47 protein-coding genes, 7 tRNA genes and 1 pseudogene (1 of these 55 running past the window's edge) are annotated in these 49964 nt (G+C 33.0%); 49 read left to right on the forward strand and 6 right to left on the reverse strand.

The window, feature by feature from the left end:
- Window positions 1-108, reverse strand: a pseudogene (locus tag AC0NBN_RS01365) (helix-turn-helix domain-containing protein); its annotated part reaches 105 nt to the left of the window's first position; the annotation flags it as partial.
- 145 nt (window positions 109-253) lie between these two features.
- Between AC0NBN_RS01365 and AC0NBN_RS01370 the strand changes: the two are divergent.
- From AC0NBN_RS01370 to rplI, 13 genes are all read left to right on the forward strand, one after another.
- The gene (locus AC0NBN_RS01370; protein ID WP_160811498.1) at window positions 254-460 is read left to right on the forward strand and encodes a hypothetical protein; all 207 of its coding nucleotides are present in this window, start codon (window positions 254-256) and stop codon (window positions 458-460) included.
- Between the two features lie 80 nt (window positions 461-540).
- A complete protein-coding gene (locus tag AC0NBN_RS01375; RefSeq protein WP_160811497.1) occupies window positions 541-1809 on the forward strand; it encodes a hypothetical protein in 1269 nt (422 codons plus the stop codon).
- A 97-nt stretch (window positions 1810-1906) separates the two neighbouring features.
- A complete protein-coding gene (locus AC0NBN_RS01380; protein ID WP_160811496.1) occupies window positions 1907-2380 on the forward strand; it encodes a hypothetical protein in 474 nt (157 codons plus the stop codon).
- A 43-nt stretch (window positions 2381-2423) separates the two neighbouring features.
- Window positions 2424-2657 (forward strand): DUF6705 family protein, encoded by a 234-nt coding sequence (locus tag AC0NBN_RS01385; RefSeq protein WP_160811495.1) that lies wholly within the window; start codon window positions 2424-2426, stop codon window positions 2655-2657.
- Window positions 2658-2671: 14 nt separating this feature from the next.
- The gene (locus tag AC0NBN_RS01390; RefSeq protein WP_160811494.1) at window positions 2672-2986 is read left to right on the forward strand and encodes a hypothetical protein; all 315 of its coding nucleotides are present in this window, start codon (window positions 2672-2674) and stop codon (window positions 2984-2986) included.
- Window positions 2987-3028: 42 nt separating this feature from the next.
- Window positions 3029-3595 (forward strand): DUF6705 family protein, encoded by a 567-nt coding sequence (locus AC0NBN_RS01395; RefSeq protein ID WP_160811493.1) that lies wholly within the window; start codon window positions 3029-3031, stop codon window positions 3593-3595.
- A 42-nt stretch (window positions 3596-3637) separates the two neighbouring features.
- Window positions 3638-4198 carry a DUF6705 family protein gene (locus tag AC0NBN_RS01400; protein ID WP_160811492.1) on the forward strand — a complete coding sequence of 187 codons (561 nt, stop codon included), beginning with the start codon at window positions 3638-3640 and terminating at the stop codon, window positions 4196-4198.
- A gap of 89 nt (window positions 4199-4287) precedes the next feature.
- The gene (locus tag AC0NBN_RS01405) at window positions 4288-4782 is read left to right on the forward strand and encodes a hypothetical protein (RefSeq protein WP_160811491.1); all 495 of its coding nucleotides are present in this window, start codon (window positions 4288-4290) and stop codon (window positions 4780-4782) included.
- A gap of 221 nt (window positions 4783-5003) precedes the next feature.
- Window positions 5004-6008 (forward strand): LLM class flavin-dependent oxidoreductase, encoded by a 1005-nt coding sequence (locus AC0NBN_RS01410; RefSeq protein WP_160811490.1) that lies wholly within the window; start codon window positions 5004-5006, stop codon window positions 6006-6008.
- A 103-nt stretch (window positions 6009-6111) separates the two neighbouring features.
- The gene (gene ribB / locus AC0NBN_RS01415; RefSeq protein WP_143884001.1) at window positions 6112-7233 is read left to right on the forward strand and encodes a 3,4-dihydroxy-2-butanone-4-phosphate synthase; all 1122 of its coding nucleotides are present in this window, start codon (window positions 6112-6114) and stop codon (window positions 7231-7233) included.
- 229 nt (window positions 7234-7462) lie between these two features.
- The gene (gene rpsF, locus AC0NBN_RS01420) at window positions 7463-7804 is read left to right on the forward strand and encodes a 30S ribosomal protein S6 (protein ID WP_143884000.1); all 342 of its coding nucleotides are present in this window, start codon (window positions 7463-7465) and stop codon (window positions 7802-7804) included.
- 31 nt (window positions 7805-7835) lie between these two features.
- On the forward strand, window positions 7836-8138 hold the full coding sequence (gene rpsR, locus AC0NBN_RS01425) for a 30S ribosomal protein S18 (protein WP_056215709.1): 303 nt from the start codon (window positions 7836-7838) through the stop codon (window positions 8136-8138).
- A gap of 168 nt (window positions 8139-8306) precedes the next feature.
- Window positions 8307-8816, forward strand: a complete 510-nt coding sequence (gene rplI / locus AC0NBN_RS01430) for a 50S ribosomal protein L9 (protein ID WP_089743040.1) — start codon at window positions 8307-8309, stop codon at window positions 8814-8816.
- A gap of 717 nt (window positions 8817-9533) precedes the next feature.
- Here rplI and AC0NBN_RS01435 read toward each other — a convergent pair.
- Together AC0NBN_RS01435 and AC0NBN_RS01440 are read right to left on the reverse strand one after the other, a co-directional pair.
- The gene (locus AC0NBN_RS01435) at window positions 9534-10694 is read right to left on the reverse strand and encodes a thioredoxin family protein (protein WP_143883998.1); all 1161 of its coding nucleotides are present in this window, start codon (window positions 10692-10694) and stop codon (window positions 9534-9536) included.
- 115 nt (window positions 10695-10809) lie between these two features.
- Window positions 10810-11076: a hypothetical protein gene (locus AC0NBN_RS01440; protein WP_474466633.1), complete on the reverse strand. Its 267-nt coding sequence runs from the start codon at window positions 11074-11076 to the stop codon at window positions 10810-10812.
- A 124-nt stretch (window positions 11077-11200) separates the two neighbouring features.
- Here AC0NBN_RS01440 and prmA point away from each other — a divergent pair, with 124 nt between their 5' ends.
- From prmA to AC0NBN_RS01545, 21 genes are all read left to right on the forward strand, one after another.
- Entirely contained in the window at window positions 11201-12028 is an 828-nt protein-coding gene (gene prmA, locus AC0NBN_RS01445; protein WP_160811489.1) for a 50S ribosomal protein L11 methyltransferase, read from the forward strand.
- Window positions 12029-12280: 252 nt separating this feature from the next.
- The gene (locus AC0NBN_RS01450) at window positions 12281-14242 is read left to right on the forward strand and encodes a polysaccharide biosynthesis protein (protein WP_474466639.1); all 1962 of its coding nucleotides are present in this window, start codon (window positions 12281-12283) and stop codon (window positions 14240-14242) included.
- A 104-nt stretch (window positions 14243-14346) separates the two neighbouring features.
- Window positions 14347-15156: a polysaccharide biosynthesis/export family protein gene (locus AC0NBN_RS01455; protein WP_160811487.1), complete on the forward strand. Its 810-nt coding sequence runs from the start codon at window positions 14347-14349 to the stop codon at window positions 15154-15156.
- A gap of 28 nt (window positions 15157-15184) precedes the next feature.
- A complete protein-coding gene (locus AC0NBN_RS01460) occupies window positions 15185-17551 on the forward strand; it encodes a GumC family protein (RefSeq protein ID WP_474466644.1) in 2367 nt (788 codons plus the stop codon).
- Window positions 17552-17597: 46 nt separating this feature from the next.
- A complete protein-coding gene (locus AC0NBN_RS01465; protein ID WP_160811486.1) occupies window positions 17598-18905 on the forward strand; it encodes a nucleotide sugar dehydrogenase in 1308 nt (435 codons plus the stop codon).
- A gap of 103 nt (window positions 18906-19008) precedes the next feature.
- Window positions 19009-20001 carry a sugar phosphate nucleotidyltransferase gene (locus AC0NBN_RS01470; protein ID WP_160811485.1) on the forward strand — a complete coding sequence of 331 codons (993 nt, stop codon included), beginning with the start codon at window positions 19009-19011 and terminating at the stop codon, window positions 19999-20001.
- Between the two features lie 8 nt (window positions 20002-20009).
- Window positions 20010-20966, forward strand: a complete 957-nt coding sequence (locus tag AC0NBN_RS01475; protein WP_474466649.1) for a GDP-L-fucose synthase family protein — start codon at window positions 20010-20012, stop codon at window positions 20964-20966.
- 68 nt (window positions 20967-21034) lie between these two features.
- Window positions 21035-22105 carry a GDP-mannose 4,6-dehydratase gene (gene gmd / locus AC0NBN_RS01480; RefSeq protein ID WP_160811484.1) on the forward strand — a complete coding sequence of 357 codons (1071 nt, stop codon included), beginning with the start codon at window positions 21035-21037 and terminating at the stop codon, window positions 22103-22105.
- Between the two features lie 140 nt (window positions 22106-22245).
- Window positions 22246-23619 (forward strand): oligosaccharide flippase family protein, encoded by a 1374-nt coding sequence (locus AC0NBN_RS01485; protein ID WP_160811483.1) that lies wholly within the window; start codon window positions 22246-22248, stop codon window positions 23617-23619.
- Window positions 23616-24233: an acyltransferase gene (locus tag AC0NBN_RS01490; protein WP_474466654.1), complete on the forward strand. Its 618-nt coding sequence runs from the start codon at window positions 23616-23618 to the stop codon at window positions 24231-24233. Before AC0NBN_RS01485 ends, AC0NBN_RS01490 begins: the two co-directional genes overlap by 4 nt.
- A complete protein-coding gene (locus tag AC0NBN_RS01495) occupies window positions 24224-25243 on the forward strand; it encodes a glycosyltransferase family 2 protein (protein WP_160811482.1) in 1020 nt (339 codons plus the stop codon). Before AC0NBN_RS01490 ends, AC0NBN_RS01495 begins: the two co-directional genes overlap by 10 nt.
- Window position 25244: 1 nt before the next feature.
- Window positions 25245-26300 (forward strand): polysaccharide pyruvyl transferase family protein, encoded by a 1056-nt coding sequence (locus AC0NBN_RS01500; protein ID WP_160811481.1) that lies wholly within the window; start codon window positions 25245-25247, stop codon window positions 26298-26300.
- Window positions 26297-27382 (forward strand): glycosyltransferase, encoded by a 1086-nt coding sequence (locus AC0NBN_RS01505; RefSeq protein ID WP_160811480.1) that lies wholly within the window; start codon window positions 26297-26299, stop codon window positions 27380-27382. The genes AC0NBN_RS01500 and AC0NBN_RS01505 overlap by 4 nt, the downstream gene beginning before the upstream one ends.
- A 96-nt stretch (window positions 27383-27478) precedes the next feature.
- A complete protein-coding gene (locus AC0NBN_RS01510; RefSeq protein WP_160811479.1) occupies window positions 27479-28570 on the forward strand; it encodes an EpsG family protein in 1092 nt (363 codons plus the stop codon).
- Window positions 28570-29535: a glycosyltransferase family 2 protein gene (locus AC0NBN_RS01515; protein WP_160811478.1), complete on the forward strand. Its 966-nt coding sequence runs from the start codon at window positions 28570-28572 to the stop codon at window positions 29533-29535. Before AC0NBN_RS01510 ends, AC0NBN_RS01515 begins: the two co-directional genes overlap by 1 nt.
- Window positions 29522-30670 carry a glycosyltransferase gene (locus AC0NBN_RS01520; RefSeq protein ID WP_474466669.1) on the forward strand — a complete coding sequence of 383 codons (1149 nt, stop codon included), beginning with the start codon at window positions 29522-29524 and terminating at the stop codon, window positions 30668-30670. Before AC0NBN_RS01515 ends, AC0NBN_RS01520 begins: the two co-directional genes overlap by 14 nt.
- 1 nt (window position 30671) lies before the next feature.
- Window positions 30672-31160, forward strand: coding sequence for an LbetaH domain-containing protein (locus AC0NBN_RS01525; RefSeq protein ID WP_160811477.1), 489 nt, complete (start codon window positions 30672-30674; stop codon window positions 31158-31160).
- Window positions 31161-31166: 6 nt separating this feature from the next.
- Entirely contained in the window at window positions 31167-31781 is a 615-nt protein-coding gene (locus AC0NBN_RS01530) for a sugar transferase (RefSeq protein WP_160811476.1), read from the forward strand.
- Window positions 31759-32460, forward strand: coding sequence for a GNAT family N-acetyltransferase (locus tag AC0NBN_RS01535; RefSeq protein WP_160811475.1), 702 nt, complete (start codon window positions 31759-31761; stop codon window positions 32458-32460). The genes AC0NBN_RS01530 and AC0NBN_RS01535 overlap by 23 nt, the downstream gene beginning before the upstream one ends.
- An 8-nt stretch (window positions 32461-32468) precedes the next feature.
- Complete coding sequence (locus AC0NBN_RS01540; protein WP_160811474.1) at window positions 32469-33455, forward strand: peptidoglycan bridge formation glycyltransferase FemA/FemB family protein; 987 nt, start codon at window positions 32469-32471, stop codon at window positions 33453-33455.
- Between the two features lie 72 nt (window positions 33456-33527).
- Window positions 33528-34664: an aminotransferase class I/II-fold pyridoxal phosphate-dependent enzyme gene (locus AC0NBN_RS01545; protein WP_160811473.1), complete on the forward strand. Its 1137-nt coding sequence runs from the start codon at window positions 33528-33530 to the stop codon at window positions 34662-34664.
- Between the two features lie 54 nt (window positions 34665-34718).
- On the opposite strand, the gene AC0NBN_RS01550 is transcribed toward AC0NBN_RS01545, so the two are convergent.
- Both AC0NBN_RS01550 and porX read right to left on the reverse strand, forming a co-directional pair.
- Window positions 34719-35483 (reverse strand): exodeoxyribonuclease III, encoded by a 765-nt coding sequence (locus AC0NBN_RS01550; protein ID WP_143883973.1) that lies wholly within the window; start codon window positions 35481-35483, stop codon window positions 34719-34721.
- Between the two features lie 96 nt (window positions 35484-35579).
- The gene (porX, locus tag AC0NBN_RS01555) at window positions 35580-37124 is read right to left on the reverse strand and encodes a T9SS response regulator signal transducer PorX (RefSeq protein ID WP_160811472.1); all 1545 of its coding nucleotides are present in this window, start codon (window positions 37122-37124) and stop codon (window positions 35580-35582) included.
- Window positions 37125-37379: 255 nt separating this feature from the next.
- Between porX and AC0NBN_RS01560 the strand changes: the two genes are divergently transcribed.
- From AC0NBN_RS01560 to AC0NBN_RS01595, 8 genes are all read left to right on the forward strand, one after another.
- Window positions 37380-38585 carry an HD domain-containing protein gene (locus AC0NBN_RS01560; RefSeq protein WP_160811471.1) on the forward strand — a complete coding sequence of 402 codons (1206 nt, stop codon included), beginning with the start codon at window positions 37380-37382 and terminating at the stop codon, window positions 38583-38585.
- A gap of 88 nt (window positions 38586-38673) precedes the next feature.
- A complete protein-coding gene (gene lpxD, locus AC0NBN_RS01565; protein ID WP_143883970.1) occupies window positions 38674-39705 on the forward strand; it encodes a UDP-3-O-(3-hydroxymyristoyl)glucosamine N-acyltransferase in 1032 nt (343 codons plus the stop codon).
- Entirely contained in the window at window positions 39698-41095 is a 1398-nt protein-coding gene (locus tag AC0NBN_RS01570) for a bifunctional UDP-3-O-[3-hydroxymyristoyl] N-acetylglucosamine deacetylase/3-hydroxyacyl-ACP dehydratase (protein WP_160811470.1), read from the forward strand. Before lpxD ends, AC0NBN_RS01570 begins: the two co-directional genes overlap by 8 nt.
- Window positions 41096-41884 (forward strand): acyl-ACP--UDP-N-acetylglucosamine O-acyltransferase, encoded by a 789-nt coding sequence (gene lpxA, locus AC0NBN_RS01575; protein ID WP_089743099.1) that lies wholly within the window; start codon window positions 41096-41098, stop codon window positions 41882-41884.
- Window positions 41885-41997: 113 nt separating this feature from the next.
- Window positions 41998-42561, forward strand: a complete 564-nt coding sequence (gene efp / locus AC0NBN_RS01580; protein WP_143883968.1) for an elongation factor P — start codon at window positions 41998-42000, stop codon at window positions 42559-42561.
- 214 nt (window positions 42562-42775) lie between these two features.
- Window positions 42776-43678, forward strand: coding sequence for an LpxD N-terminal domain-containing protein (locus AC0NBN_RS01585; protein WP_160811469.1), 903 nt, complete (start codon window positions 42776-42778; stop codon window positions 43676-43678).
- A 92-nt stretch (window positions 43679-43770) separates the two neighbouring features.
- The gene (sucD, locus tag AC0NBN_RS01590; RefSeq protein WP_160811468.1) at window positions 43771-44643 is read left to right on the forward strand and encodes a succinate--CoA ligase subunit alpha; all 873 of its coding nucleotides are present in this window, start codon (window positions 43771-43773) and stop codon (window positions 44641-44643) included.
- 17 nt (window positions 44644-44660) lie between these two features.
- A complete protein-coding gene (locus tag AC0NBN_RS01595) occupies window positions 44661-45305 on the forward strand; it encodes a porin family protein (protein WP_160811467.1) in 645 nt (214 codons plus the stop codon).
- Window positions 45306-45667: 362 nt separating this feature from the next.
- Here AC0NBN_RS01595 and AC0NBN_RS01600 read toward each other — a convergent pair whose 3' ends face one another.
- The gene (locus AC0NBN_RS01600) at window positions 45668-47740 is read right to left on the reverse strand and encodes an alpha-ketoacid dehydrogenase subunit alpha/beta (RefSeq protein ID WP_160811466.1); all 2073 of its coding nucleotides are present in this window, start codon (window positions 47738-47740) and stop codon (window positions 45668-45670) included.
- Window positions 47741-48802: 1062 nt separating this feature from the next.
- Between AC0NBN_RS01600 and AC0NBN_RS01605 the strand changes: the two genes are divergently transcribed.
- From AC0NBN_RS01605 to AC0NBN_RS01635, 7 genes are all read left to right on the forward strand, one after another.
- Window positions 48803-48876 (forward strand) — tRNA-Lys (locus tag AC0NBN_RS01605).
- A gap of 5 nt (window positions 48877-48881) precedes the next feature.
- Window positions 48882-48955: transfer RNA gene (locus AC0NBN_RS01610), tRNA-Arg, on the forward strand.
- Between the two features lie 7 nt (window positions 48956-48962).
- A tRNA-Asp gene (locus AC0NBN_RS01615) sits at window positions 48963-49034 on the forward strand.
- Between the two features lie 68 nt (window positions 49035-49102).
- Window positions 49103-49174 (forward strand) — tRNA-Pro (locus tag AC0NBN_RS01620).
- Between the two features lie 6 nt (window positions 49175-49180).
- Window positions 49181-49252, forward strand: a tRNA-Glu gene (locus tag AC0NBN_RS01625).
- A gap of 100 nt (window positions 49253-49352) precedes the next feature.
- Window positions 49353-49426 (forward strand) — tRNA-Met (locus tag AC0NBN_RS01630).
- Window positions 49427-49815: 389 nt separating this feature from the next.
- Window positions 49816-49897, forward strand: a tRNA-Cys gene (locus AC0NBN_RS01635).
- Window positions 49898-49964: the final 67 nt, after the last annotated feature.

Consider the following 49964-nt stretch of genomic DNA (forward strand, 5'->3'; position numbering starts at 1 on the left):
TACTTTTAGCCTTTCTGCAATTTCTGCCTGCGAAAAATTCTTACTGTGTCTCAGATTCTCAGTTTTACTCCTAAGCTCATTGTAAATATTTTTTCCAAAAATACTAATCTTTTTAAGATTATAAGACTACTTATTAATTTTATAAGTAAACTTATTAAAATCCTACCCTAAACTTTTTATTTTTGAAAACTGGTAATCAAAAAATTTGATTACCAAATAATTTTTATCTTTAACCATTCAAATTTTTCAGCACATGATGAAAAAACATTTATTTCTCAGGCTCTGCCTGATTCTTGCTGTCGGTGTCTCGGCATTCTCCTGCCGCACCGAAGACTTTTACAACGAAGAAGAAGCACACGGCAACACGGGCTTGCGACTGACTTCCCAAAGAATTTCTCTTAACGAATCTAAGCACAAAACAAAGCTATTGCCAGATCTGGAAAAGCAGAAACAGCAATAGAGAAAAAAGCACTCAATGTACAGGGTAAATCGGTAAATATCGGAAACGGAATTACCATTGATACCGATCAGGTGGTCTACATGGAAAACGGTCCCGATTTTCACACCTACACCTTCAGTGTCATCCGTGACAACACAGCTGCCAACGCTCCGGTAGAAAATATTCTCATGACTCCCAATACAGACGGAAGCTACAGGGTATTTCATATTGTCCTTAATCTTACCGAAGCAGACAAATCCAAAATTGCCAACGGGGAATTTGTAGATTACAAAAATAAACAGCAGGTTACTGAATTGGCAGGAATCAGTAATCTGTCGTCTCTTTCGCAAAGAACGTCCTGTACATTGGAGTATTATTCTTATCCTGTACCATGCATCGGTTCTGAAAAGCATCTGCCGGGCGAAGCTGGTTGTCCTTATACGGGCGATAATCGTGCTTACTGGGCAACAGGAGTTTTCTGGAACTGCCAGTATGTACCGGAACGTGTAGATCATATAATTGCTCTTCAGGAAGGTGGTGGAGGCGGTGGAGGCGGCGGTCTCGGAGCAGAAGGACAGCAGCCACCTGATGACTGTACTTCTATTGCCACAGATCCTACGCAGGTAGGCTTGGTAAGCCCAACAGGATGTAATATCGGAGTTCCAACGGAGCCGATTGTAAGACCTTCGCAGATACCCTGCGAAAAAACAAAAGCATTACTGGCAGACCCTGTGGTGCAAACCAAAATTGATTCTCTAGAGGGGCAATCTAAACTCGGTGGTGAAAAAGCTTTTTTGTATATGAATAATAATACTACTTCTGCACTTATAGCTGGTGGGGAGCATCACGTAAAGTTGTCGCAATATACTGATTACAAAGGAATCTATCATAACCATACACCTCTTGGGACAAAAATGTTGTCAGTAAATGATATTGTTACTCTATATAAAAACATCGTATATGATCAAACTCCAGCTACGGCAAAAGATACATTTGTAGGGATGGTTGCCCACGAAACCTGCAACTGCCCACCGGATAACTTCGTGTACCATAATTATCTCTTGCGCTTTAATGGGGACTTATCAACTGCAGGTGCTATTGCAACTATGAGTGCGGAAAAAATTAAAAAAATTGAAGATAAATATTGGGCTTTAGAGTCAGAATTATTAGGGATACCATCCTTACGAAATGGATCGGGTTTATCAGCGAGCTTAAATGCGCAGGGATTGGAACGGTTATTTTTTGGTATATTAGCTAAAATGAATATTGCTACTAATCAGATTACTTTACAAAAAATAGAGAAAGACGGAACCATTAATACAATACAGTTGAATCCGGATGGTACAACCACTCCTGTACCATGCCCATAAAAAAATTATTATGAAAAATATTAAAATTATCATCATTTTTGCTGTTTTACTTAATGTAATCAATTGCAAAGCTTAGGTCTATCCATTAAATACACGGATGAAGGATATTCCTCAAGGCGGTTATGTAAAGGATGTTAATAATGATTTAAATCAATTTGTTGGCATTTATAAAGCTAATTTCCAAGGAAATGAAACTACTTTGTATATTACAAAAGTTGAACACATGTTTAAAGAAAGAATTGATCAGTCTTATTATATGGACGCTTTAATAATACGATATACTGTGAAAAACTCATCTGGAGCTATTCTTCAGGATACTCAATATAATACTCAAAATGATTTTTATAGTATATGGTCATCTCCCCAAGAAAATGGTGTTGCTCTATATTATCCTGGAACAAATTGTGGTGTGGGAAATGGCAAGGTAATTCTATTTAAAATTAATCCCACACAACTGTCTTGGGAATATCGACCTAACGGAAAACTATTAGATGAATATAATTGTCCGGGAAATCAGGATCTTACCGTGTATCTTCCAGTAACAAAAGATTTAATTTTCACAAAGCAGTAAAGAAAAGGTCTCTTCAAAAAAGGTTATTTTTAAAGTGGAAATTATGAAAAATACTAAAATTATCATCTTATTATTAATGCTTATCAACCTTGCAAATTGTAAAGCACAACAAACTTATCCATTAGATACTGACTATGAAGATGTTCCTGCGTTATCATACATAAAAGATTTGAACAATGAATTAAATCAGTTTACAGGAATATATAAAGCTAATTATCAAGGAAATGAAATTACGTTGTATATTACAAAAGTTGAACATATGTTAAAAAAAGACTGACAAAATCATATTATATGGATGCTTTAACGGTTAAATATACTGTGAAAAACTCATCCGCAGTTGTTCTTCAGGATACTCAGAATAATACTCAAAATGATTTTTACAGTATCTGGTCTGCTCCGCAGGAAAATGGTGTTGCTCTATATTATCCGGGAACAAATTGCGGTGTGGGAAATGGCAAGGTAATTCTATTTAAAATTAATCCCACACAACTGTCTTGGGAATATCGACCTAACGGAAAACTGTTAGATGAATATAATTGTCCGGGAAATCAGGATCTTAATGTATATCTTCCTGTAACGAAGGATTTAATTTTTACGAAGCAGTAAAGACAAAGTCTTTTAAAAAAGGTTTTTTTCAGAGAGGAAATTATGAAGAATATTAAAATTATCATCATTTTTGCTGTTTTGCTTAGTGTAATTAATTGTAAAGCTCAGGTCTATCCACTAAATACGCGTATGGACGATATTATCCAAGGGGGACATGTAAAAGACCTTAATAATGATTTAAATCAATTTGTAGGAATCTATAAAGCCATCTATCAGGGAAATGAAACGACGTTATACATAACAAAAGTTGAAGATAAACTTGTGAAAATACCTAATAAAAGTTATTATACTGATGCTTTAGTCATAAGATATACGGTTAAAAACTCATCAGGAGCTGTTCTTCAGGATATTCAAAATAGTACTCAAAGTGATTTTTGCAGTATCTCGTCTTTTCCTCAGGAAAATGCAGTTGTGCTACATTATCCGGGAACAAATTGCGGCGTAGGATCGGGAAGGGTCTTTCTTTTTAAAATTAATTCCACACAACTGTCTTGGGAATATCGACCTAATGGTAGTATTTTCTTAGATAAAAGCATAGAATGTCCCGGAAATCCCGATACAAAAGTTTATCTTCCTGTAACGAAGGATTTAATTTTTACGAAGCAGTAAAGACAAAGTCTTTTAAAAAAGGTTTTTTTCAGAGAGGAAATTATGAAAAATATTACAATTATTGTAGCAGCGTGTATTTTAATTAGTGTAATGAATTGTAAAGCGCAGCAATTTCCATTAGATGCTGATTTTGAAGCAATTCCTGCTAATTCGCATTTAAAAGATTATAATAACGAGTTGAACCAGTTTGTTGGAACCTATAAAGCCATCTATCAGGGGAATGAAACGACGTTATACATAACAAAAGTTGAAGATAAACTTGTAAAAATACCTAACAAAAGTTATTATACTGATGCTGTAGTCATAAGATATACGGTTAAAAACTCATCAGGAGCTGTTCTTCAGGATACTCAAAATAGTACTCAAAGTGATTTTTGCAGTATCTCGTCTTTTCCTCAGGAAAATGCAGTTGTGCTACATTATCCGGGAACAAATTGCGGCGTAGGCTGGGGAAGAGTATTTCTATTTAAAATTAACCCCACGCAATTATCTTGGGAATATCGACCTAACGGAAAACTATTAGATGAATATAATTGTCCGGGAAATCAGGATCTTACTGTGTATCTTCCGGTAACAAAAGATTTAATTTTCACGAAGCAGTAAAGAAAAGGTCTTTTAAAAAGGTTGTTTATAGAGAAAATAGAATTTTGGTATGTAAGAGGTTTAACAGATATCACTATGAATCCTAAATAATGAAAGCTTGTTTAATCGTTTTAATTTTATGTGTTTCAGCAAACTGCACCACTAATAAAAAGCACGCCGAATTTTATCTTTCTCCGGGTTTAGAAAACATGAAGCTTTTTGCTTCCAATAAATCAGATTCCATAAAAATTGATGCTTTTTATACAAACGCTGAAAAATGTCTTGAAAAAGGAGGATTATATTGTGATGCATGCAATAAAGAACTTTGGGCTGATTTTAAAAACGGTATTGCCCAGTTTAGAATTGAGCTGTTTAAAAACATTAAGCTTCCCAAAAATGCAAAACAAGGAGAAAACCGTGTAAGAGTAATCATTGGAACGTCTAATAGTATAGAGAAAATTGAGGTATTAAAGTTTACTGATATCAATACTAAAAATGCAATTGAAAAAGCATTTGAACAACATGAACTCAATACATGGACGTCTGCGAAAATCTATGTTATTCCTGTCAATCAGCAGTTTGAGATAAGTAATTATGTTAAGTAGAAAATAGAAAATAATATAAATGTAATTTCAGCAATACTGCTTTTATCTAAACAAAAATCCGTTTTCACTAATTGTGAAACGGATTTTTTTATTTTTGATCTCATATATGATACAGCTTTTTCATCAATAGTTTTTCCCTGAATGTCTCATCAATCCTATCAATTACAAAAAGTAACTAATGTAAATAAATAGTTTTACATTTGCTTTTCAAATAGAATTACATGAAAAATTTTGAAATATCAGTATTGGATCTTGCGCCGGTAAAGCAGGGCAAGACTGTTCACGATACTTATCAGGACAGTTTATCTTTGGCAAGACACGCTGAAAATTTAAATTATCAAAGATTCTGGCTTGCTGAGCATCATAATATGGAAAGCATTGCAAGTTCTGCTACTTCTGTTTTGATTGGTTTTATAGCCAACGGAACGCAAAAAATAAGAGTCGGATCAGGAGGTATTATGCTCCCTAATCACAGTTCACTAGTGATTGCCGAACAGTTCGGAACATTAGAATCGCTTTTTCCCGGAAGAATAGACCTTGGCTTGGGAAGAGCGCCCGGAACGGATGGTTTAACGGCTCAGGCTTTAGGAAGAAATCCGGCAATCATCAATGAGCAGTTTCCAAGACAGATTTTAGAATTACAAAAATATTTTTCTAAAGAGAATTCGGATGCATTGGTGCGTGCAATTCCGGGAGAAGGTTTAGATATTCCTTTATATATTTTAGGCTCAAGTACTGACAGTGCCTTTCTTGCGGCAGAATTGGGGCTTCCTTACGCTTTTGCAGGACATTTTGCACCGGAACAGATGGAAATGGCTTTCAATATTTACAAAGAACATTTTGAACCGTCAAAATATCTGGATAAACCATATATCATTGCCTGTGTAAACGGAATTGCTGCAGAAACCTCTGAAGAAGCACAAAAAATTTCAACAACTTTGTTTCAGGCTTTTATCAATATTATCAGGAATGACAGAAAGCCTTTTGCGCCACCCGTTGATGATATGGACAGCATCTGGTCACCTATGGAAAAATCTATGGTATTACAGAAATTAAAATTTACCCTTATCGGAAATCAGTCTGAAATTGAAGCTAAACTGCAAGGTTTTCAGGAAAGATTTAATGTGGATGAATTGATGATTAATTCTCATATTTATGATCATCAAAAAAGATTAGGGTCTTATGAGATCATCCAAAAAGCAAAAGACTCATTATTTGGCTCATAAATGATATTACTACAATTCCTAAAAACGTAGATAAGCACAAACTATTCATATTAATTGTTGATGCTTATTTTATTAAGTATCTTTGCAAAAATTTAAAGTAAAAATGTCTGATATTAAATTAAATACTATTCCAGAGGCAATCGAAGACCTTAAAAATGGTAAAATAATCATAGTAGTAGATGATGAAGACAGGGAAAATGAAGGTGATTTTCTTTGTGCAGCAGAGCTTACAACGCCGGAAATCATCAATTTTATGGCACTTCACGGAAGGGGGCTGATCTGTATGCCTCTACCTGAAAAAAGGTGTGATGAACTGGGGCTTGAAGTGATGGTAAGCAGAAGCAGCGATCCAAAAGAAACTGCTTTTACTGTTTCTGTAGACCTATTAGGAAACGGAACTTCTACAGGAATTTCGGCAAGTGACAGAGCTAAAACAATCTTAGCTTTGATGGATGAAAAATCTAAACCTTCCGACTTTATGCGTCCCGGTCATATTTTTCCGTTAAGAGCAAGAAAAGGCGGAGTCTTGAAAAGAGCAGGACATACAGAAGCTGCGATTGATTTAACTTGTCTTGCAGGTTTAAAAGAAGGTGGTGTTATTTGTGAAATTATGAACGAAGATGGTTCTATGTCACGCTTGCCGGAACTTTACGCTTTTGCACAGAAGCATGATATGAAGATTGTTTCTATAGAAGATTTAATTCATTATCAGCTTAAAAAAGGAAATCTTATTGAGCGAATTGAAGAAAGAAAAGTAAAAACAGCTTACGGTGATTATGATTTCCTCGCTTTCAGAGAAACTTCAAACGATCAGATTCATTTTGCTTTAACAAAAGGTTCGTGGACGGTTGATGAACCTGTTTTGGTAAGAGTGCAGTCATCAGATTCTTATTTTGATGTTTTAACACGATTGAATAACGGCGAAAAACCATTGCTGGAAAGAGTAACCAGTATGGTGAATGAAGCAGGAAAAGGAGCAATTATTTTTATCAATAATGTTTCAAATTCTGAAAATACATTAAGGAAGCTGCAGCAGTTCCTGAATTATCAGGACGGGCAACAGCAGCACCCGACTTTGGCATTCAATTACAGAGATTACGGAATCGGAACTCAGATCTTAAAAAATCTGGGAATTAATAAATTTAAAGTTATTACTCAGAATCCAAACATTAAACCTCAGGTTGGCGGTTATGATGTTGAAGTTACGGAAATGGTACAACTCTAAATTTCCAGTAAATAAAAAGTAAATCTGTCTCAAAAATGGGACAGATTTTTATTTTAAAATTTATTTAAATTTTTAATGATCAGTTTATGTATTTAAGATTGAAGAGAGGTATTTTGTTTTTTAATACAATATCTTATAAATTTTCATCAAAAGTTAGCTGATTTATTGTGTGTTATTATTTTAATTCATATTTTTGCACCTCGAAATAATTAACAAATTTATTTACATTATGAACAATTACGAAACTGTTTTCATTTTAACTCCCGTTCTATCTGACGCTCAGGTGGAGGAAGCAGTGAAAAAATTCGAAGATCTTTTGAAAGAAAAGAACTGCGAAATTGTAACCAGAGAAAATTGGGGATTAAAAAAATTAGCTTATCCTATTCAACTAAAAAAGAATGGATTCTATACTTTAATCGAGTTTAAAGGAGAAGGTTCTGTAGTGGCTGATCTGGAATTGGCTTTCAAACGTGATGAGAGAGTTATCCGTTACCTTACTACAAAGTTAGACAAGCATGCTGCTGAATATGCTGTAACCAGAAGAACTAAACTAAAGGCTGCAAAAGCTTAATTGATTAACCCACAATTTAAAAGACAAAGATATGGCAATAGATGATATGGCTAAACAAGCCTCAGCTGGAGGAGAATCTGAAGTAAAATTCCTTACTCCGCTTGATATCAATACAAAATCTGAAAAGAAATATTGTAGATTCAAAAAATACGGGATCAAGCATGTTGATTACAAAGATGCTGATTTCTTATTACAGTTCGTAAACGAGCAGGGTAAAATTTTACCAAGAAGATACACAGGAACTTCTTTAAAGTATCAAAGAAAAGTTTCTGCTGCGATCAAAAGAGCAAGACATCTTGCTTTGATGCCTTACGTAGCTGACTTATTGAAATAATAAGACAAAAAATAAATAAAAGAAGAGAGCAATCTCTTCTTTTGTTGCTGAATAAATAATTAAATTCTAACTTGATTTAGATTTCAGATAAAGATCTCAGATAACAGACAAAGTCTAATTTCTAACTTCTAACATCTAATTTCTAACATCTAAAAAAGGACAACAACAATGGATATTATCCTAAAAAAAGACGTAGAAAACTTAGGTCTTGAATTCGACACAGTAAATGTAAAGCCTGGTTACGCAAGAAACTTCTTATTACCGCAAGGTTATGCAGTTTTGGCTACTCCGAAAAATAAAGCAGCTCTTGAGGCTACTTTGGAAGCAAGAAAAGAAGAAGAAGCTAAATTGATCGCTGATGCTAATGCTAAAGTAGAGCAATTGAAGAAAACTTCAGTTACTATTCCTGCAAAAGTAGGTTCTGGAGACAGATTATTCGGTTCTATCAACAATGCAGATCTTTCTGCAGCTCTTGAGAAAGCTGGTGTTTCTGTTGAGAAGAAATACATCAAGATTCCTGGTAATACAATTAAGAGAACTGGTAAAGCTACTGCTAACATCAGATTGCACAGAAATGTAGAGTATAACTTCGAGTTTGATATTGTATCAGACGCACCAGTAGAAGCTCCTAAAGCAGCTCCTGCTAAAAAAGAAGAAACTCCTGCTGAAGAAGCATAAGGTAAAATCTCTTTATAATATAAAATCCGTTTTACGTTTCGTGAAACGGATTTTTTTTAGGATTTTTTCATTAGGAAATTTAAATTAACCTGAGTTCGGGATAAGTGTTCTTAAACGCAACGTTAAACAAAGAGATTCAATTATCAGGAATTCAGCTTTTAAGATATACAAAGGTACTTCGACTACGCTCAGTATAAACTTTAACTTATCAAAATAATACCATTTTTGTCTTTTTTCAATAAACGAAGTGCCTTTGTTTAGCTTAAAAACTTTCAAAAAGTAAAAAAATCTTTTGTTTTTTTCTTTGCGAGAAATTAAATATAATTCTATAAATCAATTATTTAAATTTATTTCTTATCCCGAACTGAGGTTAAATTAGGCTTAAATTAAGTAGTTAATGTGAGGTCGAGATAAATGGTAAGCTAAACAAGAGATCGGCGTGATTCTACACTCAAACTAAACAAAGTCATTCGACTACGCTCACTAGAAACTTCAGCTTATCCAAATAATACAGAATTACGTCTTACTTAATAAAAGAAGTGGCATTGTTTAACTTAAAAGCTTTTCAAAAGTAGATATTCTTTATTTTTCTTTGCTGTAAAATATGTTTATTTTGAAAATCAGTTATTATCCCGAACTTAAGTTATTTACAAATAGTAAAAATAAAAAAATCGCAACACATTAGTGCTGCGATTGATATATCTAAAAAGGAAAAATTTATAAGCTCTTTAACAATTTTTCTGTGTCAGTGGCATCTTGTCCGGTTGCTTTCGCTAGTTGGATAGATTTTTCTGCCCAAATTTTAGCATTTTTCTTATCACCGACTTTGTTATATAAATTAGCCAGGGTGTCTGTATTGGCAAAATTTTCATTCTTCTTTACTGATTCCTGAGCCCATTTTACAGCGGTTTCTAAAGATGATTTTGTTTTGATGTTTTCAAAGAAATTCCATGCGATAGAATTGAGTTCTTCTGAAGAAGCCGAGGCGTAGTCTTTGTAATGTTCTAAAGTAAGTTTTTCATAGGCTGCAAAATCTTTATCTTTCAAGGCTCTGCTTGATTTTACTTTAATCAGTAATTTTCCAGCTTCTTCCTTCGTCATAAATTTTTGAGTTTCTGCTAAAAAATAGCTGTCATCAAATTTTTTTGTATTTGGATTGTAAGATTTGCTTACTGCTGTATTTATTTTTACATTTTTGTCGATGTTATCATAGTTTTTTTCGGGCATCATTTTCAGAATCTCTGCTTTTTTAGCCTGAAAAATCCTGTATGATGAATCATCGGTGCTTTTCATTGCCTGAAACAGCAATTGAAGATTGCTCTGATTTAACTCAGGATTTCCATCAAAATATCTTTCAAGAATCTGGTTAGATAATTTGGTATCACTGTAGACTGTAAGCTCTGCAAGATTTAACAAAAAAGCAGGATCTTTTTCTCCTTTTTCAAATTTCTGTTTTAATGATGTAAGTCTTTTAGCAGGATCTTCGGCATCTTTTGCAAATTGGATGAAATCATTTTCTTCTACATAGCCTATTGTTCTGTGAACTTCTTCTCCGTCACCGTCAATAAAAAGATATGTAGGGAAGACTTTTACATTGTATTTTTTTGCAAGTTCAATACCTTCACCTTTTTCCATATCAATTTTAGCATTGATGAAACGGCTGTTGTAAATATCACCGACAGATTGAAGCGGAAAAATATTTTTTACCATCAGCTTGCATGGTCCGCACCAGACTGCATAAGCATCAATAAATATAAGTTTGTTTTCTTTTTTAGCTTTTGCCAAAAGAGTTTTGAAGTTTCCTTCATCAAATTTAATTCCCTGTGCAAACGTGAATGCAGCAAAGAAGAGAAATGAAAGTATTGCTGTTTTTTTCATGAATTTTTTTTGTTGGATACAAATGTAACGATTATGTTAAAAAATTATTCTCTTTTCATAAATAATAACATAAGTGAAACAAAAAATCCGCAAAATTATTTTGCGGATTAAAATTTTATCTTGAACCTCCTACCGAAGTGTTGGGTCTTGATTCTTTACTTTTATAGTCAGTAGCCGAGGCTGCAGTATCTCTCAATGCTTTAGGGGTATCTGTATCAGGATAGGGTGACTGTTCTGAATTTGAAGCGGCAGTTTCGCCCATATTGTTTCTCATAAAATCTTTGTTGTGTTCTTCTTTGAACTCTTCTCTGTTTTCTTTTTTATCTGCACAGCTTCCAAAAGTGAGAGAAGCAAGTGCAATGATTGCAAATGTTGTTTTCATATTATAATATATTTGACTGTTATTGTGTTTGCAAAAAATCTGCCGAATATTTATTTGACAATTTATCGGTTTATATTTCGGAGTTATAAAAATTTAAAAAGCTATTTTTGCAGAAATTTTTTTTATGCAAAATTATCTTGAATTCAGTTTTAAAATATCTCCCCTTCAGCCGTGGAATGAAATATTGATGGCAGAGCTTATTGAAATCGGTTTTGACAGCTTTACAGAAGAGAATGATGGTATTTTAGGATATGTTCAAAAAGATTTATTTGATGATAATCAGCTTAAAAACCTTCCGCTTTTTCAAAATCAGGATGTAAAAATTGAATTTTCGTTTACCGAAATGCCTAATATCAACTGGAACGAAGAGTGGGAAAAGAATTTTGAACCCATTAATATTGATGATAAAGTTTTAATAAGAGCCGAATTTCATGAATCTGTTCCGGGAATGCATGAAATTATCATTCAGCCTAAGATGTCTTTTGGAACAGGTCATCATCCTACCACTCACTTGATGATTCAGCAGATGATGGAGATGGATTTTAAAAATAAAAAAGTATTGGATATGGGGTGTGGCACTTCTGTTTTAGCAATTTATGCAAAACAGATAGGCGCTGGTGAAACAAAAGCAATAGATATTGATGAATGGTCTGTAGAAAATTCTAAAGAAAATGCTGAAAGAAATAATGTAGAACTGGATATTGAGTTGGGAACTGCTGAAAATTTAGGTAAAGATCAATACGATATTATCTTGGCTAATATCAACAGAAATATACTGATATCTGATATTCCTGTTTATGAATCTGTACTGAATAATGGTGGTCAACTTTTATTATCCGGACTGTGTTTTTTTGATGTGGATGATATTCTTGAAGTTTGTACGGAAAATAATCTTAAAATGAAAAAGAAATTACAGCGTGAAGAATGGGTAAGTATATTACTTGAAAAATAATTCATATCCTTACAGAGCCAATAAAGAGTAAATGATAAATAATTTAATTAACTTTTAATAGAACTTTATTTAAATGTTTGGTATTAAATTTTCATCAACATTTTTTTATTTTTCTGTTTAGGGATGGCGTGTGGTATGATTTTTTATCAAAATTCTATCTTTTTTTGTTGGTAAATGTTTATCACCCATATTTTTTTATACAATTAATATAACTACATTTGCAGAAAAATAAGCAAAATACAAATTCGTTAAATGAAAAAGCTTAAAGACGCTTTTAGTTCATTATATACAGGGGATAATGTAGTAAAACTCACAAATTTAAGATATTTGCCCAGATGGATTGTACTTCTCATTGATGTTGCAATCGTTTTATTATCTATATTTTTATCTTATTTATTTATTGAAAAACTTAATGTAAAAACCAATTTTGCACAGTATCGTTTTGAGAAAAGAATGTTATTAGTTTTTATTAACATTTTGTTTATGTTTGCCTTCAAAACGTATGCAGGAATCATTAGACATTCTACTTTTTTTGATTTTTTTAAAATTTTGTTGTGTTCAGGTTCAACTTTGGCAACATTGTTATTGATCAATATAATCGTTGAGATTTATATTGGAAAACCACTGTTTCTATATCCTAATTTTTTTTTTTATTTTTTTATATCGGTTTCTATGATGTTTTTTTTCAGAATGGTAACCAAGCAGTTTTTTAATATCCTTATTGATTATAAAGGAACAAAATCTAAAATAAGAGTTGCAGTTGTAGGCGTAGGAGATGCTTCAGTTTCTTTAGCAAGAGCAATTCTTCATAATCCGAACTATCCCTATCGTCTCTCAGGCTTTCTTACAAAGAGATCAGATTCTAATAAGGCAATTTTATTAGGTCATAAAATTTTCAATATTGACTATTTTTTTAAAAATAAAGAACTTATCAGTCAATTCGATGCTGTGTTAATTATAAAGGAAATAATGAGTAAGCAGGAACTTGAGGAATGGATGACTTTGGCATTGGATAATGATCTCAAAGTTCTTAAAGCTCCTACATTGAGTAAAATGCGTGATTCTGATTTGGTAGGTGGTATTAGACAGCTCCAGATTGAAGATCTACTTAATAGAAAACCTATAAAAATAGAAAACGAAGAAGTAAGAAGCAGGCATTTCAAAAAAAACATATTAGTAACAGGTGGTGCCGGTTCTATTGGAAGTGAAATTGTACGTCAGGTTGCACAGTTTAATCCAACTTTGATTGTAGTTTTGGATCAGGCTGAATCTCCTTTATACGAATTAGAACTTGATTTACTGGAAAAATTTCCAGAGCAGAAATTTAAGTTTGTGCTTGCAGATATTTCAAATCAATCAAGACTAGAAAAGCTATTTGAGATATATAACTTTTCTATGGTTTATCATGCTGCTGCATACAAGCATGTTCCTTTGATTGAGGAAAACCCTCATGAAGCTATATTTGTCAATGTATTGGGTTCTAAAAACCTTGCTCAATTAGCCAAAAAATATAAAGTTAATCGTTTTGTAATGGTTTCAACAGATAAGGCGGTGAATCCTACAAACGTAATGGGGGCTTCTAAAAGAGCGGCTGAGCTTTTTATCCAGTCTCTTCAAAACTCTGAAGGTAATACTACAAAATTTATTACTACCCGTTTTGGTAATGTTTTAGGCTCTAACGGCTCTGTTATTCCTCATTTTAGAAAGCAGATAGAAAAAGGAGGTCCGGTTACAATTACGCATCCTGACATTATACGTTATTTTATGACAATTCCTGAAGCTTGTGAATTGGTTCTTCAGGCAGGGACAATGGGAAATGGAGGCGAGATTTATGTATTTGATATGGGAGAGCCGGTTAAAATTTTAGATCTGGCAAGGAGAATGATAAAACTTTCAGGATTTATTCCTGATGAAGATATTAAGATTAAATATATTGGTTTGCGCCCCGGAGAAAAGCTATACGAAGAGTTGTTGAGTAATAATGCAACAACAATTCCAACACATCATGAGAAAATAATGATTTCAAAAGATCCGATTATGAGTTTCGACGAAATTAATATTTTATGCAGACATATAGTAAGATCTGCTGTACGAAGGGATAAACTGCAAGTAGTAAAATTATTAAAAGCAATAGTTCCTGAATTTATCAGTAATAATTCTGAATTCGAAGTTCTTGATAAAATTGAAGATCAGAAGCCAACTGTAGATTTGTAATTTATAAGTTGCAAGTTTAATTAAGAATGATTTTAAATATAATTTGTTGTAACAAAATTTTATTTAAAAAATAATAGTCCTATTTTTGTGAAAATTTATCAGAAATGATTGTAAAAAAATATTTTTTATACGGTGTATTAAGTTTAGCAATATTTTCATGTGCTCCGAGACAGGAGTTGAATTATATGAAAGATATTGAAAGTATAGCATTAGATAATTCAATAAAAAACAGCAGAAGTAATCTTCAGCCTGGTGATCAATTGATTATTACTGTGTCTGCTAAAGATATGGATGTAGTAAAACCTTTCAATAAAAACTATTCGTCATCAGCAACAATTACACAATATAGCGTTCCGAGCTCTAACAATTTACCACAGCAAATGCCTGTCTCAGGTCCAATGTATATGGTAGATCTTAATGGAAATATTGATTTTCCGCAGATAGGAATGATTAGTACGGGTAACGAAAATGTAGAGGGTTTAAGAGATAAACTTGTAAATCTTATCTCTAAATATGTAAAGGATCCTGTTGTGGATGTAAAGTTAGTTAATTTCAGGGTTTCTGTTTTAGGTGAAGTAGCAAGACCGGGAACTTATGTTGTTCCTGACGGTAATACTACTTTATTACAGGCATTGGGATTGGCCGGTGATCTTACTGTATTCGGAGTACGAAATAATGTAATGGTTGTAAGAAATGTGGATGGTGCAATTACAACACAAAAAATTGATCTTACCAGTGCACAATTTATCAATTCGCCTTATTTTTATCTCAAGCAGAATGATGTGATCTACGTTCAGCCCAACTCAACAAGAGAAAGAGCGGCAAGACTAGATCCAAATACCGGAATTTATATCTCAATTGCTTCAGTTGTTGCATCTTTGGCAATCGGTATTTTGGCTCTTACAAGAAATTAATCTAAAAAATCACCAACCTATATTTATTGTGGAGAATTATTTGCAGGAAGAAGAAGAATCTTTAAACATAAGAGAGTTTATAAAACCGTATTTCCATCGATGGTATTGGTTTGTCATCGGAGCAGTAGGAGCTGTTATACTGGCATGGTTTTTTTTAAGATATTCTGTTCCTGTCTATGGAACAGAATCTACTTTACTCATTAAAGAAGTAAAAAAATCCAGTGCAGGACAGCCAGATATGTCTGTGATTTCTGAACTGAGTGGAATTGGTGGTATGGGAACCAACTCTGTAGACAACGAAATTGAAATTTTGAAGTCTAAAAAACTAATGCTTTCCGTGGTACGTGAATTGGGTCTGGAAACCAATATTTATTCTAAGGGAAATATAAAAGATGCTGAACTTTATAAAGATACTGCTCCTTTTATTGTAAGAATTATTACCGAAAACTCTAAAGGCAAATATCCGTCAAAAGAAGTCACTGCAAAAATTAAAGGAAATAAAATTATCCTTGAGTCAGAAAGTTTTAAAAAAAGCATAGAAGCTGATTTTAATAAATCAGTTGCTATGCCTTTTGGTGTTATCATGTTTCAAAAAAATCCTAAGTTTAATTACAGTAAAAATAACAATGATACCTATCTTCTGCAGTTTATGTCAGGAATCAACAGAGCAAGATATTACCTGAAAATATTAAATGTTAGTCTGGCTCAGAAAGAAGCTACAGTCTTAAAAATTGCAATCAACTATCCTTTACCTTCTAAAGCAGAAGACATCTTAGAGCGATTGGCTGTAAATTACAATCGTGAAGCTGTAAAAGACAAAAACTCTGAAGCTCAGAAAACAGCAGAATTTATTGATGACAGAATCAGGCTTATTGGTGAGGAACTTGGAAAGGTAGAATCTCAAAAAGAAGATTTTAAATATAAAAATAATATTGCTGATATCCAGACTGAGGCAGAGATGTCCTTAGAAACAGAAATGAAAGGAAGACAAAGGCAACTGGAAAATGAATCTCAGCTTGAATTAATTAACAGTCTTTTAAATTCAATCAACAGACAGGGATCATATCAGGTTTTACCTTTGAATGTTGGTTTGTCAGATTCTAATACTTCTTCTGACATAGCGATGTACAATCAATTAATTATTGAAAGAAACAGGCTGCTTGAAAATTCTACTTCTGCAAATCCAATGGTTCAGGATGTTACAAGTCAGATTAATAGTATGAGAAGCTCTATCATCCAAAGTCTTCAAAAAAGCAGGTCGGCTTTGCAGATTTCAAGAAATATTATTGAATCTGAACAAAGCAGATTATCCGGGAGAATTTCTAAAATACCACAGCAGGAAAAATTATTCAGAAGTATTGAAAGACAGCAAAATATCAAAGAACAGTTGTATCTTTTACTTTTACAAAAAAGAGAGGAGGCAGCTATATCTTTAGCGATTGCAGCACCCAAAGCCAGAATAGTTGATGATCCGTTGACTAATCCACAACCGGTATCTCCTAAAAAACAAATAATTTATTTAGGAGCTTTAATCATAGGTTTACTTATTCCTTTTGCGATTATTTATTTAATAGAATTATTCAACGATAAAATCAAAACAAAAAATGATGTAGAAAAATTGCTTACTGGTGCTTCAGTAATTGGCGAGCTTCCATCATTAGAAAAAGGAGAACCTGAAATTGTACAGCTCAATGACCTGTCTCCCTTGGCAGAAGCATTTAGAATTTTGATTACGAATATCAATTTTATGCTCCCCAAAAACAAAAAAGGAAATGTTATTTTTGTAACATCTACGGTGAAAGGTGAAGGTAAAACATTTACCTCTGTAAATCTGGCTCTTACTTTAGCAACACCAAGAAAAAAAGTAATTATTATTGGATCTGATATCAGAAATCCACAGTTGCAAAGATATAATGAAAATAGGAGAGGTTTGATAGGTTTATCAGAGTTTATGTATGATGATCAGATGAAAGCTTCTGAAATTATTCACACCACCTCGTTTAATCCTCATTGTGATGTTATTTATTCAGGTGCTATTACGCCGAATCCAACTGAGCTTTTATCAAATGGAAGGTATCAGGAGCTAATAGAAGCTCTGAAGCCAATGTATGATTATATTTTATTAGATACAGCACCGCTCATGCTGGTGACAGACTCTTTTCTGATTGCTGATGTAGCTGACATTACCGTATATTTAACAAGGTCGGGTTATACAGAAAAGGAATTGTTAGGTTTTATTAATACACAAGTCAAAGATAAAAAGATTAAAAATGTAGGCTTGGTTTTGAACGATGTGAATAAAATTCATAGCGGCTATGGCTACGGCTATAAATATGGCTACGGATACAGTGCAGAGTCAAAAAAAACATGGTGGAGCAGGCTATTCAAAAAATAAACTGCAATGCTTAAATAGTATTAACATATAGTCATTTTCCACAAATATGAAAAATCAGTTAAAAATTGCAATAATAGGTCTTGGTTACGTAGGGTTGCCTTTGGCGAGACTTTTTGCTACAAAATATCCTGTTATAGGATTTGATATTAATAAAGATAGAATCGCTGAACTACAAAGTGGAAGAGACTCTACTTTAGAAGTTGATGACGATCTACTGAGAGCGGTTCTTTTAGAAGAAAACCCTTTAATAGGAAATGAAGAAATAATTAATGGACTATATTGCTCTTCCGATGCAAAAGATATTTCTGAAGCTAATATTTATATTGTAACTGTTCCCACGCCTGTAGATAAGCATAATCGTCCAGTACTTACACCTTTGTACAAATCAAGTGAAACGGTTGGTCATGTATTATCCAAAGGAGATATAGTTATTTACGAGTCAACGGTTTATCCTGGAGTCACTGAAGAAGAATGTGTTCCTGTTTTAGAAAAAATATCAGGTTTGAAATTTAATGAAGACTTTTTCGTAGGGTATTCACCTGAAAGAATCAATCCTGGTGATAAAGAACATACGGTTGAGAAAATTCTGAAAGTTACATCCGGATCTACCCCTGAAATAGGAAAAATTGTTGATGACTTATACAAATCGGTGATTGTTGCCGGTACACATTTAGCACCTACTATTAAAGTTGCTGAAGCTTCAAAAGTTATTGAAAATTCTCAACGTGATCTGAATATTGCTTTCATGAACGAGTTGGCTAAGATTTTTTCTTTAATGGATATTGATACCCATGACGTTTTAGAAGCGGCTGGAACTAAATGGAACTTTCTTAAATTTAAACCAGGTCTAGTCGGAGGACATTGTATTGGAGTAGATCCTTTTTACCTTGCTCAAAAAGCTCAGGAAATAGGATATTATTCTGAATTAATTTTAGCTGCGAGAAGATTAAATGATTCAATGGGAGCTTTTGTAGCATCACAGGTTGTTAAGTTGATGATTGATAATGATATTAAGATTAAAGGTGCAAAAGTTTTAAATCTGGGAATCACTTTTAAAGAAAATTGTCCTGATATAAGAAATTCAAAAGCTATAGATGTTATTACCCATTTGCAGGATTACGGAGCGGATGTAGTTACTTTTGATCCTTGGGCAAATACTGATGAAGTAAAGCACGAATATGATATTGATTGTCTGTCGGAACTTTCTGAAAATGAAAAGTATGATGCTATTGTTTTAACTGTATCTCATCAGGAATTTCTGCAGTTAGATCTAGAAAAGTTCCTGAATGGAAATGGAGTGATATATGATGTAAAAGGAATTCTTAGTAAAGAAATAATCAGCAGACGGCTCTAATTTAATTGACTAACAAGATTGGTTATCTTCAAATCTTTAGGCAATTTAATAATTTAGTAAATCACAAAATTAAAGCAATAAGTACATTTTTGTATTGTAAGTTATGAAAATATACAACATAATTTTATCGGGAGGTGTAGGAAGCAGACTTTGGCCTCTTTCACGGAAACAGCATCCTAAACAATTTCTTAAATTATTTTCTGGCAAATCATTATTTGAATTGACTGCGGAACGTAATCAGGAAGTAGTAGATCAAATTATGGTTGTAGGAAACACAGATCATATTGAGTGGAGTAAAATGCTTTTGCAGGATATTTCGCTTCCCAAAACTTTTATTACAGAAACAGTAGCCAGAAATACAACTGCTGCTATTGCATTTGCAGCTTTAGCTGTTGATGAGGACGATGTATTGATTGTTACACCATCTGATCATCTCATCCAAAATCAGGATGCTTATGAAAAAGCAATAAAAGAAGCTATTGAATTGGCAAAAAAAGACTTTCTTGTTACCTTTGGTGTTGTTCCTTCAAAACCTGAAACAGGTTACGGATACATTGAGTATCAGGGTAAAGATGTGTTGTCTTTTAGAGAAAAGCCCAATACTGAAACAGCGCAGGAATTTTTAGAAAGAGGAACGTTTCTTTGGAATTCAGGAATGTTTTGTTTTAAAGCAGGTGTTCTTTTAGAGGAACTTAAAGTCTATCAGTCAGAACTATTAGATAAGTGTAAAGCGGTGTGGCAGACATCTTTTGATCAATGCTTAAATGCAGAAGCTTCTCAGAAAGTTCCTTCCATCAGTATTGACTATGCAGTAATGGAAAGATCCAAAAAAATTAAAGTCGTTCCTGCACATTTTCGGTGGAATGATTTAGGCTCTTTTGAATCATTGTATGATTATCTGCGTTCTACCGGTCATCCTGTAGATGAAAACGGAAATATGGTCATTGGTACTGAAATTTTCACGGCTTTTGTAGGACTTAGCAATTCAATTCTTGTACATACACCAGATGCAATTCTTATTCTTCAGAAGGAGAAATCGCAGGATGTAAAGAAAATATATAATCAGCTGGAAAAATATCAATCCATTTTAAGGTAATAAATAATATGATTTCAAAAGATTCATTAATATATATTGCAGGTCACAGAGGGATGGTAGGATCTGCTATCTGGAGACAGCTTTCGGAAAAAGGATATACGAACTTGTTGGGAATGACAAGTAAAGAATTAGATTTACGGAATCAAAGCGAAGTCTTAGATTTCTTTGAAAAAAATAGACCTTCTGCAGTGATTGATGCAGCAGCAAAAGTTGGAGGTATTTTAGCAAACAATTCCTACCCTTACCAGTTTCTGATGGAAAATATGCAGATTCAGAATAATCTGATAGATGCTTCCTTAAAGATGAATGTTGGAAAATTCATTTTTTTGGGTTCTTCTTGTATTTATCCAAAGCTGGCACCTCAACCGCTTAAAGAAGAATATCTTTTAACAGATTCATTAGAACCAACTAATGAATGGTATGCGGTAGCCAAAATTACAGGAATTAAAGCCATAGAGTCTATCCGAAAACAATTCGGTAAGGATTATGTATCTTTGATGCCGACCAATTTATACGGAACACATGATAATTTTGATTTGAATACCTCTCATGTTTTACCTGCGATGATTAGAAAGTTCCATGAAGCAAAAGAAAATAACAACGCACCGGTAACATTATGGGGATCCGGAACGCCAATGCGGGAATTTCTTTTTGTGGATGATATGGCAGCATCTGTTGTTTTTGCGTTAGAAAACAAACTTCCGGAACACTTATACAATGTGGGAACTGGTAAGGATTTAACGATCAAAGATCTGGCTGAATTAATTCAGAAAATAACAGGTCACTCTGGAGAAATTGTCTGGGATTCTGAAAAACCAGATGGAACTCCCAGAAAATTGATGGATGTTTCAAAAATGCACGAATTAGGCTGGAAACATCAGATCGGGCTTGAAGAAGGAATTACGAAAACCTATCAGTGGTTTCTTGAAAACCTTAATAATTTCAAACAGGTAAAAATGTCTTAATATTATTTGCTTTAAAAATTACTTATCAAACATCATTCATCAATAATAAACAAGCATACATCCAAAAGATGAAAACAGCATTAATAACAGGAGTTACCGGACAGGACGGCTCATACTTAGCAGAGCTTTTGCTTGAAAAAGGCTACAGAGTTCATGGTATTAAAAGAAGAGCTTCTTCATTTAATACCCAAAGAATTGACCATCTTTATCAGGATCAGCATGAGCAGAATGTTAATTTTACGTTACATTATGGTGATTTGACGGATTCAACCAATATCATCAGAATTATACAGGAAGTGCAGCCGGACGAGATATATAATCTGGGTGCGATGTCTCATGTGAAAGTTTCGTTTGATTCTCCGGAATATGTTGCTAATGTTGATGGAATCGGAACTTTAAGAATTCTTGAAGCTGTTAGGATTTTAGGTCTGGAAAAGAAAACAAGAATTTATCAGGCTTCAACCTCTGAATTGTATGGAGGTCTTCCGGAAAATAAAAATGCGGCGGGTTTTTATGATGAAAACTCTCCCTTCTATCCCCGTTCGCCGTATGGAGCTGCCAAAATATATGGCTTCTGGATTACCAAAAATTATCGCGAAGCTTACGGAATGTTTGCTTGCAACGGAATTCTATTCAACCATGAATCTCCAAGAAGAGGAGAAACTTTTGTAACAAGAAAGATTACCATGGCAGTGGCTGCTATTGCCAAAGGCAAACAGGAGTGTTTATATTTAGGAAACCTGAATGCGCTTCGTGACTGGGGACATGCCAAAGATTATGTAGAGGCTATGTGGAGAATCCTACAGCAGGAAAAGCCTGAAGACTATGTGATTGCTATGGGAGAAACCACTTCGGTAAGAGATTTTGTACGAATGGCTTTTAATGAAATCGGGGTAGAATTATCCTTTGAAGGTGAAAATGAAAATGAAATTGCAAAGGTTAAAGCATGCAATAATCCTTTATATCAACTTGAAATTGGTAAAACGGTAGTTTCAGTAGATCCGGATTATTACAGACCAACAGAAGTTGATCTTTTGATTGGCGATCCTACAAAAGCAAAAACTCAGCTGGGCTGGAAACCTCAATATGATCTTCAGGCTTTGGTAAAGGAGATGGTTTTTTCTGATTTACAGCAATAGATAATATTTCATAATGAAAATTTGTAATTGTAAATCTTATTTCGAAAACTAACTATATAATAAATCTTGAATTTGGCTATAATATTCGTTTTATTATTATAGATTAAATTTTTTTAAGTAATGTTTTAAAATGCAGTAAATTGAAAGAACAAAAAAGTTTATTAAATTTAACCATATTATATTCTATAGGAAACTTTTCGTCAAAAATTATTAGTTTCATATTAGTTTTTTTTACCACTTTCTATCTTTCTAAGGCAGATGTTGGTGCCTATGATTTAATTTTAATTACATTGAGTTTATTAAGCCCATTTGTAACCTTTCAATTGACCGATGCTGCACTTAGATGGCTGTTAAGTGATGACACAGTTGAAAATCGTAAAAATGTTTTTTCAACCATATCTGTAATCCTAATAATCTCTCACCTATTATTGTACATTTTCATGTACATATATAATTATTATTTTCCTATTAAATTTTTCAATCTACTTTTAGTTTTAGTTTGTTGTCAATCCATCTATCTGTTTTTTTTACAATTTATTCGTGGACTTAGTAAAAACGGATTGTATGTATGGGCTGGTATAATCTATACATTGATATATGTTGGTCTAGCAATACTTGCGCTAACGGTACTGAATTTAAAAGTGGAAGGCTTATTATATTCAAACATATTAGCTGGTATAATGATGAGCTTTGTACTTTTGATTGCCGGAAAATTATATTCATTTTTTGATTTGAATCATACGAGTATTAAATTTAGTAAGGATTTGTTGAGGTATTCTACTCCTCTTATTCCTAATTCATTAAGTTGGTGGGCAATTTCCTCTGCCAATCGCTATATTATCCTGATGTACTTAGGAGCTGCAGCCAATGGTATATTTGCAATTGCTTACAAACTCCCAACTATATTATTGATGATTGTAAACGTGTTTTACCTTGCTTGGCAGGAAAAAGCGATTCTAAGTTATGAAAGAGAAGATAGAGACGAATATTATTCTAAAGTTTTGAAAGACTATATCAGAATATTATTTTCCTTATCAATTCTTATAGTTGCTGCAAATAAGATTGCATTATCATTTATGGTAAGTAAAGAGTTTTTTGATGCATGGCAATATACTCCTTTACTTTTATTAAGCATCATATTCAGTTCAATAGCCGGATTTTACGGAACCGGGTATCTTAGCTCCAAGAAAACGAAAGGGGCATTTACAAGCAGCATTTTTGGAGGTATTGTTACTGTTGGGTTATCATTTCTCCTAATTCCTCGTTTTGGATTGTTCGGTGCAAGCTGGGCAATTGTTCTTGGTTATTTGGTACTAATGTTAATAAGAATTTATCAGACTAAAAACTTTTTTAAAATAAAATTTCCTATAAACTATTTTTTCATCTTTATGATATTATTTACTATTAGTTCATTATTAAATTATGGTAATTTTATATTTGAAATTGTAAATATTATATTTTTCTTGATTATGGTTGTAATAATAAATAAATCTGACTTAAAGCTTAAAAAATGAGATTAAGTAATAAAATTTCTAAAATTTATTCAGTTTTTGTTTCGTTAAGGATAAAAGGTGTAAGAAAGAAATTTTCATTAATTTTTTTCGGTAAAAACAAAATTTATGTAAATAACGGTAATATAAATATATATAAAGGTTTTTTTCACTTTAATAAGTCATTTAGATATCCAGAACCTAATGTTGGATATTTAGAATTAGGGAAAAGATCGGAAATAAATGTTAATGGAAATTTCAGTATTTACAATGGTGGTCATATTGTCATTATGGATAATGCAAAATTGAATTTGGGAAGTGGATATATTAATAGAAACGTTAAAATAAGATGTTTTAATGAAATTAATATTGGGTGTAATGTTGCTATATCTGAAAATGTTTCAATTTGGGATAGTGATGCTCATACAATTTTAAAGGATAATTATATTCCTACAATTCCAATAACTTTAGGAGATAATGTTTGGATAGGAATGAATTCTATTATATTAAAAGGTGTTACATTGGGAGATGGTTGTATAGTTGCTGCGGGATCAATTGTTAATAAAAGTTTTCCTCCAAAGTGTTTAATAGGTGGAACTCCTGCTAAAATAATTAAAGAAAATGTTGAATGGAAATAAGTAATTACTTAGATAGAAAAGTCTCAATAATTATGCCTGTATACAATGTTGAAAAATACATTGCAAAAAGTATTGAAAGTGTTTTAAAACAAACATATACAAATTTTGAATTGTTAATTATCATTGATGGCTCACCAGATAATAGTAAACAAATAGCAGAGACTTTCGAAGATTCTAGAATTACTATTTATGAGAAGCCTAATGGGGGACTTTCTGATGCAAGAAACTTTGGACTCAATAAAGCTAATGGAGACTATATATATTTCATTGATAGTGATGATTGGATAGAACCGAACTTATTAGAATCTACATTTAAATTCTTCGATGAAGATGATGTAAATGTTGTTATTTTTGGCTATTTCCTTGATAATGAAGATTTAAACAAAAAACTATTATCAGCACAAAAAATTGAAAGTGAAAATATCGAATTCGTTAAAGGTAAAGACGATTTTTCTTTGGATGAAAATATGATCAATCTTTTAGGATATGCTTGGAATAAAATTTACAGAACAAAGTTTTTAAGAGATCATAATATTATTTTTGATAAAGGAGTTTCTCTAGTAGAAGATATTTTATTTAATTCAAAAGTATATAAAAGTGTTGATAGATTAATTTTTATAAATGATACTTTATATCATTATATAAACAGACCATCAGAATCTTTAATCAAAACTTTTCATACAAACTCTTTTGAACTATATCTAAAAAAAGCAAACTCCATGGAACTTTTTTTAAATTCATGGAAAATTTCTGTAGAAAATAAAAATACAATATTAGCCAAAGTCATTGTATCAGGTATAAGATATTGTATAAATAATCTTTTTGCATTTAAAAATAATTTATCCGAAAAAGAAAAACTTGATTATATAAAAATGATTATTAATCACAGTGAAACACAAAAATATATAAGGTATTATAAAGCAGTGAGTATTTATGATAAACTTTACAAAACAATGATCAGCGCACAAACTTCGCTTTTATTATATCTACTCTGCAAAATAAAAAAATAAAATGTTTATAAGTAATTATTTTTCATTCGAAACCAAAACAAGAATTCTTCTGTTTTTACAAAAATTTAAAACCAGCAGATTTTTTTCCAACCTCAAAAAAGGTGAACAAAAAAAAGCATTTATTTTTTTGGCGGCAGATTACGGTAATCTGGGAGATGTAGCGATTACTTATGCCCAAACAGAATTTTTAAAAAAATCTCTTACGGATTATAAAATTATTGAAATTCCTATTAGTAAGACCCTTGAAGGTATTTGCGCTGTAAAAAAAGCAATAGGTAAAGAAGATATTGTAACAACAGTTGGAGGTGGTAATCTGGGAGACTTGTATGATCAGATAGAATTTTACCGACAGCTGGTTGTAGAAAATTTCCCAAAAAATAAAGTTATATCTTTTCCGCAAACATTTGATTTTTCTGATACAGCAAAGGGATCTAAAGCTTTGGAAAAAGCAGTAGAAACATATAGTAAGCACCAAAATTTGGTGTTTGTTTCTAGAGAAAAAATTACGTTTGATTTGATGAAGAAGTACTTTATTAAAAATAAAATTATTCTTACCCCTGATATTGTGATGAGTCTCAATGAAAGTAATCCTACTTTTGAAAGAAAAGGAGCTGTATTTTGTTTGAGAAATGATGACGAAAAGTTATTGAAAAAATCAGAAAATGATCTGCTTATTGACTTAGTAAAGAAAAGGTTTGACACTTTTACTTTTTATGATACTCATATTAATAAAAATTATTTAACTGTTGATGAAAGAAAGCTTGAACTTAAGAGAATCTGGGATACTTTCAAAAAAGCAGAATTGGTAATTACAGATAGATTGCACGGAATGATTTTTTGTTACATAACAAATACTCCTTGTTTGGTTTTTCAAAATAATAATCATAAAGTAAAAGGTTCTTATGAATGGATAAAAGACTGTAGTTCTGTTTGGCTGATTGATAATTTCTCGGAGGAGAAAATAAGTAAAATACTTTCGGAGAGTAATTTTTTCAGATCAGAATTTTCTCAATTAGAAAAAGAATTTACAATTCTTTCAAATGAATTAATATTATGAAAAGAATTCTTCATATTATAGGTTCTATGAACAGAGCTGGAGCCGAAACGATGCTGATTAATTTGTACAGAGTGTTGGATAGGGATCAGTACCAGTTTGATTTTCTGTACTTCACAAATGAGAAATGTGATTACGATGATGAAATTGAAAGATTAGGTGGTAAAATTTATAGAGTTGAAAGTATTGGTACAATCGGCAGATTTTGGGAAACATATAAGTTTTTAAAATCGAACGAGCAATTTTATGCAATTCATACACATACGTTACTCAATAACGGATTCAATGTTTTTGGAGCCTATTTAGCAGGATTAAAAAAAAGAATATCGCATTCACACAATACATCCAACGGTAATGCAGATAATTTTTCTAGTAAAATTTATTATCATATATCAAAATTTCTTATTAATACTTTTTCTAATGGTTATATTGCCTGTGGTAATGAAGCGGGTAGCTATTTATTTTATAAAAAAAATAGATTTCTATATTTACCTAATGCTGTAAATTTTGATGACTTTACTCAAGATAATAATCTTAGAAATGATTTAAAATGTGATGAGAATACAATTTTAATCTGTCAAATAGGCAGGTTTTTGGAGGTGAAAAATCATTCATTTTCTATAGAGCTGGCAAAATATATGGATGAGCGTAACATTAATTTTAAATTGATATTTGTTGGAGATGGTGTTTTGAGAGAAACGATGGAGAAACGAGTTAAAGAGTTTGGTTTGGATTCCAAAGTTGAATTTCTTGGTTTAAGAAAAGATATTCCTGCAATATTGAGCAGTTCAGATTGCATGATATTGCCATCATTACATGAAGGGTTTCCTGTAGTATTGGTAGAATCTCAGGTAGCAGGTACACCATCATTAATTTCTACAAATGTTGCCAAAGAAGTCGATTTGGGAGTTGGTTTGGTTCAATTTGAATCACTGGCTTCAAATTTAGATTTGTGGGTTGATAAGTTGCTTAAAATGAAAGGGTTGAAAAAAATAGATAAATGTCATTTGAACGCTTTAGAAAACAAGGGTTTTAGCACAAAAGGTAGTTTAAAACAGTTGATAACTTATTATAATGATATTTAATTCAGAATCAAAACAATATTTTCAAATTAAAAGTTAAAATAAAAATACGGTTCACTTATTAAAATTATATTTTGATTAATCATTTTAATAAATTATATGTTTGATTTAATCCCCATTGATTTATATAGTAATGTCTACAATTATATTCTGCTTGGAATATTATTACTTGTTACTTTATATTCTCTGAAATTCAGATTAAAAAATGCGGTAAATATATTCAATGTTAATATTCTATTAGTCTTCCTATTTGTTTTTACATTATTTTATATTGGTTTCAGACCAATTCATGGGAAGTTTTTAGATATGACAACTTACAACTACGAATTTGAATATTATAAAAATGGAGGAAGTACTGATAAGGTAAAATCTGATTATTTTTTTTGGTATCTGACATATTTTTCATCAAAAGTAATTAATGCCCATCAGTATTTTTTTTTGTTGGCTTGCTTATATGTTATTCCTTTATTTGTTGTTTCTAAAATTCTCTTTAAAAAATACGCATTTTACTCTTTTTTCTTTTTTATAGCTTCATTTTCTTTTTGGGCTTATGGTACTAATGGAATCAGAAATGGAGTCGCAACGTCGATCTTTTTATTGGTTTTTGCTACAAACAAAAAATGGTTGCGGATATTGATAGTTTTTATATCAATACAATTTCATAGTTCAATGATAATTCCAACAATAGCCTTAATTATAGCAATATTATATCAGAAGCCAAAATACCTTCTATATTTTTGGTTTACATGTATACCAGTTTCATTATTTTTAGGCGAGACATTACAAATATTATTTGCAGGATTAATTGAGGATGACCGGACATCTTACTTGACGGCAGGAAATATAAATAACGATAATTTTAGTAGTACTGGGTTTAGGTGGGATTTTGTTCTATACAGTTTTTCTGCTGTTTATGCCGGATATTTTTATATTTTCCAAAAGAAATTTAATGATAATATTTATAGAATTATCTATTCTACATATGTGATATCTAATGCTCTTTGGATTTTGGTAATAAAAGCGAATTTCTCTAATCGTTTTGCCTATCTATCTTGGTTTTTGATGGCTTTAGTGATTATTTATCCTTTACTTAAGAGACAATTGTTTAATAACCCATACAGAGCAATCGTTTATGTGATGCTTGCTTATTTTGGTTTTACTTTTTTTATGACCGTAATAAAATTTAATTAATGTTGTTATCTATAATAGTTCCAATGTACAATGTTTCTCAATATTTAGAGAAATGCATTAAAAATATTCAAATTGATAATATTGAATATGAAATACTAATGATTGATGATGGCTCTCCTGATAATTCTATTGATATTGCAAATGATTTGGCTAGAATAAACAAAAGGATTAAGGTTTTTTCTCAAAAAAATAAAGGATTGGGTGGTGCAAGAAATCTAGGAATTAAAAATGCGACAGGAAAATATATCCTATTCTTAGACGCAGATGATATCTTAATCAAACAAGATTTTCAGTTTTTAGATGAAGAAGTATCGGAAATTATAGAATTTTCTTCAAAAAATATTACTTTCGACAATAATATAATTAGCGAATTTAATGCGGAAAATGTTACTAACCCATTAGATGGGATTTCCTATTACAGTATTTACCCTTCAATGTTCTCAGTATGTAATAAGCTATATTCTAAAGTTTTTTTGTCTCAATACAACTTGTTATTTAAAGAACAGATATACATAGAAGATTTTGAATTTAATACTAGAACTTTTTTCTTTTGTAAAAGAATAAAAAGTTTTAATGAATCCATACAGTATTTTGTTCAAGTAGAAAACTCTATAACAAGAAATTCTAATAAAGAACGAAAAGTAAAACTTGTAAATGACATGATAAAAGTAGGATACTATATTAGAGATTTTACAAAAAATATGAAACTTTCAAATTTGGAAATGAAATTTATTCACGAAAGATTTTGCTACTTAACGGTTGATATTATTTTCCATACGCTTAAAAATAATCTTGGTGATAAATTTTTATTAGAAAAAACTGATGAATTGAAAAACAGCAATTTATATGATTTAAGTTGTAAATTAAAACATAGAAAAAAGGATTTTTTTCGAAAAATCTTAAAATTTCCATTTGGATTATTTATTATAAAATACTATTTAAAAATAAAATATGATGAAAAGTAGATCTAAGTTTATATTATTAACTACGGTTCCAATTTCATTAAATTTTTTCAGAGATCAAATAAGTAAATTAAATGATATTTATGATGTAACATTAGTCAGCTCACCATCATCATTGCTAATTGAAATTGCGAGTCAGGAAAATGTAGCTTTTAGAGCAATAAAAATCAATCGAAATATATCTTTAATTAACGATCTGAAAAGTTTACTTAATTTAGTATTTTATTTTTTAAAAATTAATCCCGCTATTATTCATTGTAATACACCTAAAGCTTCTCTACTTGGTCTATTAGCTGGATTTTTGACCAGAGTTCCTAACAGGATATATTATATACATGGTTTAAGGTACGAAGGTGCCAAAGGTTTAAAAAGAAAATTACTTAAAGGTATGGAAAAGGTTGCTTGTTTCTGTGCAACCGATATTATAGCAGTTAGTAATGGGATTAAAATAAAAGCTAATCAGGAATTAACAAGTAAGACAATCAATGTGATTCATAATGGTAGTGCAAACGGAATGTTCATTGACGAATATGTTAATGCTAAATATAATAAAAAAATATTACGTGAAGAGTTATGTATTTCTGAAGAAGACTTTGTTTACGGTTTTATAGGTCGTCTCGTAGGTGATAAAGGAATTAATGAACTTGTTTCTTCATTTGATTCGTTAAATCAAAAAAACAAACAAATAAAGTTAATTTTAGTAGGCTCATATGAAGATGATTTGGATCCTTTAGAAAATTCGACAAAGTTTACCATAGAGAACAATCCTAATATAATTTATGTTGGTTTTCAAAAGGATGTCAAAAAATATCTTTCGTTAATGAATGTTTTTGTGTCACCATCTTATCGAGAGGGATTTGGCTTGTCTTTATTGGAAGCCAATTTAATGGGAATACCTATTATAGCGTCAAGAATTACTGGTTACGAGGAAATAATAAAAGAAGACAAAAATGGGTTTTTAATACCTTCTAAAAATAAGGTATTACTACAAAGTAAAATGTCTGAAGTATATTTAATGCAAAACAAGTTAGTTGAAATGAAAGAATTTTGTATAAATAATGTAATTGAAAACTACAATCATGAAGATGTTTTACGTAAAGCAATTCATTATTATAAATCTATTACTTTATCTAAATAATATGGGATTTAATTTTAATAGTAAAGTAGGTCATAGTGTTTTATCTTTTATACAAGGGTACAATCATGAAAAATATTGGAAACGAAGAAGTAAAGTAGTAGATCCAAATTATAAAAACATCTTTTTAAAGTTGTATTATTTATATTATATAAAAAAGATTGATAGTAAATTCAATTGCTCATTTGGAACAAATTATAACTCAGGATCGAAGTTCAAAACCCCTCCTCATTTGCCACATGGTCCTAAGAATATTATTATTGGGCATGATCTTACAATAGGTGAGAATTCGATAATATTTCATGGTGTAACATTAGCTCATGGAGGTAGTCATATAGGTAATAGTGTTATGTTTTCAACTGGTTCGGTTTTATTGCCTGGATATAATGTTGGTAGCAATGCAAAAATAGGCGCAAATGCAATTGTTGTTGAAGATATTCCAGAAAATGCTACTGTAGTACTTCAAAAACCTAAAATTATTTTAAAAAATTAATAATTTATGTACAAAATTTTTTTTAAAAGATTTGTTGATTTCATTACAGCATTTTTAGGATTGCTAATATTAAGTCCTATTTTTATTATCGTAACCATTGCTTTGTATTTTGCAAATGATGGTAAACCTTTCTTTTTTCAGGAGCGTCCAGGATTAAATGAAAAAATATTTAATATTATTAAGTTCAAGACCATGAATGATAAAAAAGATCCTTATGGTAATTTGCTTTCTGATGCGGAAAGACTTACTCCAATAGGAGCTTTTGTCAGAAAAACATCTTTAGATGAGCTTCCACAATTAATTAATGTCTTAAAAGGTGACATGAGCTTGATTGGTCCCAGACCTCTTTTAATAAAATATCTCAATTTTTACACAAAAGAAGAAAAAATGCGTCATTTAGTAAGACCAGGTATTACGGGTTGGGCTCAAGTGAATGGTCGAAATACAGTTGAATGGGACACAAGACTTAAATATGATACTGATTATGTAAAGAATATTTCTTTATCATTTGATATAAAAATTTTTTTATTAACACTCAAGAACGTGGTTAAATCAAAAAATATAGTAGTAGATCCCAGATCAATAATGAAAGATTTAGATGATGAACGAAAGCATAATTAGAATTAAAAATACGGCTGCTGATATTCAATTACTCAGCTCATATTTAAAAGAGATGTATAAGGATACCAAATGGAATGATTGCCTAATTTATTTTGATCCTAACTATATTAACTACCTGAAAAAAATTATTGATCTAGACAGTAATCTATTTTATTGGCTGCAGTTTGAAAATGAAACTGTTGGTTTTATGCACTTAATTGCTAGAGAAAATGAGCTTTATCTTAACAATATTTTTTTATTGAAATCTTTCCAAGGCAAGAAGTTAGCGCAGAAATTTTTATACGCAGTAATAAAATTGTGCAATAAAGAAATGTTTACGCTTAATGTTTTTCAATCAAATGATATAGCATTGAAATGGTATAAAAAGTTAGGAATGAAAATTTTAGAGAATACATTTTTCTATGAAGTAAAAAATTCTGATGTTTATTCTGAAGATTACGTTACTAAAAAAGATGACGCGGGCTTTACAAGTATTTTTATTAATGATAACAAGATTGCAACAGTAATTAATGGTAAATCCGTTATGCTTCATGATGCGAATCTAATGTTCAATTTTAAAAAATATGATATTGTTCTGACTAGAAGTGACCAAAAGTTAACAAATAATGCGTTATCATTTTGGGATGTAAGTCATAAAATGCTGGTCTCAACTTCAACTATATTACAAAATTTGAAATAAATAAGAATATGTTATTTGAAAATATAGAACTCAATAATTTTAAAAATCTTGAATTTTATCAAAAGCCATTTTATCTGAGAATGGAAGCGGAAAAAATAGGTGGAATAGCATTGTACTATAAATATGAAAGTGAAAATGCAACATTTGTTATTCCCGTCATTAAAAGACTGATTGAGAAAGATTATTATGATTTAATCAGTCCATATGGTTATTCAGGTTTTCTTAGTAATAATGATTCTCCAGAATTTATTATGGAGGGTATACATCATTTCGACAATTACTGTAAAGCTAATAATATTATAACATCTTTTATAAGATTACATCCTTTTAATAATTATATTTTTTTAGAGAATAAGAGAATAGCTCAAGTTTTGCATGGGCGCGTAATATTTTTTTCTTTAAATCAAAATTATGATGAATTATATAGTTTCTATTCTTCAAATCATAAAAGAGGAATTAAGAAACTCCAAAAAAGAGGATTTAATATCAAGCAGGGTGATGTTTCAGATATAAGAGAATTTATCACAATTTATAACCATACGATGGAAAGGTTAGATGCTAAAGAATTTTATTTTTTTGAAGAAGATTATTATGTTGCGCTGATGAAAAATGAAAAATGCAAATTATTATTTGTAGAATCGCCAGACCAAAAGTTATGTGCAGCAGCATTCTTTGTGATAAGCTCTGAAATTATCCAATATCATTTAGGAGGAACCTTAACAGAATTTCTTCAAGATGCGCCTATAAAATTACTTTTTGATTTTATAATAAATTCTCATTCAAATAGTAATATGAAATTTAATTTAGGTGGAGGTCTTGGAGGTAGTGAAGACAATTTATATAAATTTAAAGAAGGATTTTCTAACGAAAAAATAAAATTTTCTACCCTTAGAATTGTTCACAATCAAGATGTTTATAATAATTTAACTTCTAACTTTGATAAAGAAGATAGAAAAAATATTTCAGAATTTTTTCCGCTTTATAGAAAAAAATGACATATCTAAAATGGTTAAAAATTATAATCGTTTTTTTATTTTTGGTTAATACATACAGTAATCTTAATAATTATGCAAAACAAAATATGGCTTTCCTCTCCACACATGGGCGGAAACGAACAAAAATATGTAAACGAAGCTTTTGAAGCCAATTGGGTAGCGCCTTTAGGTCCTAATGTAGATGGTTTTGAAAAAGATTTGGAAACCTTTTTAAACGAAGATGTAAAAGTTGCGGCTCTTTCTGCCGGTACTGCTGCGCTGCATTTAGCTTTAATTGAATGTGATGTAAAGCATGGCGATGAGGTGATTTGCCAGTCTATGACATTTTCAGCTTCTGCCAATCCGATAGCTTACTGTGGAGCAACTCCCGTTTTCATTGACTCCGAAAAAGATACCTGGAATATGTGTCCGGTTGCTTTAAAAGAAGCTGTGGAAGACAGAATTTCTAAGGGGAAAAAGCCAAAAGCGATTATCGTTGTTCATTTGTATGGTATGCCTGCAAAGATGGATGAGATTTTAAAAATTGCTTCGGAATATGAAATTCCTGTAATTGAAGATGCTGCCGAAGCTTTAGGTTCTACTTATAAGGGCAAAGCCTGCGGAACTTTTGGACGTTTTGGAATTTTATCGTTTAACGGAAATAAGATCATCACTACTTCGGGTGGAGGAGCATTGGTTTGCCATACTCAGGAAGATAAAGATAAAGCGGTTTTTCTTTCGACGCAGGCGAGAGAAAATGCCCCTCATTATCAGCATTCTCATATTGGTTATAATTATCGTATGAGTAATATTGTAGCAGGAATCGGTCGTGGACAAATGGAAGTTTTGAATGATAGAGTAGAAGCACGCAGAAAAATGCACGATTTCTATGTTGAAATATTCAATGACATCAATGGTGTTGAGGTGTTTTCAGAACCAACTGCTGATTATTTTTCTAATCATTGGTTATCTGCTATTGTAGTAAATCCTGAAATTACCGGGAAGAATCGTGAAGATTTAAGATTAGCTTTTCTTGAGGACAATATTGAATCTCGCCCTTTATGGAAGCCGATGCATTTGCAGCCTGTTTTTGCGGATGCACCGTATTATGGAACGGATATTTCCGAAAATCTGTTCAATGACGGTCTATGTTTGCCTTCCGGATCAAATCTTACAGATGAAGACCGTGAAAGAATTAGAACAATGATTAATAATTTTTTTAATAAATAAAGATTCTTTTTTGTTGATAAATTTTTAAAAACGGCTCTTAAAAGTATAAACCAATTATACCATAATTTCGACTAAAGCGGGGCAGTGATCAGAATGCACTGCCTCTTTTAAAATAACAGCACGGGATAACTGATCTTTCAGTGAATACGAAGTGAAGTTATAATCTAAACGCCATCCTTTGTTTTTAGCTCTGGAATTCTGTCGATAACTCCACCAGGTATAATTATCCGGTTCAGCGTTAAAATATCTGAAACTGTCGATCAGTTCACATTCATCAATAAATCGAGTCATCCACTCACGTTCCATCGGTAAAAATCCGGATACATTTTTAAGACGCACAGGATCATGAATGTCTATTGCCTGATGACAGATATTAAAATCTCCTGAAATAATGAGATTAGGGATAGTCTTCTTTAGATTTTTAATATAATCTGAAAAATCATAGCAGAACTGCATTTTAAAATCCAGTCTTTCTATATTGGAAGCAGACGGAACGTATACTGAAATAACCGAAAAACCTTCAAAGTCAGCACGGATTATTCTTCCTTCATTGTCATAACTTTCTATACCGCAGCCATATTCTACGTGACTGGGTTTTATTTTTGAAGCAATCCCCACTCCGCTGTAGCCTTTCCTTACTGCGGAATGCCAATAACTGTGATAGCCTGCTTTTTCAAGGCTTTCGATGTCAATCTGGTCGGTTCCTGCTTTACTTTCCTGAATACAGATAATATCCGGATCAGCAGTTTTCAGCCAGTTTAAAAAATCTTTGGTAAATGCAGCACGTATTCCGTTGACGTTGTAGGTAATTAATCTCATAATTCAAAAATATAAAAATTCGGGCGGAAAGTTTAAGTTTTCCGCCCGAATCAGTTTAAATTTAGATCAGCAATTAAAGCTAAAATTCATGCCGGATTATTTTGGTTCCAGAATACTGATCGGAATAATGCATTCCTCCAGAGAAATTCCGCCGTGCTGATATGTTTCTTTATAGTAATTTACAAAATGATTGTAATTTTTGGGATAAGCAAGGAAGATGTTATTTTTAGCAAAAATATATTTTGAACTTAGATTTCCTTTAGGTAAAAATAACTTTTCAGGATTTGTTATTGCCCAAACATCGCTTTCGTCATAGGTTAAGCTTTTTCCGGTTTTATAGCGGATGTTGGTTGAGGTTTCTCTGTCGCCTACAACCCGGCTTGGTTTTTTGACATAAACAGTTCCGTGATCGGTCGTAATGACCAGTTTAAATCCGTTTTCAGCTGCGGTTTTGATGATTTTTACCAATGAAGAATTTTCAAACCAGTTCATAGTCAGGGATCTGAATGTTTTATCGTCCCGAATAAGCTGGTCTACAATGTGATTATCGGTTTTTGCATGAGACAGAATATCAATAAAATTGTACACAATTACCAGAAGATCATTGTTTTTGTGCTGATTAAAATCTTCATAAATCTTTTTTTCAAAATCGGCATTCAATACTTTCAGGTATTTCATAGATTTGGAATTAAGACCGACTCTTTTCATCTGATCTTCAAGAAAATCACGCTCAAATTCGTTTTTATTTCCTTCCTCATTATCATTAAACCATTTGTCCGGAAAACGCTTCTCAATTTCTGAAGGCAGAAGACCTGCAAAGAAAGAATTTCTCGCATACTGAGTCGCTGTAGGCAAAATACTGTAATAATAATCTTCCGAAATCTTGTTGTAAAATTTTGTGAAAAGCGGTTCAATTACTTTCCATTGATCGTAGCGGAGATTATCAATCATTAAAAGAAGAACTTTATCTTTTTCAACCTCCGGCTTTATCTTATCTTTAAAAAGAGTGTGGCTCATCATCGGTTTTTCCGAGCCTTTCAGCCATTCTTCATAATTGTTTTCGATAAATTTGGCAAACTGAATGTTGGCTTCTTCTTTTTGTGACTGCAAAAGGTCTGCAAATTCATTATCGGTTACTTTATCGAATTTCAGTTCCCAATTGATGATTTTTTTGTAATAATCTGCCCATTCCTGGTACGTTTGGAGATACGAAAGTTCCATAGAAAGGTTCCTGAATTCCTGCTGATACTGCAAAATAGTTTTCTGTTCTACCAGATTATCTTCCTGAAGATTTTTTTTCAGCGACAGCAGTATCTGATTGGGATTCACCGGTTTTAGGATATAATCGGCAATCTGTGAACCGATGGCTTCTTCCATAATGTGCTCTTCTTCACTTTTGGTAACCATTACGATTTTTAGCGAGCTGTCTATTTGTTTAATCATCGGAATAGCTTCCAGTCCCGAAATTCCGGGCATATTTTCGTCGATTAATGTTAACGCAAATTTTTCAGATTCAATAAGTTCTAAAGCTTCATTTACATTGTTAACAGGCGTTACCTGATAACCTTTTTTTTCAAGAAAAACGATATGCGGTTTCAGCAAATCTATTTCATCATCAATCCATAATATTTTATCTGACATACAAGTTTTATTTTTTGTTGAGTAATGGCATCAAAATTACGACCAATTACTTTTAATTTCTCACAAAATGCTCTGCTAAAAAGTTAAATCTTAGTTAAAAGAATTTTGATCATTAATTAAAATGCAATTTTTATATGAAGATATGATAAATATTGTAATCTTAAAGGATGCAAATTAAATTGTAGTAATAATAATATTCACCATGGCTGTTTTTAGCTTTAAAAGGTTAATTTTGCATACTTCATCCTAATTTCTATGCAGAACAAGCTTAAAATCATCAACGATCCTGTACATGGCTTTATAAAAATTCCTCACGAAATTCTTTTTGATGTAATTGAGCATCCGTATTTCCAAAGATTAAGGAGAATTTCACAAACAGGTCTTCTTAACCTTATTTTTCCGGGAGCAACACATACAAGATTTCATCATGCGATTGGAGCCATGCATCTTATGTTTACTGCTTTAGAGACTTTAAAGCAAAAAGGAGTAAAAATTTCAGAAGATGAAGAAAAAGGAGCCATGTTGGCGATTTTAATGCACGACATTGGACATGGTCCTTTTTCACATGCATTAGAAAGTATGCTCATGGATGACTGGCATCATGAAAATCTTTCTTTGTTGTTGATGAACAGGCTGAATGATGAATTTGAAGGACAGCTGTCGGTCGCAATTCAGATGTTTCAGGGCAAATATCACAGGAAATTTTTCAATCAGTTAATTAGCTCTCAACTGGATGTTGACAGATTAGATTATCTGAACCGAGACAGCTTTTTTACCGGTGTTTCTGAAGGAAATATTAATACCCAAAGAATTATTTCCATGATGAATGTCTGTGAAGATGAGCTGGTAATTGATGCAAAAGGAGTTTATTCCATTGAAAATTTTTTAACAGCGAGAATGTTTATGTATTGGCAGGTTTACTATCATAAGACATCAGCTTTGGCCGAATTTATTTTGGTGAAAATTTTAGAAAGAGCTAAATATTTAACTTCCCAGGGAATAGATCTGCCTTCAACGGAAAATTTGAGATATTTTCTGAACAGAGGTAAATCTGCAGCTACAGAAGAAGATATTCTGCGTTTTACTGAGCTGGATGATAATGACATTATTCAGGCTATGAAACTATGGCAGACTGCAGATGATTTTATTTTGTCTTACTGGTGCAGATGTGTGGTCAAGAGAAATCTTCCCAAAACAATTATTTCTTCTAGGCCATTTGAACAGGATTTTATTAATGAAAAAATAAAAATCAGCAACGAATTTTTCGGAATTGATAATGCACGAGAATTGGTGAATGAAATACAAAGAGAACTCAGACCTTATAATACAGAAAAACAGCCTATTTATCTCTTGCAGAAAAGCGGTAAAATCATCAAGCTGAACGAGTCGGAAGATCAGCTTTTATCAGGGTTGATTATGAATAAAACCAAGAGATATATTCTAGCTTTTCCGAGAATATAATTTGTTTTTTCATAAATATTCTTAAAAACGACCTGCCGTAAATTAAAAAAATGTTTGCGAATTACAGAATTTCTTATCTTTGCAGAATATGGAATTTACAGCTTCGCAGATTGCAAGTTTTATTGATGGAAAAATTATAGGTGATGCGAACTCACTTATAACGGGCGTTTCTCCTATTGAGAGCGGTGAAAAAGGGCATCTTTCGTTTATTGCTCAGGATCGTTTTGCTCATCATCTCGAAACTTCAAAATGTTCTGTTCTTATCGTAAGTGAGAAACTCATTACCAAAAGTCAGTACAATTCAACTATTATTTCGGTAAAAGATGCTTATCTTTCTTTTCAGATTCTGATGAATCTTTATCAGGAAATGCAGGGGAGGAGAGAAGGTATTGAAGATGGCTCTTCTATTCATGATACTGCCGTTATTGGCGAGAAAGTTTATATTGGCGCATTTACTTATGTTTCTCAAAAAGCTAAAATTGGTGACGGAACTCAGATTTTCCCACAAGTTTACATTGGAAAAGGTGTTAAAATAGGAAAAAACTGTAAAATTGACAGTGGAGCAAGGATATATGATTACTGCATCATTGGTGACAATTGTGTTATACATTCCAACACGGTGATTGGTGGTGATGGTTTTGGTTTTCAGCCAACTCCGGAAGGCTTTCAGAAAATTCCTCAACTGGGTAATGTAATCATTGAAGATAATGTTGAAATTGGTTCTAACTGCAGTATCGACCGTGCAACAATAGGATCCACAGTGATTGGTAAAGGAACCAAAATAGATAATTTAATACAGATTGCTCACAACGTAAAAATAGGAGCCAATAATGTAATTGCAGCTCAGGCAGGAATCGCAGGTTCTACAACCATCGGTGACTGGAATCAGATTGGAGGACAGGTGGGAATCGTGGGACACATCAAAATCGGAAATCAGGTGAAAATTCAGGCGCAGAGCGGTGTAAACTCCAGTGTGAATGACAGAGAAACAATGTACGGATCACCTGCGATCAGCTATAATGATTATCTGAGAAGCTATGTGCATTTCAGAAATCTTCCGGAAATTGTAAAAAGAATAAATAATCTTGAGAATAACTCAAAAGATAAAACTAATGAGTGATATGCAAAAAACCCTTCAGGAAGAGGTTTCTCTTTCTGGAATAGGTCTTCATACGGGTAAAGAAGTAAAACTAACCATTAAGCCTGCTAAAGAAAATACAGGTTTTGTTTTTGTAAGAACAGATCTGGAAGGACATCCGCAGGTTGAAGCAGACGTAAACTACGTTGTAGCTACAGAAAGAGGAACTACTCTTGAAAAACTGGGCGTAAAAATCAATACCTGCGAACATCTTTTAGCAGCTTTGGTAGGCTGTGATATAGATAATGCAATTCTGGAAATGAATGCTTCTGAGCCACCTATTTTAGATGGTTCATCAAAGTTTTTTGTAGAAGCTGTTGAAAGCGTTGGTGTTGTAGAACAAAATACCGCAAGAGAATACCTTGTAGTAAAAGAAGTTCTCAGCTACAGTGATCCTGCTACAGGTTCAGAAATAACCATCATTCCTTCAGATACTTATGAAGTAACTACAATGGTTGATTTCGGAACTAAAGTTTTGGGAACTCAAAATGCTACTCTGAAAAATATTTGTGAATTTAAAGAAGAAATTTCCTCAGCAAGAACATTCAGCTTCCTGCACGAACTGGAAATGCTTTTGGATCATGGACTAATCAAAGGCGGAGATATATCGAATGCTATTGTTTATGTGGACAAAGATCTCACTCCTGAAACTACAGAAAAACTTAAAAAAGCCTTCGGAAAAGATAATGTTTCTATCAGACCGAACGGAATTTTAGATAATTTGACTTTAAATTATCCTAACGAAGCGGCAAGACACAAGTTACTTGATGTGATTGGTGATTTAGCTTTGGCAGGAGTGAAAATTAAAGGAAAAGTAATTGCCAACAAGCCGGGACATTTTGTCAATACACAGTTTGCAAAAAAACTAAACCGACAGTGGAAATTACAGAAAAAGAAAAACGTTCCGGATTTTGATTTAACAAAAGAACCGGTTTTTGACATCAACGGTATTATGAAATTAATGCCGCACCGTTATCCGTTTTTGTTGATTGATAAGGTTTTAGAACTTTCAGATTCTCACGTTGTAGGATTAAAAAATGTAACTTTTAATGAGCCTTTTTTCATCGGGCATTTTCCGAAAGAGCCTGTAATGCCGGGAGTTTTGCAGGTGGAAGCATTGGCACAGACAGGAGGTATTCTTGTTTTGGCAAGCGTTCCGGATCCGGAAAACTATTCAACTTATTTCATTAAAATTGATAAGGTGAAATTCAAAAGAAAAGTAGTTCCGGGTGATACAATGATTTTTAAAATTGAACTGATGGAACCTATCAGAAGAGGTATTGTTCACATGCAGGGTTACGGATACGTAGGAGATACAGTTGCGGTGGAGGCCGAATTAATGGCTCAGGTTGCAAAAAATAAAATTGATTAAATGATTCATCAGTTAGCAGCCGTTGATAAGCGTGCAAAAATCAGCAAAAACGTAGTTGTAGAACCTTTTACAACCATTGCAGGTGATGTGGAAATAGGTGAGGGAACCTGGATAGGATCGAATGTAACCATCATGGATGGAGCGAGAATAGGCAAAAACTGCAGGATTTTTCCGGGAACCGTAATTTCAGCAATTCCTCAGGATTTAAAATTTGACGGAGAAGATACACAGACGATAATTGGTGACGAAACCACCATCAGAGAATGTGTAACGGTAAACAGAGGGACAAAAGCTTTGGGCTTTACAAAAATAGGTGCCAATTGTTTAATTATGGCAACATCCCATATTGCTCACGATTGCGTGATTGGTGATAATGTCATCATTGTAAATGGATGCGGTATTGCAGGTCATGTAGAAATTGGTGATTATACGGTAATGGGAGGTTTATCTGCGGTACATCAGTTCGGCAAAATTGGTAAACACGTCATGATTTCCGGAGGAACTTTGGTAAGAAAAGACATTCCGCCTTATGTGAAAGTTGCAAGAGAACCTATGTCGTATGCAGGAATCAATTCGGTAGGATTAAGAAGAAGAGGATTTTCCAATGAGAAAATTTTCGAAATCCAGAAAATCTACAGAGCCATATTCCAGATGAAAATGAATGTTTCTCAGGCAGTTTCATATATCGAAAAGGAAATGCTGCCTACTGCTGAAAGAGACGAAATTCTTCAGTTTATCCAAAATTCGCCGAGAGGTATTGTAAAAGGATACGGAACAGGTAAAGAGTAATACTTTTCACTAATTCTTGAGAATCCCAATCAAAAAAAAGGAAATATAATATTAAACATACATCATCGGATTTGAGCCAAAAACTTTAACCCGAAACTTTTAAACAAAAAATAATGGCAACAAGTAACGATATCAGAAAAGGTCTTTGTATAGAATACAGCAATGATATTTTTAAAGTAATCGAATTTCTTCACGTAAAACCAGGTAAAGGACCTGCTTTCGTAAGAACTAAACTAAAATCAGTAACCAACGGTAAAGTAATCGACAACACGTTTTCTGCAGGTCATAAGATTGACGAAGTGAAAGTAATCACAAGAAAATTCCAATATCTTTATGATGATGAGAATGGTTTTCACTTTATGAATAATGAAGATTTTTCGCAATTATATCTAAACAAAGAGATGATTGAAAATTCAAACCTGATGAAAGCAGGCGAAGAAGTTACCATTATCCTTAAGGAGGCAGATGAAACGCCGCTTTCTGCTGAATTACCACAATCTGTTTATTTGGAAGTTGTGGAAGCAGATCCGGGTGTGAAAGGGAATACAGCAACCAATGCATTGAAAAACGCTATCGTTGAGACAGGAGCAAGAGTAATGGTTCCTTTATTCATCGAGCCGGGAGACAAAATCAAAGTAAGTACAGAAGACGGTTCTTATTTGGAAAGAGTGAAGTAAGCATCTTACAATATCGTGAAGCTGGAAGCTAATAGCTTTCAGCTTTCATTTTTTTATGGCAGCTTTTTCCGTCCTCCGTTCCCGCTTTTTTGCCTCCGCTTCGCTCCGGCAAAAAGAGCTCCACTCAGGCCGGGCTGCAAAGTCAAACAGCAAAGAACCATGTTAAGTTCAAACCTTAATATGGTTGATTTAACTAAACATCATTTTTAAGAATATGACGTTTCATCATCCACAAAATCTTAAAACGATTGCTGATCTTATTGGAGCAAAATTTATTGGCTCAGAAGATTTTGAAGTTTTAGGAACCAACGAAATTCACAGAGTAAAACCCGGCGAAATTGTTTTCGTCAATCATCCAAAGTATTACGATAAAGCACTAAATTCTGCTGCAACTATAATTCTTATTGATAAAGAAGTAGAATGTCCGGGAGGAAAAGCTCTTCTGATTTCTGATGACCCTTTCAGAGATTTCAATATGATCAATACCCATTTTACCAGAATTTCAAACTTCACAGAAGAACTGCACGACGTAGAAATAGGAGAAGGTACAAAAATTCATTCTTCTGCAGTAATTGGAAATAACGTAAAAATTGGGAAGAATACCCTTATCTTTCCGAATGTAGTAATTGGCGACAGAACGGTAATTGGTGATAATGTGGTCATTCAATCCAATACAGTTTTAGGTGGTGATGCATTTTATTACAGAAAACTCAACGGGAACTTCGATCGTTTAATCTCCGTAGGAAACGTAATTATTGAAAATAATGTAGAAATAGGAAATGGCTGTACCATTGACAGAGGCGTTACAGATTCTACCATTATCGGAGAAGGTTCTGTTTTAGATAATCAGATTCAGATTGGTCATGATACGGTGATTGGCAAAAGATGTTTGATTGCTTCGCAGGTTGGTGTAGCAGGGTGTTGTATTATCGGTGATGAGGTTACTTTGTGGGGACAAGTTGGTATTGCATCAGGCAACCATATCGAAAGTGGTTCTGTACTTTTGGGCAAAACAGGAGTCAACCGTGATCTGAAAAAAGGAACTTATATCGGGATGTTTGCAGAAGATTTTAAAACGTATCTGAAAAAAGAAGTTAAGCTGAGGAATCTTGGGTAAACTAATTGCTCATATTTATTTATAATCAAAGAAAAATAAGTAAATTTGTGAGCGTTAATAAATCAGAAAAAATAAATTAAAACAACAATAAAATGTCAATTTTAGTAAACAAAGATTCTAAAGTAATTGTACAGGGATTTACAGGTAACGAAGGTACTTTCCATGCTGGTCAGATGATTGAGTACGGAACCAACGTAGTAGGTGGTGTTACTCCTGGTAAAGGAGGAAGCGAGCATTTAGGTAAGCCGGTATTCAACACCGTAGCAGATGCTGTTGAAAAAGCAGGAGCCAACGTGAGTATTATTTTCGTTCCGCCTGCATTTGCTGCAGATGCTATTATGGAAGCTGCTGAGGCAGGTATCAAAGTTATTGTATGTATTACTGAAGGTATTCCTGTTGCAGATATGGTTAAAGTAAAATCTTATATCGCTGATAAAGATTGTAGATTAATCGGTCCTAACTGCCCTGGTATTATTACTTCTGGAGAAGCTAAAATTGGTATTATGCCTGGTTTCGTTTTCAAAAAAGGAAAAGTAGGAATCGTTTCAAAATCAGGAACTTTAACGTATGAAGCTGCAGATCAGGTGGTAAAAGCCGGTTACGGTGTTTCTACAGCTATCGGAATTGGTGGTGACCCGATTATCGGAACTACAACGAGAGAAGCTTTAGAATTATTTATCAACGATCCTGAGACTGAAGCAGTTGTAATGATTGGAGAAATTGGTGGTGGTCTTGAGGCTGAAGCTGCGAGATGGTATAAGGCGAGTGGTTCTACAAAACCTGTTGTAGGTTTTATCGCAGGACAAACTGCTCCTAAAGGAAGAACGATGGGACACGCTGGTGCAATTGTTGGAGGTGCAGAAGATACAGCACAGGCTAAAATGGAAATCATGAGAGAAAATGGTATCAATGTAGTAGATTCCCCTGCTGATATTGGTGCAACTGTTGCAAGAATCTTAGGTTAATTTTAAGCATTGATGATATGAAAAAAATTTTATTAACCACAGCATTGGCATTATCTGTTTCCTCATTTGCTCAGATTGATCTGAGAGGAACAAGATTTGGTCTTACTGCAGGTGGGAACTATTCCAGAGTAAAAAATGCACACAATCCTTCAGGTGCCCGCTTTGCTTTTCAGGGTGGTGTTTTGGCGCTTATTCCATTGGGAAGTGATGACCAGTTCTACATTCAGCCCGAAGTAGTCTATTATGGTGCCGGAGAATCAGGAAAAGACAAAGACGCAAAAGGTTCTAAAGGTTATAACGCAATGTATGCGAACAATTATATCAGTGTTCCGGTATCTTTTAAAGGATACTTTTCTGAAGCAGAATCTGAGTTTTTCGGATTAATTGGTCCAAGATTCAATTTCTTGATTGATCAGAAGGTGACTAACGAATCTCGTGAAATTTACAGAACAGATCAGTTGGGTAAAGCAAAGTCCTTTAACTTTGCAATTGGTGCAGGAATAGGATATAGCTATAAAAGACAACTTGAATTGGCTTTAAAATATGATTTTGGTTTATCAAATACTTATCCTCAGCTTGATGAAAGTAAACTCGATCCAAATTCATCAAAAAAGAAATCTGAGCAGGTTTTAAGTTTAAGCCTAAGCTATATTTTCGAATAGATTTTTTTCAGTCAGAAAAAATATAATCCCAAACCTGTAAAGTTTGGGATTTTTTTATGAAGTTGTTTAAAGTAACTTAAAAATTCACTTTGTTGAAATTCCTTTGGAGTTTTATCTGTGTAGAAATAATGTTCAAAACCATTCTGCGCTCCGTAGGAACTCTATTTATAAGTATTGAATTTGGATATTTTTATTGCAATCCTTCGCGCTTGACTTAATTGCTATTATCTTTACACAGGCTCTGCTCCTAAAGAAGTATTTATGATTATTCTTTTTACTTTAAACAAAGTTCGCTATAAATAATTCTTATAAGCATAAAAAAAGCCTTTAAAATTTTTAAAGGCTAAGTATTTTACTTTTTATTAATATCTCAACATTTCCTCAATCTTACTGCTCAACTTTTCAGAATTTGGAAGCATTTCTTTTTCTAAAACTAAGTTAATAGGAACAGCAGGAGTATCCAGAGAACCCATTGTTTCAACCGGAGCATCAAGATATTTAAAGCAGTTCTTGGAAATTCTGTGTGCAAAAGCTTCAGCAAAAGAATTATTTAACTGTTCTTCTGTTAAAACGATGCATTTTCCGTGAGCTTTTACTCTTTCAAAAACCAATTCTTCATCCAGAGGAATTAATGTTCTCAGATCAATTACTTCAATTCTTCCGTTAAAGTTTTTCGCCGCTTCTTTAGCCCAGTAAACTCCCATTCCGTAAGTTACAACTAGCAGAGTTCTGCCTTTTTCAGTCTCATTTTTATCCGCTTCAATGATTACTTTTCCTTTCCCGAATGGCAAAATATAATCTTCAGCTGGCTCAATAGTTTTGGCATCTTCGGTTCCGGGAACTTTACTCCAGTAAAGACCTTTATGCTCCAGCATTACGACTGGATTAGGGTCATAATATGCAGCTTTCAGTAGTCCTTTAAAATCTGCTGCGTTACTTGGATAAGCAATTTTAATTCCTTTAATATTGGCTAAGATACTTTCAACGCTACCGCTATGATAAGGACCTCCTCCTCCGTAAGCTCCGATAGGAACCCGGATGATATTACTTACAGGGAATTTCCCCTGGCTCAAATAGCTGGATTTTGAGATTTCTGTAATCAGCTGATTGATACCCGGATAAATATAATCTGCAAACTGTACTTCAACGATAGGCTTTAATCCAACAGCGCTCATTCCGGTTGTGGAACCAATAATATACGCTTCCTGAATGGCGGTGTTGAAAACTCTTTTACTTCCGAATTTTTTTCCTAACGTTACAGTTTCACGAAAAACCCCGCCAATTCTTTCACCAACATCCTGTCCGTACAACAAAGCTTCGGGATGCTTCCACATCAATTCCTGAATAGCGTGAATAGCGGCATCAACCATTACAATTTTTTCTCCGCCTTCCGGTTCACGGGTTCCCACTTCTTCGGTAATCGGTGTTGGAGCAAAAACATGATTCATTACCGTTTCAGGTTTCGGATCTTCTGCTTTTTGAGCTCTGTCAAAAGCTTCTTCTGCTTCCAGACGGGCTTTTTTAGTCATTTGTTTTAAAAGATCTTCATCTACACCACTTTCCAGAAGATATTTTCTTAAAATTTCCCCGGGATCTTTTGCTCTGTGTTTCACAAGATCTTCTTCATCTCTGTAAAATTCTCTTCTTACTCCGGAAGTATGATGCCCTATTAAAACAGTTTTAGCACAAACAACTAAAGGTTTTCTCTCAGTTCGTACAAAATCGACTGCCTTTTTCATGACTTCAAAACTTTCTACGAAGTCAGTTCCGTCAACCCGCATTCTTCCTAGTCCTTCAAAACCTGCCACAAAATCGTAGGCATCACAGGTTCTCGCTTCTTCTTTAGTTACTGAAATTCCCCATTCGTTATCCTGCACAAGGAAAATTATCGGAAGCTGGTGTAATGCAGAAAACTGAAGTGCTTCACTCACTTCACCTTCTGTTACAGAATTGTCTCCAAGACTGCATATTACAACCGGATTATTTTCAAATTGTTTCAGATTAAAATCCTGAATGTATTTTATCCCTTGTGCAACTCCGGCTGTAGGAATTGTCTGCATACCTGTTGCTGAACTTTGGTGGATAATTTTTGGCTTATTTTCATCCCTGCTTGATGGGTGGGAATAATAAGACCTTCCTCCGGAAAATGGGTCGTCAGCTTTTGCTAATAATTGCAGCATAAGCTGATATGGTTCAAAACCAATGCCTAAAAGAATACTTTCATCACGATAATAAGGGGATACCCAATCTTCTTTTTTTAGTTGATAAGCAGTTGCCAGCTGAATAGCCTCATGGCCTCTGGATGTACTGTGAACATACTTACACACATTTCTGTTTTCTTCATAAATGTCTGCCATTGCCTTAGCAAGCATCATATGATTGTAAGCTTTAAGTAAAATATCCTGTGAAACTTTTTCGTGAAGTGTATTTTCCATAGATAGCAAAGATAGATAAAAAACAAAATACTAACAAGTGTTAGTATTGAGCAAAAGATCGGATACCCTTATCTTGCTTACAGATATTTTGTGGTTTTTAAGCGAGTAAAAAAGCTTTTAAGCAAACCAGCTATTTAGACAAACAAGAATTTATTTATCTTTGCACCAGTAAAATTATGACAATACAAAGAGCACATATCAGTTTAAATCTATGCGATCGCCCTGTAGTAAAGGGATCGTTTGGATATGAATGGATGATATCTTATGAGGCGAAATGTGCTTGCTTTGAAAATTATTTACTGTAAACTCGTAAAAATTTAACCAAAATACTGCAGAAACGCCTCGATCATTGAGGCGTTTTTTGTGTTTTAGGGCAGAAATTATTTAGAATGAAAAAAAATAACCATAAAAGTGAAAAATATTTAATCAACAATGAACAATTAATAAGAAAATAAAGCGTGATCAGTAACCCGATGAGAGACAGTCATTTAGGTATTTAAGACATCTGCGAGACATTGCGGACAGAAATTCTCTATGTTGAAAAGTAGGTTTAATTAATTGATTTTCAAACAGTTAATTGAAAAATAAATTTGTGAATTTAAAAAAATCATCTTTACTTTGCAACCGAAAATTAAAAGCAACACGTTTTTAATCATTCAGAAAAACATTTTTAAAATAGCAAGAATATAATGAGACAATTACATAACATATCTAATCAGTATTCAATACAACACGGACAAAAACCCATGGGGAAAGGATATGCTTGTATTAATCTTCTTGATAGTGAATTTGTGGGAAAAAGGTGCTTATATACATGGGTCAGCTAATGAACTGACACGTCCAGAAATATAAAGCGCCTCCCGAAAAGAGGCGCTTTTTTTTTATGGTATATGGTTTCTCTAGCTTATTTGGTAAAGCGTCAGTTTGTGGCACCGGAGAACAGGGTTCGATCCCCGGAGATACCCAAAAATGTGAATAATCAATAGTGAATTTTATTTCATAAGTAAATTAAAAATTGACAAACAAAGCGAATTGATAATTGCCTATTCACAAATTAAAAACAATCTCATAGCTCAAATGGTTAGAGCACCGGTCTTTTAAACCGGGGGTTGAAAGTTCAAATCTTTCTGGGATTACACAAGGTTCCGTAGCTCAATTGGATAGAGCATGGGTTTTCTAAACCCAGGGTTACAGGTTCGAATCCTGTCGGAATCACAAAAAAGGTCTATTGAGGTAATGGTTAACCTTCCCGACTGTCTCTCGGGCACTGCGAGTTCGATTCTCGCATAGACCGCAAAGATTCACGGAAAACTTCTGCTCCGGCTGTCTCCCGGAAAAGAAAATGAAAGTGAATCTGCAAAACTGGAAAGATAACGGTGGTTGTTTACCCGCCTTGGACGCGGGAGGTCGCAGGTTCGAACCCTGCTTTCCAGACAGTTTGCTCCATTAGCATAGAGGTTAGTGCATTCGGCTTTCTACCGAACGACAAGGGTTCGATTCCCTTATGGAGTGCAAAAAAGTGAATAGTCAATGGTGAATTTACTTCGTAAGCAAATTTAAAAAATGGATGAGCAAAGCGAATTGACAATTGGTTATTCACCAAATTAAAAACGATTTCGTAGCTCAATGGGTTAGAGTATCGGTTTCATAAGCCGAAGGTTGAAGGTTCGAGTCCTTCCGAAATTACAGAAAAGTGAATAGTCAGTGGTGAATTTACTTCGTAAGTGAATTTTAAATTGACAAGCAAAGCAGATTGATAACTGACTATTCACAATTCAAACTAAGTTAATTGTTTCAAAGAGAAAAAAGAAAAGGCTTGTCGAGAGCAGAAGATCTTTAGCCAAAAACACGATATTATATAGATAGGCTTTTTCTTAACTCATTTTGAAGCGCGATAATGAAAGTTTTAAACATAATATAAATTTTAGATCAGATAAAGTTTGTCAAAGCGCAGAAGTTCTTACATCAAACAAAAATTAAGACAGGCTTTATTTTTTAATGAAAATTTAAATAAAAAAGAATAATCAGAATATTGGGAAATTACTCATTACCCATTACTGATTACTCATAAAAACGATGGTTCGCCGAAGTGGAAGAGTCGGGGCGGTCTGCAAAACCGTTGCGTAAGCTGAGTGGGTTTGAATCCCATAACCATCTCAAATAACTAAAATGAGATTAGTTCCGAAGAAAGAAAAAGTTTGTCGAGCGCAGAAGTTCTTACATC

This window comes from Chryseobacterium sp. L12, assembly GCF_056133985.1.

What these genes read in the sequence shown, in the direction of transcription:
- AC0NBN_RS01410 (WP_160811490.1), top strand. Translation starts at nt 5,004, where the DNA reads ATGAAAAATTTTGAAATATCAGTATTGGATCTTGCGCCGGTAAAGCAG.
- AC0NBN_RS01470 (WP_160811485.1), top strand. Translation starts at nt 19,009, where the DNA reads ATGAAAATATACAACATAATTTTATCGGGAGGTGTAGGAAGCAGACTT.
- AC0NBN_RS01585 (WP_160811469.1), top strand. Translation starts at nt 42,776, where the DNA reads ATGACGTTTCATCATCCACAAAATCTTAAAACGATTGCTGATCTTATT.
- AC0NBN_RS01390 (WP_160811494.1), top strand. Translation starts at nt 2,672, where the DNA reads ATGGATGCTTTAACGGTTAAATATACTGTGAAAAACTCATCCGCAGTT.
- AC0NBN_RS01370 (WP_160811498.1), top strand. Translation starts at nt 254, where the DNA reads ATGATGAAAAAACATTTATTTCTCAGGCTCTGCCTGATTCTTGCTGTC.
- AC0NBN_RS01515 (WP_160811478.1), top strand. Translation starts at nt 28,570, where the DNA reads ATGTTGTTATCTATAATAGTTCCAATGTACAATGTTTCTCAATATTTA.
- efp (WP_143883968.1), top strand. Translation starts at nt 41,998, where the DNA reads ATGGCAACAAGTAACGATATCAGAAAAGGTCTTTGTATAGAATACAGC.
- AC0NBN_RS01560 (WP_160811471.1), top strand. Translation starts at nt 37,380, where the DNA reads ATGCAGAACAAGCTTAAAATCATCAACGATCCTGTACATGGCTTTATA.
- AC0NBN_RS01535 (WP_160811475.1), top strand. Translation starts at nt 31,759, where the DNA reads ATGATGAACGAAAGCATAATTAGAATTAAAAATACGGCTGCTGATATT.
- AC0NBN_RS01385 (WP_160811495.1), top strand. Translation starts at nt 2,424, where the DNA reads ATGAAAAATACTAAAATTATCATCTTATTATTAATGCTTATCAACCTT.
- rplI (WP_089743040.1), top strand. Translation starts at nt 8,307, where the DNA reads ATGGATATTATCCTAAAAAAAGACGTAGAAAACTTAGGTCTTGAATTC.
- AC0NBN_RS01455 (WP_160811487.1), top strand. Translation starts at nt 14,347, where the DNA reads ATGATTGTAAAAAAATATTTTTTATACGGTGTATTAAGTTTAGCAATA.
- AC0NBN_RS01530 (WP_160811476.1), top strand. Translation starts at nt 31,167, where the DNA reads ATGTACAAAATTTTTTTTAAAAGATTTGTTGATTTCATTACAGCATTT.
- AC0NBN_RS01375 (WP_160811497.1), top strand. Translation starts at nt 541, where the DNA reads ATGGAAAACGGTCCCGATTTTCACACCTACACCTTCAGTGTCATCCGT.
- AC0NBN_RS01600 (WP_160811466.1), bottom strand. Translation starts at nt 47,740, where the DNA reads ATGGAAAATACACTTCACGAAAAAGTTTCACAGGATATTTTACTTAAA.
- AC0NBN_RS01570 (WP_160811470.1), top strand. Translation starts at nt 39,698, where the DNA reads ATGAGTGATATGCAAAAAACCCTTCAGGAAGAGGTTTCTCTTTCTGGA.
- AC0NBN_RS01550 (WP_143883973.1), bottom strand. Translation starts at nt 35,483, where the DNA reads ATGAGATTAATTACCTACAACGTCAACGGAATACGTGCTGCATTTACC.
- lpxA (WP_089743099.1), top strand. Translation starts at nt 41,096, where the DNA reads ATGATTCATCAGTTAGCAGCCGTTGATAAGCGTGCAAAAATCAGCAAA.
- ribB (WP_143884001.1), top strand. Translation starts at nt 6,112, where the DNA reads ATGTCTGATATTAAATTAAATACTATTCCAGAGGCAATCGAAGACCTT.
- AC0NBN_RS01465 (WP_160811486.1), top strand. Translation starts at nt 17,598, where the DNA reads ATGAAAAATCAGTTAAAAATTGCAATAATAGGTCTTGGTTACGTAGGG.
- AC0NBN_RS01505 (WP_160811480.1), top strand. Translation starts at nt 26,297, where the DNA reads ATGAAAAGAATTCTTCATATTATAGGTTCTATGAACAGAGCTGGAGCC.
- AC0NBN_RS01510 (WP_160811479.1), top strand. Translation starts at nt 27,479, where the DNA reads ATGTTTGATTTAATCCCCATTGATTTATATAGTAATGTCTACAATTAT.
- AC0NBN_RS01500 (WP_160811481.1), top strand. Translation starts at nt 25,245, where the DNA reads ATGTTTATAAGTAATTATTTTTCATTCGAAACCAAAACAAGAATTCTT.
- AC0NBN_RS01405 (WP_160811491.1), top strand. Translation starts at nt 4,288, where the DNA reads ATGAAAGCTTGTTTAATCGTTTTAATTTTATGTGTTTCAGCAAACTGC.
- AC0NBN_RS01545 (WP_160811473.1), top strand. Translation starts at nt 33,528, where the DNA reads ATGCAAAACAAAATATGGCTTTCCTCTCCACACATGGGCGGAAACGAA.
- AC0NBN_RS01495 (WP_160811482.1), top strand. Translation starts at nt 24,224, where the DNA reads ATGGAAATAAGTAATTACTTAGATAGAAAAGTCTCAATAATTATGCCT.
- AC0NBN_RS01395 (WP_160811493.1), top strand. Translation starts at nt 3,029, where the DNA reads ATGAAGAATATTAAAATTATCATCATTTTTGCTGTTTTGCTTAGTGTA.
- AC0NBN_RS01380 (WP_160811496.1), top strand. Translation starts at nt 1,907, where the DNA reads ATGAAGGATATTCCTCAAGGCGGTTATGTAAAGGATGTTAATAATGAT.
- sucD (WP_160811468.1), top strand. Translation starts at nt 43,771, where the DNA reads ATGTCAATTTTAGTAAACAAAGATTCTAAAGTAATTGTACAGGGATTT.
- lpxD (WP_143883970.1), top strand. Translation starts at nt 38,674, where the DNA reads ATGGAATTTACAGCTTCGCAGATTGCAAGTTTTATTGATGGAAAAATT.
- AC0NBN_RS01400 (WP_160811492.1), top strand. Translation starts at nt 3,638, where the DNA reads ATGAAAAATATTACAATTATTGTAGCAGCGTGTATTTTAATTAGTGTA.
- gmd (WP_160811484.1), top strand. Translation starts at nt 21,035, where the DNA reads ATGAAAACAGCATTAATAACAGGAGTTACCGGACAGGACGGCTCATAC.
- prmA (WP_160811489.1), top strand. Translation starts at nt 11,201, where the DNA reads ATGCAAAATTATCTTGAATTCAGTTTTAAAATATCTCCCCTTCAGCCG.
- AC0NBN_RS01595 (WP_160811467.1), top strand. Translation starts at nt 44,661, where the DNA reads ATGAAAAAAATTTTATTAACCACAGCATTGGCATTATCTGTTTCCTCA.
- AC0NBN_RS01525 (WP_160811477.1), top strand. Translation starts at nt 30,672, where the DNA reads ATGGGATTTAATTTTAATAGTAAAGTAGGTCATAGTGTTTTATCTTTT.
- porX (WP_160811472.1), bottom strand. Translation starts at nt 37,124, where the DNA reads ATGTCAGATAAAATATTATGGATTGATGATGAAATAGATTTGCTGAAA.
- AC0NBN_RS01475 (WP_474466649.1), top strand. Translation starts at nt 20,010, where the DNA reads ATGATTTCAAAAGATTCATTAATATATATTGCAGGTCACAGAGGGATG.
- AC0NBN_RS01435 (WP_143883998.1), bottom strand. Translation starts at nt 10,694, where the DNA reads ATGAAAAAAACAGCAATACTTTCATTTCTCTTCTTTGCTGCATTCACG.
- AC0NBN_RS01490 (WP_474466654.1), top strand. Translation starts at nt 23,616, where the DNA reads ATGAGATTAAGTAATAAAATTTCTAAAATTTATTCAGTTTTTGTTTCG.
- AC0NBN_RS01520 (WP_474466669.1), top strand. Translation starts at nt 29,522, where the DNA reads ATGATGAAAAGTAGATCTAAGTTTATATTATTAACTACGGTTCCAATT.
- AC0NBN_RS01450 (WP_474466639.1), top strand. Translation starts at nt 12,281, where the DNA reads ATGAAAAAGCTTAAAGACGCTTTTAGTTCATTATATACAGGGGATAAT.
- rpsR (WP_056215709.1), top strand. Translation starts at nt 7,836, where the DNA reads ATGGCAATAGATGATATGGCTAAACAAGCCTCAGCTGGAGGAGAATCT.
- rpsF (WP_143884000.1), top strand. Translation starts at nt 7,463, where the DNA reads ATGAACAATTACGAAACTGTTTTCATTTTAACTCCCGTTCTATCTGAC.
- AC0NBN_RS01440 (WP_474466633.1), bottom strand. Translation starts at nt 11,076, where the DNA reads ATGAAAACAACATTTGCAATCATTGCACTTGCTTCTCTCACTTTTGGA.
- AC0NBN_RS01540 (WP_160811474.1), top strand. Translation starts at nt 32,469, where the DNA reads ATGTTATTTGAAAATATAGAACTCAATAATTTTAAAAATCTTGAATTT.